The 56,577-nt window shown below is 72.4% G+C and carries 58 protein-coding genes, 1 pseudogene and 1 riboswitch; of the genes and pseudogenes, 42 read left to right on the top strand and 17 right to left on the bottom strand.

The window, feature by feature from the left end; all coding sequences use genetic code 11:
- The first annotated feature begins 257 nt into the window (after positions 1 to 257).
- The 5 genes and pseudogenes from ABT008_RS28570 (at position 258) to ABT008_RS28550 (ending at position 5,517) form a co-directional block, all read left to right on the top strand.
- A complete protein-coding gene (locus ABT008_RS28570) occupies positions 258 to 1,241 on the top strand; it encodes an AAA family ATPase (protein ID WP_350700130.1) in 984 nt (327 codons plus the stop codon).
- Between the two features lie 56 nt (positions 1,242 to 1,297).
- A pseudogene (locus ABT008_RS28565) lies at positions 1,298 to 2,567 on the top strand (cytochrome P450).
- A 43-nt stretch (positions 2,568 to 2,610) separates the two neighbouring features.
- Positions 2,611 to 3,171, top strand: a complete 561-nt coding sequence (def, locus tag ABT008_RS28560) for a peptide deformylase (RefSeq protein ID WP_350700129.1) — start codon at positions 2,611 to 2,613, stop codon at positions 3,169 to 3,171.
- 4 nt (positions 3,172 to 3,175) lie between these two features.
- Positions 3,176 to 4,102, top strand: a complete 927-nt coding sequence (gene fmt / locus ABT008_RS28555; protein ID WP_350700128.1) for a methionyl-tRNA formyltransferase — start codon at positions 3,176 to 3,178, stop codon at positions 4,100 to 4,102.
- Positions 4,057 to 5,517, top strand: coding sequence for an RsmB/NOP family class I SAM-dependent RNA methyltransferase (locus ABT008_RS28550; protein WP_502890515.1), 1,461 nt, complete (start codon positions 4,057 to 4,059; stop codon positions 5,515 to 5,517). The genes fmt and ABT008_RS28550 overlap by 46 nt, the downstream gene beginning before the upstream one ends.
- Positions 5,518 to 5,565: 48 nt before the next feature.
- On the opposite strand, the gene ABT008_RS28545 is transcribed toward ABT008_RS28550, so the two are convergent.
- Entirely contained in the window at positions 5,566 to 6,450 is an 885-nt protein-coding gene (locus ABT008_RS28545; protein ID WP_350700124.1) for a septum formation family protein, read from the bottom strand.
- Positions 6,451 to 6,522: 72 nt separating this feature from the next.
- Entirely contained in the window at positions 6,523 to 7,410 is an 888-nt protein-coding gene (locus ABT008_RS28540) for a septum formation family protein (protein ID WP_350700122.1), read from the bottom strand.
- Between the two features lie 246 nt (positions 7,411 to 7,656).
- On the opposite strand from ABT008_RS28540, the gene rpe reads away from it, so the two are divergent.
- The 6 genes from rpe (at position 7,657) to ribH (ending at position 13,216) form a co-directional block, all read left to right on the top strand.
- Positions 7,657 to 8,337, top strand: a complete 681-nt coding sequence (gene rpe / locus ABT008_RS28535; RefSeq protein ID WP_350700120.1) for a ribulose-phosphate 3-epimerase — start codon at positions 7,657 to 7,659, stop codon at positions 8,335 to 8,337.
- Position 8,338: 1 nt separating this feature from the next.
- Positions 8,339 to 9,319, top strand: a complete 981-nt coding sequence (locus ABT008_RS28530; protein ID WP_350700118.1) for a GGDEF domain-containing response regulator — start codon at positions 8,339 to 8,341, stop codon at positions 9,317 to 9,319.
- A 57-nt stretch (positions 9,320 to 9,376) separates the two neighbouring features.
- A riboswitch (FMN riboswitch) is annotated at positions 9,377 to 9,549 on the top strand.
- Between the two features lie 143 nt (positions 9,550 to 9,692).
- Positions 9,693 to 10,754, top strand: a complete 1,062-nt coding sequence (gene ribD, locus ABT008_RS28525; RefSeq protein ID WP_350700116.1) for a bifunctional diaminohydroxyphosphoribosylaminopyrimidine deaminase/5-amino-6-(5-phosphoribosylamino)uracil reductase RibD — start codon at positions 9,693 to 9,695, stop codon at positions 10,752 to 10,754.
- A 2-nt stretch (positions 10,755 to 10,756) separates the two neighbouring features.
- Positions 10,757 to 11,374, top strand: a complete 618-nt coding sequence (locus ABT008_RS28520) for a riboflavin synthase (RefSeq protein ID WP_350700114.1) — start codon at positions 10,757 to 10,759, stop codon at positions 11,372 to 11,374.
- 76 nt (positions 11,375 to 11,450) lie between these two features.
- Positions 11,451 to 12,710 carry a bifunctional 3,4-dihydroxy-2-butanone-4-phosphate synthase/GTP cyclohydrolase II gene (locus ABT008_RS28515; RefSeq protein ID WP_350700113.1) on the top strand — a complete coding sequence of 420 codons (1,260 nt, stop codon included), beginning with the start codon at positions 11,451 to 11,453 and terminating at the stop codon, positions 12,708 to 12,710.
- A 5-nt stretch (positions 12,711 to 12,715) separates the two neighbouring features.
- Entirely contained in the window at positions 12,716 to 13,216 is a 501-nt protein-coding gene (ribH, locus tag ABT008_RS28510) for a 6,7-dimethyl-8-ribityllumazine synthase (RefSeq protein ID WP_176093313.1), read from the top strand.
- A gap of 598 nt (positions 13,217 to 13,814) precedes the next feature.
- Here the strand turns inward: ribH and ABT008_RS28505 are convergent.
- Positions 13,815 to 14,546, bottom strand: coding sequence for a DUF8175 domain-containg protein (locus ABT008_RS28505; protein WP_350700111.1), 732 nt, complete (start codon positions 14,544 to 14,546; stop codon positions 13,815 to 13,817).
- 178 nt (positions 14,547 to 14,724) lie between these two features.
- On the opposite strand from ABT008_RS28505, the gene ABT008_RS28500 reads away from it, so the two are divergent.
- Entirely contained in the window at positions 14,725 to 14,976 is a 252-nt protein-coding gene (locus ABT008_RS28500; protein WP_350700110.1) for a hypothetical protein, read from the top strand.
- A complete protein-coding gene (locus ABT008_RS28495; protein WP_350700108.1) occupies positions 14,973 to 15,392 on the top strand; it encodes a hypothetical protein in 420 nt (139 codons plus the stop codon). Before ABT008_RS28500 ends, ABT008_RS28495 begins: the two co-directional genes overlap by 4 nt.
- 62 nt (positions 15,393 to 15,454) lie before the next feature.
- Here ABT008_RS28495 and ABT008_RS28490 read toward each other — a convergent pair whose 3' ends face one another.
- The 5 genes from ABT008_RS28490 to ABT008_RS28470 form a co-directional block, all read right to left on the bottom strand.
- Entirely contained in the window at positions 15,455 to 16,108 is a 654-nt protein-coding gene (locus ABT008_RS28490; RefSeq protein WP_350700107.1) for a hypothetical protein, read from the bottom strand.
- 74 nt (positions 16,109 to 16,182) lie between these two features.
- Positions 16,183 to 18,186: an acyl-CoA dehydrogenase family protein gene (locus ABT008_RS28485; protein ID WP_350700105.1), complete on the bottom strand. Its 2,004-nt coding sequence runs from the start codon at positions 18,184 to 18,186 to the stop codon at positions 16,183 to 16,185.
- Positions 18,187 to 18,268: 82 nt separating this feature from the next.
- Positions 18,269 to 19,018, bottom strand: coding sequence for an amino acid ABC transporter ATP-binding protein (locus ABT008_RS28480; RefSeq protein WP_350700104.1), 750 nt, complete (start codon positions 19,016 to 19,018; stop codon positions 18,269 to 18,271).
- A gap of 2 nt (positions 19,019 to 19,020) precedes the next feature.
- A complete protein-coding gene (locus ABT008_RS28475; RefSeq protein ID WP_350700102.1) occupies positions 19,021 to 19,869 on the bottom strand; it encodes an amino acid ABC transporter permease in 849 nt (282 codons plus the stop codon).
- Positions 19,866 to 20,726, bottom strand: coding sequence for an ABC transporter substrate-binding protein (locus ABT008_RS28470; RefSeq protein WP_350700100.1), 861 nt, complete (start codon positions 20,724 to 20,726; stop codon positions 19,866 to 19,868). Before ABT008_RS28470 ends, ABT008_RS28475 begins: the two co-directional genes overlap by 4 nt.
- 137 nt (positions 20,727 to 20,863) lie before the next feature.
- On the opposite strand from ABT008_RS28470, the gene ABT008_RS28465 reads away from it, so the two are divergent.
- The 21 genes from ABT008_RS28465 (at position 20,864) to ABT008_RS28365 (ending at position 41,834) form a co-directional block, all read left to right on the top strand.
- The gene (locus ABT008_RS28465) at positions 20,864 to 21,127 is read left to right on the top strand and encodes a phosphoribosyl-ATP diphosphatase (RefSeq protein WP_088947482.1); all 264 of its coding nucleotides are present in this window, start codon (positions 20,864 to 20,866) and stop codon (positions 21,125 to 21,127) included.
- 44 nt (positions 21,128 to 21,171) lie between these two features.
- Positions 21,172 to 22,017 (top strand): ATP phosphoribosyltransferase, encoded by an 846-nt coding sequence (hisG, locus tag ABT008_RS28460; protein WP_350700098.1) that lies wholly within the window; start codon positions 21,172 to 21,174, stop codon positions 22,015 to 22,017.
- The gene (locus ABT008_RS28455) at positions 22,014 to 23,261 is read left to right on the top strand and encodes a DMT family transporter (protein WP_350700097.1); all 1,248 of its coding nucleotides are present in this window, start codon (positions 22,014 to 22,016) and stop codon (positions 23,259 to 23,261) included. Before hisG ends, ABT008_RS28455 begins: the two co-directional genes overlap by 4 nt.
- 98 nt (positions 23,262 to 23,359) lie before the next feature.
- Positions 23,360 to 23,785, top strand: coding sequence for a PH domain-containing protein (locus ABT008_RS28450; RefSeq protein WP_350700138.1), 426 nt, complete (start codon positions 23,360 to 23,362; stop codon positions 23,783 to 23,785).
- Between the two features lie 857 nt (positions 23,786 to 24,642).
- Positions 24,643 to 25,278, top strand: coding sequence for a translation initiation factor IF-3 (gene infC, locus ABT008_RS28445; protein ID WP_350700095.1), 636 nt, complete (start codon positions 24,643 to 24,645; stop codon positions 25,276 to 25,278).
- A gap of 20 nt (positions 25,279 to 25,298) precedes the next feature.
- Positions 25,299 to 25,493, top strand: a complete 195-nt coding sequence (gene rpmI, locus ABT008_RS28440; RefSeq protein WP_350700093.1) for a 50S ribosomal protein L35 — start codon at positions 25,299 to 25,301, stop codon at positions 25,491 to 25,493.
- Between the two features lie 33 nt (positions 25,494 to 25,526).
- The gene (rplT, locus tag ABT008_RS28435; protein WP_117230164.1) at positions 25,527 to 25,919 is read left to right on the top strand and encodes a 50S ribosomal protein L20; all 393 of its coding nucleotides are present in this window, start codon (positions 25,527 to 25,529) and stop codon (positions 25,917 to 25,919) included.
- A gap of 67 nt (positions 25,920 to 25,986) precedes the next feature.
- A complete protein-coding gene (locus ABT008_RS28430) occupies positions 25,987 to 26,784 on the top strand; it encodes a TrmH family RNA methyltransferase (protein WP_350700091.1) in 798 nt (265 codons plus the stop codon).
- Between the two features lie 202 nt (positions 26,785 to 26,986).
- Positions 26,987 to 28,057, top strand: coding sequence for a phenylalanine--tRNA ligase subunit alpha (gene pheS, locus ABT008_RS28425; RefSeq protein WP_350700089.1), 1,071 nt, complete (start codon positions 26,987 to 26,989; stop codon positions 28,055 to 28,057).
- A 39-nt stretch (positions 28,058 to 28,096) separates the two neighbouring features.
- Positions 28,097 to 30,667: a phenylalanine--tRNA ligase subunit beta gene (gene pheT / locus ABT008_RS28420; RefSeq protein WP_350700087.1), complete on the top strand. Its 2,571-nt coding sequence runs from the start codon at positions 28,097 to 28,099 to the stop codon at positions 30,665 to 30,667.
- Between the two features lie 197 nt (positions 30,668 to 30,864).
- Positions 30,865 to 32,067 carry a nucleotide sugar dehydrogenase gene (locus ABT008_RS28415; RefSeq protein ID WP_350700085.1) on the top strand — a complete coding sequence of 401 codons (1,203 nt, stop codon included), beginning with the start codon at positions 30,865 to 30,867 and terminating at the stop codon, positions 32,065 to 32,067.
- On the top strand, positions 32,064 to 32,864 hold the full coding sequence (locus ABT008_RS28410) for a glycosyltransferase family 2 protein (RefSeq protein ID WP_350700083.1): 801 nt from the start codon (positions 32,064 to 32,066) through the stop codon (positions 32,862 to 32,864). Before ABT008_RS28415 ends, ABT008_RS28410 begins: the two co-directional genes overlap by 4 nt.
- 8 nt (positions 32,865 to 32,872) lie before the next feature.
- Positions 32,873 to 33,898, top strand: a complete 1,026-nt coding sequence (locus ABT008_RS28405) for an NAD-dependent epimerase/dehydratase family protein (protein WP_350700081.1) — start codon at positions 32,873 to 32,875, stop codon at positions 33,896 to 33,898.
- A gap of 105 nt (positions 33,899 to 34,003) precedes the next feature.
- Positions 34,004 to 35,005, top strand: coding sequence for an N-acetyl-gamma-glutamyl-phosphate reductase (gene argC, locus ABT008_RS28400; RefSeq protein WP_350700080.1), 1,002 nt, complete (start codon positions 34,004 to 34,006; stop codon positions 35,003 to 35,005).
- Positions 35,002 to 36,171 carry a bifunctional glutamate N-acetyltransferase/amino-acid acetyltransferase ArgJ gene (gene argJ / locus ABT008_RS28395; RefSeq protein WP_350700078.1) on the top strand — a complete coding sequence of 390 codons (1,170 nt, stop codon included), beginning with the start codon at positions 35,002 to 35,004 and terminating at the stop codon, positions 36,169 to 36,171. Before argC ends, argJ begins: the two co-directional genes overlap by 4 nt.
- A gap of 81 nt (positions 36,172 to 36,252) precedes the next feature.
- Positions 36,253 to 37,140 (top strand): acetylglutamate kinase, encoded by an 888-nt coding sequence (gene argB, locus ABT008_RS28390; protein ID WP_350700076.1) that lies wholly within the window; start codon positions 36,253 to 36,255, stop codon positions 37,138 to 37,140.
- A gap of 17 nt (positions 37,141 to 37,157) precedes the next feature.
- A complete protein-coding gene (locus ABT008_RS28385; RefSeq protein WP_350700137.1) occupies positions 37,158 to 38,375 on the top strand; it encodes an acetylornithine transaminase in 1,218 nt (405 codons plus the stop codon).
- The gene (gene argF, locus ABT008_RS28380) at positions 38,372 to 39,298 is read left to right on the top strand and encodes an ornithine carbamoyltransferase (protein WP_350700074.1); all 927 of its coding nucleotides are present in this window, start codon (positions 38,372 to 38,374) and stop codon (positions 39,296 to 39,298) included. The genes ABT008_RS28385 and argF overlap by 4 nt, the downstream gene beginning before the upstream one ends.
- Positions 39,295 to 39,810, top strand: a complete 516-nt coding sequence (locus ABT008_RS28375; RefSeq protein ID WP_350700072.1) for an arginine repressor — start codon at positions 39,295 to 39,297, stop codon at positions 39,808 to 39,810. The genes argF and ABT008_RS28375 overlap by 4 nt, the downstream gene beginning before the upstream one ends.
- 58 nt (positions 39,811 to 39,868) lie before the next feature.
- Positions 39,869 to 41,332 carry an argininosuccinate lyase gene (argH, locus tag ABT008_RS28370; RefSeq protein WP_350700135.1) on the top strand — a complete coding sequence of 488 codons (1,464 nt, stop codon included), beginning with the start codon at positions 39,869 to 39,871 and terminating at the stop codon, positions 41,330 to 41,332.
- Between the two features lie 130 nt (positions 41,333 to 41,462).
- Complete coding sequence (locus tag ABT008_RS28365) at positions 41,463 to 41,834, top strand: DUF805 domain-containing protein (RefSeq protein ID WP_350700070.1); 372 nt, start codon at positions 41,463 to 41,465, stop codon at positions 41,832 to 41,834.
- A 92-nt stretch (positions 41,835 to 41,926) separates the two neighbouring features.
- On the opposite strand, the gene ABT008_RS28360 is transcribed toward ABT008_RS28365, so the two are convergent.
- Positions 41,927 to 42,358: a DNA-binding protein gene (locus ABT008_RS28360; RefSeq protein WP_350700068.1), complete on the bottom strand. Its 432-nt coding sequence runs from the start codon at positions 42,356 to 42,358 to the stop codon at positions 41,927 to 41,929.
- Positions 42,359 to 42,856: 498 nt separating this feature from the next.
- Between ABT008_RS28360 and ABT008_RS28355 the strand changes: the two genes are divergently transcribed.
- Positions 42,857 to 43,462, top strand: coding sequence for a DNA-3-methyladenine glycosylase (locus ABT008_RS28355; RefSeq protein ID WP_350700066.1), 606 nt, complete (start codon positions 42,857 to 42,859; stop codon positions 43,460 to 43,462).
- A gap of 36 nt (positions 43,463 to 43,498) precedes the next feature.
- Here the strand turns inward: ABT008_RS28355 and ABT008_RS28350 are convergent, their stop codons facing one another.
- On the bottom strand, positions 43,499 to 44,203 hold the full coding sequence (locus ABT008_RS28350; protein ID WP_350700064.1) for a LysE family translocator: 705 nt from the start codon (positions 44,201 to 44,203) through the stop codon (positions 43,499 to 43,501).
- Between the two features lie 2 nt (positions 44,204 to 44,205).
- A complete protein-coding gene (locus tag ABT008_RS28345) occupies positions 44,206 to 44,952 on the bottom strand; it encodes a metallophosphoesterase (protein WP_350700062.1) in 747 nt (248 codons plus the stop codon).
- Between the two features lie 90 nt (positions 44,953 to 45,042).
- Here ABT008_RS28345 and ABT008_RS28340 point away from each other — a divergent pair, with 90 nt between their 5' ends.
- From ABT008_RS28340 to ABT008_RS28330, 3 genes are all read left to right on the top strand, one after another.
- Complete coding sequence (locus ABT008_RS28340; RefSeq protein ID WP_350700060.1) at positions 45,043 to 45,651, top strand: CGNR zinc finger domain-containing protein; 609 nt, start codon at positions 45,043 to 45,045, stop codon at positions 45,649 to 45,651.
- 168 nt (positions 45,652 to 45,819) lie between these two features.
- Positions 45,820 to 46,950 carry an LLM class flavin-dependent oxidoreductase gene (locus tag ABT008_RS28335; protein WP_350700058.1) on the top strand — a complete coding sequence of 377 codons (1,131 nt, stop codon included), beginning with the start codon at positions 45,820 to 45,822 and terminating at the stop codon, positions 46,948 to 46,950.
- A complete protein-coding gene (locus tag ABT008_RS28330; RefSeq protein ID WP_350700056.1) occupies positions 46,947 to 47,570 on the top strand; it encodes an FMN reductase in 624 nt (207 codons plus the stop codon). The genes ABT008_RS28335 and ABT008_RS28330 overlap by 4 nt, the downstream gene beginning before the upstream one ends.
- 72 nt (positions 47,571 to 47,642) lie before the next feature.
- Here ABT008_RS28330 and ABT008_RS28325 read toward each other — a convergent pair whose 3' ends face one another.
- Positions 47,643 to 48,488, bottom strand: coding sequence for a universal stress protein (locus tag ABT008_RS28325; protein ID WP_350700055.1), 846 nt, complete (start codon positions 48,486 to 48,488; stop codon positions 47,643 to 47,645).
- A 94-nt stretch (positions 48,489 to 48,582) separates the two neighbouring features.
- Positions 48,583 to 49,269 carry a hypothetical protein gene (locus ABT008_RS28320; RefSeq protein WP_350700053.1) on the bottom strand — a complete coding sequence of 229 codons (687 nt, stop codon included), beginning with the start codon at positions 49,267 to 49,269 and terminating at the stop codon, positions 48,583 to 48,585.
- Between the two features lie 155 nt (positions 49,270 to 49,424).
- Between ABT008_RS28320 and ABT008_RS28315 the strand changes: the two genes are divergently transcribed.
- From ABT008_RS28315 to ABT008_RS28305, 3 genes are all read left to right on the top strand, one after another.
- A complete protein-coding gene (locus ABT008_RS28315) occupies positions 49,425 to 49,904 on the top strand; it encodes a GNAT family N-acetyltransferase (RefSeq protein ID WP_350700051.1) in 480 nt (159 codons plus the stop codon).
- A 66-nt stretch (positions 49,905 to 49,970) separates the two neighbouring features.
- Complete coding sequence (locus tag ABT008_RS28310; RefSeq protein ID WP_350700049.1) at positions 49,971 to 50,606, top strand: hypothetical protein; 636 nt, start codon at positions 49,971 to 49,973, stop codon at positions 50,604 to 50,606.
- 147 nt (positions 50,607 to 50,753) lie between these two features.
- Entirely contained in the window at positions 50,754 to 52,247 is a 1,494-nt protein-coding gene (locus ABT008_RS28305) for a hemolysin family protein (RefSeq protein ID WP_350700047.1), read from the top strand.
- Here ABT008_RS28305 and ABT008_RS28300 read toward each other — a convergent pair.
- The 4 genes from ABT008_RS28300 to ABT008_RS28285 form a co-directional block, all read right to left on the bottom strand.
- The gene (locus ABT008_RS28300; protein ID WP_350700045.1) at positions 52,244 to 52,561 is read right to left on the bottom strand and encodes a PRC-barrel domain-containing protein; all 318 of its coding nucleotides are present in this window, start codon (positions 52,559 to 52,561) and stop codon (positions 52,244 to 52,246) included. The two genes, ABT008_RS28305 and ABT008_RS28300, sit on opposite strands and share 4 nt — an antisense overlap.
- The gene (locus tag ABT008_RS28295) at positions 52,548 to 52,928 is read right to left on the bottom strand and encodes a hypothetical protein (RefSeq protein WP_350700043.1); all 381 of its coding nucleotides are present in this window, start codon (positions 52,926 to 52,928) and stop codon (positions 52,548 to 52,550) included. Before ABT008_RS28295 ends, ABT008_RS28300 begins: the two co-directional genes overlap by 14 nt.
- Positions 52,925 to 54,151: an NRAMP family divalent metal transporter gene (locus ABT008_RS28290; RefSeq protein ID WP_350700041.1), complete on the bottom strand. Its 1,227-nt coding sequence runs from the start codon at positions 54,149 to 54,151 to the stop codon at positions 52,925 to 52,927. The genes ABT008_RS28295 and ABT008_RS28290 overlap by 4 nt, the downstream gene beginning before the upstream one ends.
- 162 nt (positions 54,152 to 54,313) lie before the next feature.
- The gene (locus tag ABT008_RS28285) at positions 54,314 to 54,706 is read right to left on the bottom strand and encodes a PaaI family thioesterase (RefSeq protein WP_350700039.1); all 393 of its coding nucleotides are present in this window, start codon (positions 54,704 to 54,706) and stop codon (positions 54,314 to 54,316) included.
- Positions 54,707 to 54,805: 99 nt separating this feature from the next.
- On the opposite strand from ABT008_RS28285, the gene tyrS reads away from it, so the two are divergent.
- Entirely contained in the window at positions 54,806 to 56,092 is a 1,287-nt protein-coding gene (gene tyrS / locus ABT008_RS28280; protein WP_350700133.1) for a tyrosine--tRNA ligase, read from the top strand.
- The last annotated feature ends 485 nt before the right edge of the window (positions 56,093 to 56,577 follow it).

Genomic DNA, 56,577 nt, shown 5'->3' with positions numbered 1-56,577 from the left:
GTCGGTCGCGGCAGGTGACGTGATCCTCGCATTGGGTGCCGACGCGCCCGCCCCGAGTTGCGCGCTCGGGAGTCCCGTGGTCAAGGTGGTAGCATCGCCCGTCATGCCGGGGCGCACGACGAGTCCAGGTCGTGACGCGGCGTCAGGCACGTCGAGCCGGAGTTCTCGCGGGTGGGCGTGGTGGCGGCGGGACCGGGTCGGTCCGGCGCGATATCGATGACGATCCATTACAGCCGGTGATCAGGGGTGGACCAGTCGTGACCGTTCGTCAGTCGATCGTCTTCAACGGTGACCTCGGCAGCGGCAAGAGCACCGTGTCGGTGGTGATCGCCGAGCGGCTCGGCCTACGCCGGGTCAGCGTCGGTGACCTGTACCGGCAGATGGCCCAGGAGCGCCAGATGACCGCGCTCCAGCTCAACCTGCACGCCGAACTCGACCAGGCGGTCGACGGCTACGTCGACCAGCTCCAGCGCGACATCGCCGCCTCCGGCGAGAGTCTGGTGATGGACTCCCGGCTGGCCTGGCACTTCTTCACCGACGCGCTCAAGGTGCACATGATCACCGAGCCGGGTGAGGCGGCCCGCCGGGTGCTGCTGCGGCCCTCCGGCCCGGCGGAGAGCTACACCTCCATGGAGGAGGCAAAGGTCAAGCTGCGGGAACGCAGCGAGAGCGAGCGCAACCGGTTCGTCGTCCGCTACGGCGTGGACAAGGCCCGGCTGCGCAACTACGACCTGGTCTGCGACACCACCCGGGCCTCCGCCGACGAGGTGATCGAGCGGATCGTCGACGCGTACGAGGGCCGACTCGCGCCGGCGGTGCTGCGCGCCGCGCCGCCGCTGCTGCTGCTCGACCCGGCCCGGGTCTATCCGACCGAGGACGTCACGGAGCTGCGCGGGCTCTGGGACTCCACGGTCGTCGACGAGGTCGTGGCCGCCGGTGAGACCGCCCTGGAGCCGCTGGAGATCGGCTACACCGGTGAGTACTTCTTCGTGGTGAACGGGCACCGTCGCCTCAGCGCCGCGTTGCGCGGCGGGTTCCGGCTGGTGCCCGGCCGGCTGGTCGCCGAGGTCGACGAGCCCGTGGTCGGTGGGATGAGCGCGGTCGACTACTTCGCCGCGCAGGCCCGGCCCAGCCTGATCCACGACTGGGAGGCCGCCCACGACATCCACCTGCCGCTGCCGGAGCACGCGCTGCTCGGCGGGGACGCGGTGCTGGCGGGGGAGTCCGGCACCGCGGTGTGAACCGCCGCCGTGGCGGCGCGGGCATGATGGAACCTCCCGACCCCGAGGAGGCCGCCATGGACGCCGCCGGCACGCTCGCGCTACTCATGTCGCCCACCGGGCGGGTCGATCCCTATCCGGCGTACGAGCGGATGCGCGCCTTCGGGCACGTCGTCCCGGCCGGTCCGGGGCTGTTCGTGGTGACCGGGTACGCCGAGGCCGACGAGCTGCTCCGGGACTCGCGTTTCCAGGTGCTCGACGGCGAGCTGCGGGACCAGGTCCTGCCGCAGTGGCGGGAGAGCCCGGCGCTGTCGTCGATCGCCCGGTCGATGCTGCGGACCAACCCGCCGGACCACAGCCGGATGCGGCGGCTGGCGGCGGGCGCGTTCACCCCGCGCCGGATCGCGGGTATGCGGGACGTGGTGGCCGCCCAGGCCGACGAGCTGATCACGGCGATGGCGGCGGCCGGCCGGGACGGCGCACCCGTCGACTTCATGGCCGAGTTCGCCTACCCGCTGCCGGTCGCGGTGATCTGCGAGCTGCTCGGCGTACCGGCCGCCGACCGCCCGCTGTTCCGGCGCTGGGCGGCCGACCTGACCGGGGTCCTGGAACCCGAGATCACCCCGGCGGAACTGGCCGTGGCCGACGCCGGCGCCACCGAGCTGCGCGACTACTTCACCGAGCTGGTGGCGGCCCGCCGCCGAGCGCCGGCCGACGACCTGACCACCGCGCTGGTGCAGGCACACGACGCCGGTGACCGGCTCTCCGGCGAGGAGCTGCTGGCCAACCTGGTGGTGCTGCTCGTGGCGGGCTTCGAGACCACCACCAACCTGCTCGGCAACGGCCTGGCGGTGCTGCTGGCGCACCGGCGGGAGGCCGACGTGCTGCGCCGCCACCCGGAGCACGCCCCGGCCTACGTCGACGAGCTGCTCCGCTTCGACTCGCCGGTGCAGTTGACCACCCGCACCAGCACCGCGTCCGTACGCCTCGGTGGTGTCGAGGTGCCCGCCGGAAGCTGGACGTTGGTGCTGCTCGGCGCGGCCAACCGCGACCCCCGGCGGTACCCGGAGCCGGCGCGGTTCGACCCGTGGCGGGCCCAGCTCGGCCCGCTCTCCTTCGGGGCCGGTCCGCACTACTGCCTCGGCGCCGGTCTGGCCCGGCTGGAGGCGCAGGTGGCCTTCCCCGCCGTGCTGCGGCGGCTGCCCGAGTTGGCCCCCGCCGGTACGCCCCGGCACCGCACCCGGTTGACTCTGCGCGGGTACGACACCCTGCCGGTCACCGTCGCCTGAGCTGGCGTCGCACGCCGATCGTGGTGCGCCGACCGGTACCTCTGCGGGTACTCCGTAGACTGGTACGGCACTCCCGTCCCACCGTTAAGGAGCCGACCCGCGTGACCGTTCAGCCCATCCGTCTGTTCGGGGACCCGGTGCTGCGCACGCCGGCCGATCCGGTGGTCGACTTCGACGTCGAGCTGCGTACGCTCATCGCCGACCTGACCGACACCATGCGTGAGCAGAGCGGTGCCGGCCTGGCCGCGCCGCAGCTCGGAGTGGGCCTGCGGGTGTTCACCTTCGACGTTGACGACGTGCTCGGCCACCTGGTCAACCCGGTGCTGGAGTTCCCCGACGAGGAGGAGCAGGACGGCCCGGAGGGCTGCCTGTCCATCCCCGGGCTGTACTTCGACACCAAGCGGCGGCAGAACGTGATCGCCAAGGGCTTCAACGGCCACGGCGACCCGATGCAGATCGTCGGGACCGGCCTGATGTCGCGCTGCGTGCAGCACGAGACCGACCACCTGGACGGGGTGCTCTTCATCGACCGGCTGGACCAGACCGGCCGCAAGGAGGCGATGAAGGCGATCCGGCAGGCCGAGTGGTACGACGCCGCCGCCCCGCCCACGGTGAAGCTGAGCCCGCACACCGCCGGCAGCCCCTTCGGTCTGGGGCGGTGAGTCGATGCGCGTGATCTTCGCCGGTACGCCGGCCGTCGCCGTCCCCGCCCTGGCCGCCGTGGCCGCCTCGCGGCACGAGCTGGTGGCCGTGGTCACCCGCCCGGACGCCCCGGCCGGACGCGGTCGTGGCCTGCAACGCTCACCGGTCGGCGCCTGGGCCGACGAGCACGGCGTCGAGGTGCTGACCCCGGCCCGTCCCCGGGAGCCGGAGTTCCTGGACCGACTCCGCGAGCTGGCGCCGGACTGCGTGCCGGTGGTCGCCTACGGCGCGCTGGTGCCCCCGGTGGCGCTGGAGATCCCCCGGCACGGCTGGGTGAACCTGCACTTCTCGCTGCTGCCGGCCTGGCGGGGTGCCGCGCCGGTGCAGCACTCCGTGCTGCACGGCGACGAGCTGACCGGCGCCAGCGTCTTCCAGTTGGAGGAGGGGCTGGACACCGGGCCGGTGTACGGCACCCTGACCGACGAGATCCGACCCGCCGACACCTCCGGCGACCTGCTGACGCGGCTGGCCGACAGCGGCTCCGGGCTGTTGGTGGCGGTGCTGGACGCGCTGGAGGACGGCACCGCCCGGGCCGAGCCGCAGCCGGCCGACGGCGTCTCGCTGGCCCCGAAGCTGACCGTCGAGGACGCCCGGGTGCGCTGGGCCGACCCGGCCTTCGCGGTGGACCGCCGGATCCGCGCCTGCACCCCGGCGCCCGGCCCGTGGACGACCTTCCGGGACGAGCGGGTGAAGCTCGGCCCGGTCACCCCGGCACCCGACGGGCCCGACCTCAAGCCCGGTGAGCTGCTGGTGGAGAAGGCGCGGGTGCTGGCCGGCACGGCCACCGTCCCGGTCCGTCTGGGCGAGGTGCGGGCGGCCGGCAAGCGGGCCATGCCGGCGACCGACTGGGCACGGGGTGTCCGGGTCGCCACCGGGGAGGAGTTCGCGTGAGGGAGACCACCGCCCGTCGGGGGCCCGAGCGCCGTGGTCCCCGCAGCGGGCGCAACGCCGCGGACCGGCCCCGCCACGCCGCGTACGAGGCGGTCGCGGCGGTGCACCGGGACGACGCGTACGCCAATCTGGTGCTGCCGGCGATCCTGCGCGACGAGGGACTGTTCGGCCGGGACGCCGCCTTCGCCACCGAGCTGACCTACGGCACGTTGCGGCACGTCGGCACGCTCGACGCGATCCTCACCGCCGCCGCCGGCCGGGACGTGCAGCGGATCGATCCGCCGGTCCGGGATGCGTTGCGGATCGGCGCCTACCAACTCCTGCACACCCGGGTGCCCGCGCACGCGGCGGTGTCGTCCACCGTCGACCTGGTCCGGGTGGTCGGCCCGGGGGCCACCGGCTTCGCCAACGCGGTGCTGCGCGAGGTCGCCGAGCGCGACAGCGACGCCTGGGTGGCCCGGCTGGCGCCGCCGCTGGAGACCGACCCGATCGGTCATCTCGCGCTCGCCTACAGCCATCCACAGTGGATCGTCCGGGCGTTCTCCGAGGCGCTCGGCGGCGACCTCGGCGAGACCACCCGGCTGCTGATCGAGGACAACGAGCGTCCGCCGGTGCACCTGTGCGCGCGGCCGGGCCGGGCCGACCCGGTCGACCTCGCCGACGAGGTCGGTGGCGCGCCGGGCGCCTTCTCGCCGTACGCGGTCTATCTCGGCGGCGGTGCCCCCGGTGACCTGGCGGCGGTGGCCGACGGCCGGGCGCACGTCCAGGACGAGGGGTCGCAGTTGGTCGCCGACGCCCTCGCCGCCGCGCCGCTGGACGGGCCGGACGGCCGTTGGCTCGACCTGTGCGCCGGTCCCGGCGGCAAGTCGGGGCTGCTCGGCGCGCTCGCCGCGCAGCGGGACGCACGGGTGACCGCGGTAGAGGTGGCCGAGCACCGGGCCCGGCTGGTCGAGAACGCGACCCGGGGGCTGCCGGTGACCGTGCTGAACACCGACGGCCGGCTGGTGGGCAGCGAGCCGAAGCTGCCGGAGGAGCACTTCGACCGGGTGCTGGTCGACGCGCCCTGCACCGGCCTGGGCTCGTTGCGTCGCCGTCCGGAGTCGCGGTGGCGTCGTCAGCCCTCCGACCTGCCGGCCCTGACCCGGTTGCAGCGCGAACTGCTCACCGCCGGGCTCCGGGCGGTCCGGCCCGGCGGGGTGGTGGCGTACGTGACCTGCTCGCCGCACGTGGTGGAGACGCACGTGACGGTCACCGAGGCGGCTCGCCGCTGCGGCGCGCCGGTGGACTTCGTGGACGCTCGGCCGTTGCTGCCGGCCGGCATGCCCGGGCTCGGCGACGGGCCGACCGTGCAACTGTGGCCGCACCGGCACGGCACCGACGCGATGTTCCTGGCCCTGCTGCGCCGCACCGCCTGAACCGTCCGCACCGCCCCCGGCCGCCCGGGGGCGGTGGTGCCCCGCCGGTCAGCCGATCGGCAGGGCCCGGGTGCCGCCGCCCTTGAGCGACGTGGTCAGGGTGCGGTCGTTGAGCCACAGGAAGCACTGCACCCCACGCTCGCCGTTGCGCCAGTCCGCTTCCGAGGGGTGGTAATAGACCGTGCCGGCGCGGTACTTCATGTTGCCGTCGTCGGGCACCTTGGCGAACTTCGCGATCAGGCTGAGGCAGCCGCGGTGCGCCCGCGCGGTGTCCTTCTCGAACGCCGCGTAGCTGGTGGCCGGGGACTTCCACACCCCGACGAACTCGGCGCGGTGCCGGGCGCTGCACTTCACGGCCACCATCTCGGTGACCTCGTCACCCTTGGTCTTGGCCTCGAAGCAGCGGTGCCGCAGCGGCGACGACCCGTCCAGCGTGCCGGCCAGGCTGGCGGTGCGGCGGACCGGGTTGGGGGTGTCCAGGGCATCTGTCTCGTGCGCGTCGCAGCGGAACCAGCGGGCCCCGCCGGTCCAGGCCCGGGGCGACGGGAAGACGACGGTCCAGCCGATCCGGGCGGTCCGCCAGTCACCACCCAGCACGCCGCGTACGGCCCGGTCGCACTCGCGGTACGCGGTGCGCATCGCCCGGCTGCCCGCCTCGGGCGGGGTCGTCCCGGCCGCCTCGGTCAGCCGGCCCACGTGCAGCGTCTCGGACCGGTGCGGCTGTGCGCAGTCCACCGGCGCGTACCCGCTGAGGTATCCGACGTCCTGCGGCTGGGTGTGGCAGGTCTGCGCCGCCGGGGTGAACACCTCCGGCGCGGCCATCACCGGCCAGTCGTCGACCAGGTCACCGTCGATGCCGGCCGGTCTGGTGCTGCACGCGGTCAGCGCCAGCGTCACCGCGCCCAGCGCGACCCCGATCCACCACCGTCGCATCCCCCGTCGACCTCCTGCCGGGCGTGACCGTGGACACGGCACGCCACGGTGCGGCAGCATACGGCACCGGGGTCAGGTGACGGGTAGTCCCTGCGGGCCGACACCGCGCATCGAGCCGGTCAGCTTGCGGTCGTCGCTCCACAGGAAACACCGCACTCCCCGGTCGCCCTCCTCCCACTCGCGCTGCGACGGCGGATAGAAGATCGAGCCGGCCCGGTACGGCAGGTCGGCGTTGTTCGGCACGTCGGCGAAGGAGGCGATCAGCTCCATGCACCGCTGGTGCGCCTGGGCGGAGGAGGCGACGAACTTCTCCCAGCTCATGTCCTGCTCGACGTAGACACCGACGAACTCGGCGCGGTGCGGTTCGGTGCAGAGCACCGGCGCCATGTAGTTGAGGTTGTCGCCGATCAGCTTCGGGTCGAAGCAGCGGTGCACCAGCGGCGAGTCGCCGATCAGGGCGCCGCGCAGACTGCCGGTGCGGTTGACCGCGCGGGTGTTGTCGATGCTGTCGGTCTCGCTCAGGTCGCAGCGGAACCACCGGGCGCCGCCGTTCCAGGCGGAGACCGAGGGCAGCGCGATGTTCATCGTCAGCCGTGCGGTGTGCCAGTCGCCGCCGAGCACCAGGCGGGCGCGCTGGTCGCACTCGGCGCGTGCGGTCCGCAGCGCCGCCGACCCGGGTTCCGGCCGCCGTCCCTGCGCCGCCGACCCGGTGAACGTGCCCACGTGGACCGCCTCGGCGAGGTGGTTGCGGGCGCAGTCCACCGTCTCGTACGTGCTCGCCTGCACGATCGGGGTGATCCGGGGCAGACAGGCGTCGGTGGCCGGGACGAACATCGTCGGCGCCCGCAGGGCGGGCCAACCGTTGGTGATGTCGCCGTCCGTGCCGCCCGGCCGCACACAGCCGCTGAGCACCATCGCAGCCGCGCCGGCCAGCGCCAGCGCCGCGAGCCACCGTCGCATCGTCCGCCCTTTCCGGGAACCGTCGCCCGGCTGTCGGCTCCCGTGCCCACCGGCCTGCACGTTACCGTCACCGTCCCCGATGGAGTGTTGCCGCGATTCGGACTTATGGCCAGTCGAGTTCACGCTTCGTCCGGATCGACTGGTCCGAAGGGGGTCATTCTGCACCAATGGTCACGCCCGAGTCACCGGGTGTCCCCGTTGGTGGCGTGCTGCCGCGACCGCCGGAGGCGTTCGTACACTGGCCCAGTGACCGTACCGCCGCCGATCGTCGCGCCCAGTATCCTCGCCGCCGATTTCGCCCGTCTCGCCGAAGAGGTCCGCGCCGTCGAGGACGCCGCGGACTGGTTGCACGTCGACGTGATGGACAACCACTTCGTGCCGAACCTGACCATCGGGCTACCCGTGGTGCAGAGCCTGCGGGCCGCCACCCGGCTGCCCTTCGACGTACACCTGATGATCGAGGACCCGCAGCGGTGGGCGCCCGGCTACGCCGACGCCGGTGCGTACAACGTGACCTTCCACGCCGAGGCGTGTGACGATCCGGCGGCCCTGGCCAAGGACCTGCGCGCTGCCGGTGCCAAGGCCGGGCTGGCGATCGACCGGGACACCCCGATCGAGCCGTACCTCGACCTGCTGCCGAGCTTCGACACGCTGCTGGTGATGACCATCAAGGCCGGCTTCGGCGGGCAGCGGTTCGTGCCGCAGTTGCTGGACAAGGTCCGGCTCGCGCGGCGGCACGTGGACGCCGGCCATCTCGAACTGCGGATCGAGGTGGACGGGGGGATCGCCGCCGACACCATCGAGCAGGCGGCCGCCGCCGGTGCCGACGCCTTCGTCGCGGGCACCGCGGTCTACGGCGCCGACGACCCGGCCGAGGCGGTACGCCGACTGCGCGCCCTCGCGGAGCGCGCGGCGCCCGGAGCCTGACGTGGAGCCGACCGGGGAACACAAGGACGTGATCCTGGTCGTCGACGACGACCGGGACATCGCCCGATTCGTCGAGGTGAACCTGCGCCTGCACGGCTTCGAGGTGGTGCTCGCCGGTGACGGTCAGGAGGCACTCGAACTGATCGAGCGGCAGCGGCCCGACCTGGCCGTGGTGGACCTGATGATGCCCCGGGTGGACGGGCTGGAGCTGACCCGCCGGTTGCGCGCCGACCCGATGACCGCCGCGCTGCCGGTGATCATGCTGACCGCCAAGGGGATGACCGTGGACAAGGTCCACGGGCTCAGCGCCGGAGCCGACGACTACCTGGTCAAGCCGTTCGACACCGCCGAGCTGGTCGCCCGGGTCAGCTCCACCCTGCGGCGCAACAAGGAGTTCCGCGAGGTCTCCCCGCTGACCGGGCTGCCCGGCAACAGCCGCATCCGACGGGAGATCGCCGACCGGATCCGGGTCGGCTCGGACTACGCCGTCGGGTACATCGACGTCGACCGGTTCAAGAGCGTCAACGACCGGTACGGCTTCTCCCGGGGCGACGGCTTCATCTCCGCGCTGGCCCGCAGCCTGCACCGGGCGGTGATGTCGGTCGCGTTGCCCCCGGCCTTCCTCGGTCACGTCGGCGGCGACGACTTCGTCTTCGTCTGCACCCCGGAACAGGTCCTGCCGCTCACCTCCCGGGTGTCGGCGGACTTCGAGACGGCCGCCGACGCGCTCTACGACCCGACCGACCGGGAACGCGGCTACGTCGAGCTGAAGGACCGGCGGGGCAACATCCGCCGGGCCGCGCTGGTCACGCTCTCCATCGGGGTCTCCGTCTCGGATCGGGACAAACGCCTCACCGACCCCCTGGAGGCGATGACCATCGCCTCGGAGATGAAGACCGTGGCCAAGAGCCAACCCGGCTCGTACGTGGCGGTGGACCGCCGTCGAGGCGTCGCCGATCCCGGTCACCGACATGTGAAGTAGCTCGCCGGGGTGGCGCAGAACCCTGCCAAGCGTGTAAGACTTCCCTCAGTACCCACCACGCGCTGGCGGGACTCGGTGTAATTCCGAACCGGCGGTGATCCACGGTCCGACCGTGGTAAGCCCGCGACCCGGGAGCGGTTCGTCCGCCCGGTGGACCTGGTGAGAATCCGGGGCCGACGGTTGGGGGCGGCAGGTCCGCACCCAGACAGTCCGGATGGGAGACAGCGCGCGGGACGGCACGGGCGTGTGGTTCGCCGGGTTTGCGGCGTCTCCACCGTCTGCCGGGGCGGCTGTGCCGTACCCGGACTGCGCCGCCTGCTCGCGAGTCGATCTTCCTGCCCGCGCGAGCAGAGCGAGAGGGCAGGGCCAGGTGATGGCGAGCGTCTCCGTCGACGAGGCGATGCGTCGCGCGATCGAGCTCGCGGCGCGCGGGCTCGGCACGACCAGTCCGAACCCGGTCGTCGGCTGTGTCCTGCTCGACGCCGACGGCGAGGTGGTCGGCGAGGGCTTCCACGCGTACGCCGGTGGCCCGCACGCCGAGATCGTCGCGTTGGCGCAGGCCGGGCGGCGGGCCAAGGGCGGCACCGCGGTCGTCACCCTGGAACCCTGTGACCACACCGGCCGCACCGGCCCCTGTAGCTCCGCCCTGGTCCAGGCCGGGGTCGCCCGGGTGGTGATCGCGGTGCCGGACCCCAACCCGGTCGCCACCGGCGGCGCGGCCACCTTGCGGGCCGCCGGGGTCCGGGTCGACCTGGGGGTACGCGGCACCGAGGCGGAGAACGGCAACATCGCCTGGCTGACCGCCATGCGCCGGGGCCTGCCCTTCGTCATCTGGAAGTACGCCGCGACACTCGACGGCCGCTCCGCGGCGGCCGACGGCACCAGTATGTGGATCACCTCCGAGGCGGCCCGGATGGACGTGCACGCGCTGCGCGCCACCGTCGACGCGGTGGTCGTCGGTGTCGGCACCGTGCTCGCCGACGACCCCCGGCTCACCGTCCGCAACCTGCGCGACGGCAGTCTCGCCATCCGGCAGCCGCTGCGGGTGGTGGTCGACTCGTCGGGGCGTACCCCGGCCGACGCCACGGTCCGCGACGGCGCGGCCCGGACCTGGATCGCCACCGCCGCCGAGGTGGGCACCGGCCCGGACGGCGGGGTGGACCTGTTCGCGCTGATGGCCGCGCTGCACGGGCGCGGGGTACGCGCCGTGCTGCTGGAGGGCGGCCCGCGACTGGCCGGGGCGTTCCTCGCCGCCGGCCTGGTCGACCGGGTCGTCGGCTACCTCGCTCCCCGGCTGCTCGGCGCCGGGCCCGCCGCTCTGGTCGACGCCGGCGTGAGCACCATCGCCGAGGCCATCGACCTGGAACTCACCGACGTTACGCAGATCGGTCCCGACCTGCGGATCACCGCGCTGCCCCGAAAGAGGGAGGGCTAGGCATGTTCACCGGCATCGTCGAGGAACTGGGCGAGGTCGTCGGGATAACCCCGACGGCACAGGACTCGGCCACGGTCGCCGTACGCGGCCCACTGGTCACCTCCGACGCCCGACACGGCGACTCGATCGCGGTCAACGGCGTCTGCCTGACCGTGGTGGAGGTCGACGGCGGGGTGTTCACCGCCGACGTGATGGGCGAGACGCTGCGGCGTACGGCGTTGGGCGCGCTGCGCGCCGGCGACCCGGTCAACCTGGAACGCGCCGCCGCACTCAACAGCCGCCTCGGCGGCCACCTGGTGCAGGGGCACGTCGACGGGGTGGGCGAGGTGCTCTCCCGGGAACCGGCGCCGCGCTGGGAGACGGTCCGGTTCCGGCTGCCCGCCGCGCTCTCCAAGTACGTGGTGGAGAAGGGGTCGATCACCGTGGACGGGGTGTCCCTGACCGTGGCCGAGGTCGGTGCCGACTGGTTCTCGGTCGGCCTGATCCCCACCACGCTCTCGCTGACCACGCTCGGCGGCCGGACCGTCGGCGACCCGGTCAACCTGGAGACCGACGTCCTGGCCAAGTACGTCGAGCGCCTGCTCGCCGCGCGCACCACGGGAAGCGGGGTGACGGCATGAGCGAGCGTCAGCGAGCGAATCATCGGTGCAGTGTGGCGCTGCCTCATGGCGGCACGGAGCGAAGCGGAGTGACGGCATGACCTTCGACAGTGTGGAAGACGCGCTGGCCGAGATCGCCGCCGGCCGACCGGTCATCGTGACCGACGACGCCGACCGGGAGAACGAGGGCGACCTGATCTTCGCCGCCGAGCTGGCGACCCCGGAGCTGCTCGCGTTCACCGTGCGGCACACCTCCGGCTTCATCTGCGTACCGCTCACCGAGGACGAGTGCGACCGGCTCGACCTGCCGCCCATGCACCACACCAACCAGGACCGGCGGCAGACCGCGTACACGGTGACGGTGGACGCCCGCGAGGGCGTGAGCACCGGTATCTCGGCCGCCGACCGGGCGCACACCATCCGGCTGCTCGCCGACCCGGCCACCGGCCCGACCGACCTGGCCCGGCCCGGGCACGTGGTGCCGCTGCGCGCCCGCACCGGCGGGGTGCTGCGTCGGCCGGGGCACACCGAGGCGGCGGTGGACCTGACCAGGCTGGCCGGGCTGCGTCCGGCCGGCGTGCTCTGCGAGCTGGTCAACGACGACGGCACCATGATGCGGCTGCCGGACCTGGAGAAGTTCCGCGCCGAACACTCGCTGACCCTCATCACCATCGCCGACCTGATCGCCTACCGGCGGCGTACCGAGAAGCAGGTGGAGCTGGTCGCGGACGCGCGGATGCCCACCGAGCACGGGGTGTTCCGGGCGTTGGGCTACCGCAGCGAGTACGACACGGCCGAGCACGTGGCGCTGGTGATCGGCGACATCGGGGACGGGCGCGACGTGCTGGTGCGGGTGCACTCCGAGTGCCTGACCGGGGACGTCTTCGCCTCGGTGCGCTGCGACTGCGGGCCGCAGCTCAACGCCGCGCTGGAGCGGGTGGCCCGGGAGGGCCGGGGCGTGGTCCTCTACGTGCGTGGTCACGAGGGGCGCGGCATCGGCCTGCTGCACAAGCTCCAGGCGTACCAGTTGCAGGACCAGGGCCGGGACACCGTCGACGCGAACCTCGACCTGGGCCTGCCGGCCGACGCCCGGGACTACGGCACCGGCGCGCAGATCCTCTACGACCTCGGGGTCCGCACGATGCGGCTGCTGACCAACAACCCGGCCAAGCGGGCCGGGCTGGAGGGCTACGGGCTCACCGTGACCGGCCGCGAGGGCCTGCCGGTGCGCCCGCACCCGGAGAACGTGCGCTACCTGCGCACCAAGCGGGACCGGATGGGGCACCTGCTCGACCTGGACGAGGTGTCGGAGGCCCCGATGGGTCGCCCGGTCGCCGGCAAAGAGATCGGAGCGTAGCGGAGATGGCGGGTTTCGGCGAGCCGGGGACGACCCCGGTCGACGCGTCCGGGATGACCGTGGGAGTGGTCGCCGCCCGGTGGCACGGTGAGCTGACCGACCACATGCTGGAGCGGGCGGTCGCCGCCGCGCAGGCGTGCGGCGCGCGGGCCGTGACGGCCCGGGTGGCCGGTTCGGTGGAGCTGCCGGTGGTGGCGCAGGCGTTGGCCCGCCGCTGTGACGTGGTGGTGGCGCTCGGCGTGGTGATCCGTGGCGCGACCGCGCACTTCGACTACGTCTGCCGCTCGGTCACCGACGGGCTGACCCGGATCGCGCTGGACGAGGGCAAGCCGGTGGCGCACGGCGTGCTCACCGTCGACACCATCGAGCAGGCCCGCGACCGGGCCGGTCTGCCCGGCTCCGCCGAGGACAAGGGCTGGGCGGCCACCGTCGCCGCGCTCGACGCGGCGCTGGCCGTCCGGCAGGTCGCCACCGCCGGCAACCAGCGCGTCGGCTTCGGCGCCTGACCGCCCGTCACCGCTCCATCGACGGAAGGGTGCGCGGGGCGCACTGGCTGACGGCTGGAACCAGGGCATGTCCGGGCAGTGTCTCGTTCTGCGACGTCGGCAGCACGGACATCACGGGCCGCCCCCAAGCGGACCCCGGTCACCGCCTCGCGGATGTGAACCTTGGACAGTTCCCGTTAGCGCGTAACGGAAGTTGTCCAAGATCTTGAGCTGATCCGACAGCGAGGCAGGCGTGCCGAGATTCTTGGGTTCCTGAACGGCGGGGGAGCCGGGCAGATCGCATGGACGCAGGTCCCGGCATCTGACCTACGACCAGTTCCTGCTTGCGGCGGCGCTCACCCGGGCGCGTCGGCACCGGCCGAGGTGGAACCACGCTGAGGCGGGTGACGTGTCGGTGTGGTCGGGATCTGCCGTGTCGGGTGCGATATCGGGTGCCCGTCAATCGGGGCCACTGGCCGGGGGAGGGGTCGTGACGGCGCACGGGCCGGTGGTGCCGATCTGGACGTGTGCGGGGTGTGGTGCGCCGATAACCGGGGCGTAAGAGGGCTCCCCACCGGCGCGGACAGCAGGTGAGGTCGATCGGCGGGCACGAGGCCGACTATCGGGCTCCCCATTCGACGACGCCGGTGAGGTCGTCTGTCGCCCGGTTGATGGATAGCCACGAGCCGCCGGGCGGTGCCTGCATTCGCCAGTCGCCGCCTCGCCAGAGCAGCGTCAGCGACAGCACGTGGTAGCGCGCGGTGCCGGCCGACGGTGCGCGGAGCACAAGTCCGATCACGGCGGTGTCCGGCGTGTATGACTGGTAGCTGAAGCCAGCGATCTGGCTCATTGCACCTGGGTCGGCCGGGGCGCTGTCTTCGGCCTCCAGTACAGCGAGCAACCTGTCCCGGTCAGCGCTGGGCACGAACTGCTGCTCGATGGTCGGCCTCCAGTACTCCTCACTGAGTGAGTAGCTGGATCGCGCAATGATCTGCGCGGCTGCGATCAGTGCGCCTTCGGGGGTGTGCGTGAAGTCAGAGGCTGTCGTACGGGTGAACTGCATCGGGCCGGCGGCGCTGACCGGCACCGCGTGCGGGCCGACGAGTTCCCACCGGACGCCGTCGGGCGCGGCCGTGGGGACGGCGGTGGGTAACGCCTGATCGGGTGTGCTCGCGGCGGCTGGTGGCGGTGCGCCGCCGACAGGACCAGGATCATCGTCACCCGCGCCGAGGATGGCGATCGCCAGCCCGACCAGAATGATGAGCGCGACGAGGGCGGCTGCGGCGATGAGACCGCCTCGGGTTGACGGCGGGTGCTCGGCAGAGTCCGGTGATGCCGGTCCGGGAGGCATGTCAGTCCCCTCGGGCCAGGCGGCGAAGATCCGCGGCCGCGCAGTTACCACCCGTCACCTGATGCCTCCCCCGCATACCAAGGTCACCGACGAGAACGAGACAGTAGCACCGTGTTCCCCGGTTAGTGGGTCCCGCTGGTGGCACCGGCGGTGCTACCAGCGGTGCTAGGCTCGGGGCATGACCGCGAAGCGTTCCATCAGCGTCCCGGACGACGTCGCGCAGTGGCTCGACGGTCAGCCCAACGCCAGTGCCGCCATCACTGCGGCCGTCCGCGCGCAGATGGCCGGCGCCCAGCTCGACGAGGTGCTGAGCAGGGCGGGCATCGAGGTCACCGAAGCCGGCAAGGCCCGCTGGCGTGACCGCCTCGCCACCCCGATCCCCGACGAGGCCTTGGCCGAGGGGCGGCGCCTGCTCGACGAGGCCGCGTGAGCGGCGACCAGGTCGCTGTCGTCCTGGACGCCAGCGCGCTCGCCGCGTACGTCGACGGGCAGGTGTCCGTCGGCGAGCTGATCGCCGAAGTGGCCGACGAAGGCCGCACGGTCGGCGTGCCGGCTGCCTGCCTCGCCGCCGCGTACGCCGCCACCAGCAGCGAGGTCAGCGCCGCCCTGCTCACGCTGCTGACCACCACTCCGACTGTCACCGTGCTGCCCCTCGGGGCTGAGCCCGGGATCGACGACGCCCGCCAGGTCGGCGTCCTGGCCCGCGCCGCAGGCGGCGACGTCGCCCTCGGCCACGCCGCCCGCACCGCCCTCGCTCACCAGGCTCACCTGGCCACCACTGCCCCCGAGCCGGCCGCCACCGTCCTGCCCACCGGATGGAGCATTCTCGACCTCGGCAAGGCGTAGCCGCCTCGCGCGTAGTGCCGCTCGTCGCCGGGGACCGCGTCCGGGTCCCCGGCGACGGCGGCTCAGGCCTCTTCCTCGTCCGGGTCGAACTGCTCCCGGACGGCCTGCTCGACCGTCCGCGCGCCCAGCGTGGTGACCACCTGGTTCCGGACCGTGCAGCCGGCCCAATAGGCACCGGTGGGCTGCGAGCCCGAGATGCTCATGTAGTCGCCGTCCCACTTCGCGACGTCCTTGTTGACGGATTCGAGGTCGGCCTCGCTCTTGAGGACGTGCGGGATACCGTTCTTGCTGATGTACATGAAGTCCGTCGGCATATAGATCGTCACGTCGTTCACCCCGGCGGCGGCCAGCAGCGTGCCCAGCGTGGTGACGTCGTGCCCGGTGTGGCAGACGAGGAACCAGAGCGTACGGCCGCTGATGCCGGCCGGGGTGAACTTCGCCGTGACGTCCTGCACGAACTCGTCCAGCCAGCGCCCGCCGACCCAGGGCCGGTCCTCGTTGTGCCGGTCGTCGAGCGCGTAGCCGGAGTGGGCGAGGACGAGCACCGGCTCGCCGGGTGCGAGCGGGGGTGCGAGCGGGGTCTGCATCTCGGCGACCTTGCTGTTGAGCACGTCCCGGGCGACGTGCGCCGCGACCGCCTCGTTGGCCCGGAGGCGCTTGAGGTCGGCCGCGAACACGCGACTCAGCTTGCTCTTGCTCTCGATGATCCAGATCACCAGGAGGTCTCCCGTCGGTGAGGGGTGTCGCCCCAGGATGGGGCACCCCCGGTGACCGTCCTGTCCGCGATCCGTTACCGATCAGTCGGGAACTGGTCGTGAGCGGCCATCGCCTCCTGCCGGTCGGCTTCCTCGCGCAGGATGGCGCAGTGCAGCCACGCCTCCGGGATGGCGAAGCCGTCGACAAGCGTGCGCATCTGCGGACGCAGCTCCTTGAGCAGGCTGTTCACCACTGCGGTGATCGCCTTGGCGCGGGCCGGGGTGAGTCGGCCGTGCTCCAGGAACCATCCCTTGTGGGCCTCGATGACGCTGAGGGCGTACAGGTCGCAGACGCGGGAGAGCAGGGCCGCGACGGCCGGGTCGCTGGTGGCTTCGATGCCGGCGACGAACGCCTCCAGCGTCACCCGGTCGATGTGCGCGGAGGCGACGGTGAGGACGTGGTCCTGCACGTCGTTGAAGATGTCGAAGGGCCGGTCCCGCTTGGTGCTCGCGCCGTTGCGCAGCCGCCGGACCGCGCCGTCGAGCAGGTGCTTCTCGCGGTCCTCGAAGACGCTGAGCTGCCAACCCCGGTCGGTGACGGCGACCTCCTCGCCCCGGCCGGGTACGGCGCTGACGAGCCGCTCGATGAGCGCCCGCGCGGCGGTACGCTCCAGCACCATCTCGCGGACCTGCTCGGCGACGAAGGACGCCCGCCCCCAGCCGTCCAACGAACCGAACTCGTCCTTGTAGCCGGTGAGCAGCCCCTTGGCCACCAGTTGCAGCAGGACCGTGTTGTCGCCCTCGAACGTGGTGAAGACGTCGGTGTCGGCCTTGAGGCTGGGCAGCCGGTTCTCGGCCAGGTAGCCGGCGCCGCCGCACGCCTCGCGGCACATCTGGATGGTCCGGGTGGCGTGCCAGGTCTGCGCGGCCTTGAGGCCGGCGGCCCGCGACTCCAACTCCCGCTGCCGGTGCTCGTCGACCGGCTCGTCGCCGCCCTGCACCTCGTGGATCGCGGCGACCAACTCGGCCTGGGCGAAGTGCAGCGCGTACGTGGTCGCCAGGGCGGGCAGCAGCTTGCGCTGGTGGGCCAGGTAGTCGTTGAGCAACACCTCACGGTCGGCGTCGGGGGTGCCGAACTGGCGACGCACGTCGCCGTAGCGGACCGCGATGGTCAGCGCCGACTTGGTCGCCGCCGCTGCCGCGCCGCCCACGCTCACCCGGCCCCGGACCAGGGTGCCGAGCATGGTGAAGAAGCGCCGGGAGTCGTCGGCGATCGGGCTGGCGTAGGTGCCGTCCGCGGCGACCTGGCCGTAACGGTCCAGCAGCATGTCGCGCGGCACCCGGACGTGGTCGAAGCTGAGTCGCCCGTTGTCCACGCCGAGCAGCCCGGCCTTGGGCCCGGCGTCGCCGATCGTCACGCCGGGCATCGGGTTGCCGTCCGCGTCGCGGATCGGCACCAACCAGGCGTGTACGCCGTGCCGCTGCCCGCCGGTCACGAGCTGCGCGAAGACCACCGCCATCCGACCGTCCCGGGCGGCGTTGCCGATGTAGTCCTTGCGGGCGGCCTGATGCGGGGTGTGCAGGTCGAAGGTCTGCGTCTCCGGGTCGTACGTGCAGGTGGTGCGCAGTTGCTGGACGTCCGAGCCGTGACCGGTCTCGGTCATCGCGAAGCAGCCGAGCAGATCACCGGCGACGATGTCCCGCAGGTGGGCGTCGTGGTGTCGACGGGTGCCGAGCGCCAGCACCGCCCCGCCGAACAGACCCCACTGCACGCCCGCCTTGACCATCAGCGAGAGGTCGACCTGCGCCAGCATCTCGCTGGCCACGACCGAGGCGCCGACGTCGCCGCGCCCCCCGTACTCGGTGGGGAAGGACGCCGCCATGCCCAGCTCGGCGGGCAGCTCGGTGAGCAGTCGACTGATCCGCTCCCGGGCCTGGTCGCCGCTCTCCCCGTAGACGGGGAGGAAACGGTCGTCGAGTTTGTCCCGGTGCGCGTCGCGGACCTCGGCCCACGGCCCGTCGAGGACCTTCCGCAGGTGGGCGACGTCGACGGGGTCGGACACGGAACGGGGCACGGCTACCTCAACTGACGTCGTCATGGTCGGTTTGTACCCAATCAAGGGTACAAACCTGCCGGTCAGTGCAGGTGACCGTCGTCACGATGCCCGGAGCGGACGCCGCTCAGCCCGGCAGACGACCGGCTTCGATGATCCGGGCCAGGAACTGCCGGGTACGCGGCTGCGTGGGCGCGCCGAACACCTGGGCCGGCGGGCCCGACTCGACCACCCGGCCGCCGTCGAGGAAGCAGACCTCGTCGGCCACGTCCCGGGCGAAGCTCATCTCGTGCGTGGCCAGCACCATGGTCATGCCGTCGGCCTTGAGGTCGCGGATCATCGTGAGCACCTCGCCGACCAGCTCCGGGTCGAGCGCCGAGGTCACCTCGTCGAGCAGCAGCAGCCGGGGCGAGTTGGCCAGCGCCCGCACGATCGCCACCCGCTGCTGCTGGCCGCCGGAGAGCCGATCCGGGTACGCGTCGGCCCGGTCGCCGAGCCCCACCCGGTCCAGCAGCTCCCGGGCGTGCGTCTCGGCGTCGGCCCGGGACCGCCCGTGCACCCGACGCGGGGCCAGGGTCACGTTGTCCAGCACGCTCAGATGCGGGAAGAGGTTGTACGCCTGGAAGACCATGCCGATGCGGCGGCGTACCCGGTCCGGGTCCACGCCCGGAGCGGTGATCTCCTCGCCGTCCAGCTCGATCGTCCCGTCGTGCAGCTCCTCCAACAGGTTGACGCAGCGCAGCAGCGTCGACTTGCCGGAGCCGGAGGCCCCGATCAACGCCACCACCCGGTGTTCGGCCACGGTCAGGTCGAGCGAGTCCAGCACCACCCGGCCACCGAACTCCTTGCGTAGCCCCCGACACCGCAACACGTCCACGGTCAGCCTCCGGACTGGCGTCGGGCCGCCCGCAACGTCACCTGGTCGGTGACCGCGATCAGCGGGATGGCGAGAAGCACGAACAGCACCCCGGCCACGATGTACGGCGTGTAGTTGAACGTCTGCGCGGTGGCGATCTGTGCCGCTCGTACCGCGTCGATCGGCCCGGCCAGAGAGACCAGCCCGACGTCCTTCTGCAACGCCACCACGTCGTTGAGCAGCGGCGGCGCCACCCGCCGGACCGCCTGCGGCAGCACCACGTGCCGCATCGTCTGCCGATAGGTCAGCCCCAGCGAGCGGGCCGCCGCGAGCTGGCTGGGATGCACCGACTCGATGCCGGCGCGGAACACCTCGGCCAGGTATCCGCCGTAGGTGAGCACCAGCGCCAACCCGCCCAGCACCAGTACCGGCGGCATGCCCTGCAGGCGCAGTCCCGGCATGCCGAGGGTGAGCACGTACAGCACGATGATCAGAGGCAGGCCACGGAACGTGTACGTGTACCCGGCCGCGAGCGCCCGGATCGGGAAGAACACCGGCCCGCGCAGCGTCCGCAGGACGGCGATCAGCAACCCGAGCAGCAGCGCGCCGATCGCGCAGCAGACCAGCAACCGGACGTTGAGCCAGAGCCCGGCGAGCACCCGGGGCAACGCGTCCCGGGCGATCTCCGGGTCGAGGAACGATTCGCGTACCCGGTCCCAGCCCGGCGCCCCGGTCACCGCGACCGCCAGCAGCGTGCCGATCACCGCCGTGGAGGCGGCGGCGACCAGCACGCTCAGCACGGTCTGCCGACGGCGGTACGCGTCCCGGGCCCGCTGCGCGGGCGACGGATCGTGGTGGGTGAGAGTGCTCACGTGAGTTCGGGTGCACCCGCCACCTGGGCGAGCCACTGCTGCTCCAACTGCTTCAGCACACCGTCACCGGCGAGCTGACCGACCGCCCCGCTGACGCAGCCGGTCAGCGGGGAGTCCTTGTCCAGCAGCAGCCCGAACGCCTCCGGCGAACCCACCTGCGGGAACTGCCCGACGATCACCGCGTCGTCGATCTCGGCCGAGGTGATGTAGAACGCGGTCGGCAGGTCCACCACCAACCCGTCGATCTGCCCGTTCTGCAGCGCCTTCTTGGCGTCGTCGTTGCTGTTGTAGACCTGCGGCTCGACCGTCGGCTTCACCAGGTCGGTGATCGCCTGGTAGCTGGTCGTGCCGACCTGGGCGCCGAGTTTGGCGTCGCGCAGGTCGGCCAGCGTCTTCTTACCCGCGATCTTGGAGGACTTCAGCGTGATGACCGACTGCCGCACCAGGTAGTACGGCGCCGAGAAGTCCACCGCCCGCTTGCGTTCGTCGGTGATGGAGAACTGGTTGATGTCGAAGTCGAACTCCTTCGGCCCGGGCGCGACGGCGGTCTCGAACTTGACCCGGGTCCAGACCACGTCCGCGCGGGCGTACCCGAGCTTCTCGGCCACCGCGTACGCCACGGCGGACTCGAAGCCCTCCCCGTTGTCCGGCTTGTCGTCGACGAACCACGGCTGGTACGCGGGCTCGTCGGTGGCGATGGTGAGCTTGCCCGGCGTGCGGGTGACCAGGCTCTCCTTGTCGCACGCGGCGGACGCGGTGGGCTGGGGGGCGGGTGCGGATTCGGGCGCGCAGGCGCTGACCGCGAGCAGGACCGAGCCGGCGGCCGCGAGCGCGAGGATGCGAGGAGTGCTGACCATGGCGCACAGCGTACGACCTGCATCGGCGGACGTCGAAGGGGTGTCCCACCATGTCGGTAGGGAATTCCGGTCCCGCCCAGCGGTCGGCACCGACCCGTCCTCACGGCGACCGAGGGCGACTGAGAGAATCCGATTCCGTGAAGACGTTCGAGGAGTTGTTCGCCGAGCTGCAGGCCAAGGCCGCCGCCGGCACCCCGGGCTCCGGCACGGTCGCCGCGCTGGAGAAGGGCGTGCACTTCATCGGCAAGAAGGTCGTCGAGGAGGCGGCCGAGTCGTGGATGGCCGCCGAGCACGAGGGGCCCGAGCGCACCGCCGAGGAGATCTCCCAACTGCTCTACCAGGTCCAGGTGCTGATGCTGGCCAGCGGTCTCGACCTGAAGGACGTCTACCGACATCTGTGAGTGCCCCGCCGTCGACCTCAACCCGATCGAAGGAGCACTCCGTCATGCTGCGTGTCGCCGTACCCAACAAGGGCGCCCTGGCCGAATCCGCCGCCAAGATGCTGCGCGAGGCGGGCTACCGCCAGCGCACCGACCCGAAGGACCTGGTCTGCCGGGACGAACCCAACGACATCGAGTTCTTCTACCTGCGCCCGAAGGACATCGCCACCTACGTCGGCTCCGGTGACCTGGACGTCGGCATCACCGGCCGGGATCTGCTGATCGACTCCGGCGCGCCGGCCGAGGAGATCGTCGACCTGAACTTCGGCCGGGCCACCTTCCGCTTCGCCGCCCGGCCCGACGACGTCGACGACGTCCGGGAACTCGGTGGGCACCGGATCGCCACCGCGTACCCGGGGCTGGTCGAGCGGCACCTGACCGAGCTGGGCGTCAAGGCCGACGTGATCCGACTCGACGGCGCGGTGGAGAACGCCATCCGACTCGGTGTCGCCGACGTGGTCGCCGACGTGGTCGAGACCGGCGCCACGCTGCGCCAGGCCGGGCTGGTGGTCTTCGGCGAGCCGCTGCTGCGCTCGTCGGCGGTGCTGGTCCGCCGGGTCGGCGCCGACGCGCACCCGCAGGCCGAGCAGTTGCTGCGCCGGCTGCACGGGGTGCTGGTGGCCCGCCGCTACGTGATGCTCGCCTACGACGTACCGGCCGGACTCCTGGACCGGGCCAGCTCGCTGACCCCCGGCATCGAGTCGCCGACCGTCTCCCCGCTGCACCGCGAGGGCTGGGTCGCGGTGCAGGCCATGGTGCTCCGCGACGACGTACACCAGATCATGGACGAGCTCTACGACCTCGGCGCCCGGGCGATCCTGGTCACCAACATCCACGCCTGCCGGCTGTGAGGCCGCGCCCGACGGCGCTCGCGCTCGCCCTGGTCACCCTCGGCGGCGTCGCGTCGGCGGCGCAGGGCGCGGTCAACGCCGAGCTGGGGCAGCAGACCGGCAACGCCACCCTGGGTGCGGTCGTCAACAACCTCGGCGGCTGCCTGCTGGTCCTGCTCGGGCTGCTGGCGCTGCCGTCCATGCGGACCGGGCTCGTCGCGCTGCGGCGGGCCCGGCTGCCCTGGTGGTCGTACCTGGGCGGGCTGGGCGGCGCGGCCATCGTGGTGCTCGCCGCCTACGCCGTGCCGGTGCTCGGCGTCGCGGTCTTCACCATCGCCCAGGTCGCCGGCAGCAGCCTCGGCGGGCTGGCCTCGGACCGCGCCGGCCTGGCCCCGGTGGGCCGGCTGCCGCTCACCGCGCCCCGCATCGCCGGGGCACTGCTCGGGGTGGCCGCGGTGGCCCTGGCCCAGACCGGCCGACCCATCGGTGACCTGGCCGTCGGCGTGCTCCTGCTCGCCGTGCTCGGCGGTGTCGCCGTGGCGTTGCAGGCCGCGCTCAACGGCCGGATCTCCGCCGCCGGTTCGGCCGCCGCCGGAGTCGCGGTCAACTTCGTCGTCAGTACGCCGGTGGTGCTGCTCGTCGCCGCGCTGGCCGGTGCCTTCACCGGCCCCTCCATCAGCTGGCCGAGCGGTTGGCACCTCTACACCGGCGGGCTGCTCGGCGTCGGCATCGTCGCCGCCCTGGTGATCGGCGTCCGCGCGGCCGGCGTCCTGCGCACCGGCCTGGCCCTGGTCGGCGGCCAACTCGTCGGCGCCCTGCTGCTGGACGTGCTGCTGCCGCAGGGCCCCGGCGCCCGCCTACCGGTCCTGGCCGGCGCCGTGCTCACCCTGCTCGCCGTGCTGGTCGCCAGTCGCGGCCCCCGCGCCGCCACCGCCCCGGCCACCGGTACCCCACCACCACCCCCGGTCCCGCCGCCGTCCTCGGTCCCGCCTGCCTCGTCGGTCCCGCCGCCGTCCTCGGTCCCGCCTGCCTCGTCGGTCCCACCTGTCTCCTCGGTCCCACCTGTGTCCCCGTCCCCATCTGCGTCGCCGGTCCCGCCGCAGTCCGGTCCGTCGGTGCCGGAGCGGTTGCCGTCAGGCCCGCTGTCGGCCGGCCCGCCCTCGGTCGAGGGCGCCGTCGCCGGGACCGGAACCGACGGGGAGGACGGTGCGGTCCGTGTGGCGCCGGACGACGCGCCGGGACCGGATGGCAAACTGGGGACATGAGTGAGCGGGAGGACGCGACGCAGGTCAGTGCCGGCACGAGCGAACGCGACCCGGCGGCCGGCACCGACCGGGTCCGCCTGCAACCGCGCCGCATCCGGATGGTCTGCTGGATCTCGGCGGCCGTACTGGTCGTCGTGTTCGCCCTGATCGCCACCACGCTGACCGGCCCCACCGGCAACGGCTACGGCACCTTCCAGCGCGGCGACCAGTTCGCCATGATCGGGCTTGGCGTCCTCTTCGCCCTCGGCACGCTGCTGTTCACCCGCCCCCGGGTCGAGGCCGACGCCCACCGCATCCGGGTCCGCAACATCATCGGCTCGTACGAGCTGCCCTGGGAGGTCGTACGCGGCGTCCGCTTCGACCGGGGCGCACCGTGGGCGGCCCTGGAGCTCTACGACGACGACCTGCTGCCGGTGGTCGCCCTCCAGGCCGCCGACAAGCAGCTCGCCGTCGACGGCGTCCGTGCCCTGCGCCGTCTGCACCAGGCGCACCTGACCGCCGTCACTGAACGCGCCACCCGCTGACCCGCCCCCAGCCGGCCGCCAGTCAACTCGGGCTGATCGTCGCTTCCTGACCCTGGCCATCGCCACACTGGTCGACCCACACCGGTCGACCCTCGCTGGTCGACCCTCGCTGGTCGCTCACGCCTGGCGCGGCGTGCCTGTTGCCGGTCGCTGTCGCACCGGCCGAACCCCTGCCTGCGGCCGGTCGATGTCACGCTGAGTCGCCTTCGCCGCTGCACTCCTACGTGTGGTCGGCGCCCTGTCGAGCTGACGGCACGAACGGATCGCCACGGGTTCGGCCCGCAGTGATGGCGTCGACGGTTCAGCTCGACAGTGCGCGGACCGAACCACTACCCGTCGCGCCGGACGACAGACCATCAGCACGGACGGGTGGACCAGCACGGACGGGTGGACCAGCACGGACGGGTGGACCGGCAAAGGCGGGTGGGACCAGCCCGGGCGGGGTGCAACACCGCAGGCGGGCAGGGACGGAACGGGCCGGGGCAGGAGTGGGGGCGGGCAGGGACGGGGAGAGCGAGCGCAGGGGTGTTCGGGGAAGCGGCGGGTCGGTTTGGGGTCCCGGTTACCCACGGTGTAGTGTGGTCGAGTCGACCAGGCTGTCCGCGTTGCGCGGGCGGCCATGAAAGTGGGGCGCCTGCTCCCACCCGAGTCGCCGAGTGCGGCGGCCGGGTCCGGTCTCCGGTTCCGGGCATGTCCCGGGCCGGGATGCGCGATCCTGTGATCGTGCCGACCGGTCGAGCGGGCCCTGGCATGCGCCGGGGCCTTCTGCTTTCCGGGTCGGTTCCCAACCGGGAGCCACCGGGTCGGCCACGCATGAAGAACCGACTCGAGGAGGCCCCATCAGCGTCGAACCACGCGTGAACGAGCAGATCCGGGCACGTGAGGTCCGACTGGTCGGCCCCGAGGGTGAGCAGGTGGGCATCGTCCCGCTGGAGCGCGCCCTTCAGCTGGCCGCGGACGTCGATCTGGACCTGGTCGAGGTTGCGCCCATGGCGCGTCCGCCGGTGTGCAAGCTCATGGACTTCGGCAAGTTCAAGTACGAGAGCGCACTCAAGGCGCGCGAAGCGCGGCGTAACCAGCAGCAGACCGTCATCAAGGAGATGAAGCTCCGGCCGAAGATCGATCCGCACGACTACGAGACCAAGAAGGGTCACGTGGTGCGGTTCCTCAAGGCCGGCGACAAGGTCAAGGTGACGATCATGTTCCGCGGTCGCGAACAGAGTCGCCCGGAGCTGGGTTACCGGCTCCTGCGTCGGCTGGAGAGCGAGATCTCGGAGCTGGGGTACGTCGAGGCCGCTCCGAAGCAGGACGGTCGAAACATGATCATGGTGCTCGCGCCGCACCGCGCCACCAAGGCCGCCGCGGTCGCCGCGGTCGCCTCCCGGGGCGGGGCGCCCCGGGACCGGGCAGCGGAGGATTCCGCCGCGCCGGAGGCCGGCGAGACCGCAGCAGCCGGTGACACCGGCACCGTCGCCGACAACAGCGGCGAGTAACAGGGGAGAAGACGTTCCACATGCCGAAGATGAAGAGCCACACGGGGACGGGCAAGCGGGTCCGCGTGACCGGTAAGGGCAAGATCATGAAGCAGCAGGCCGGTCTGCGCCACAACCTGGAGAAGAAGCCCTCCACCCGTACCCGGCGGCTGACGGGCCTGGTCGAGGTCGCCAAGTCCGACGTCAAGCGCCTCAAGAAGCTGCTCGGCCGCTGACGCGCGCCAACCTGAGTCCAAGAAGGAGTTGAGATGGCACGCGTCAAGCGGGCTGTGAACGCCCAGAAGAAGCGCCGTACCCTGCTGGAGACCGCGAGTGGCTACCGCGGTCAGCGCTCCCGGCTGTACCGCAAGGCCAAGGAGCAGGTGCTGCACTCGATGCAGTACGCCTACCGGGACCGTCGCGACCGCAAGGGCGACTTCCGGCAGCTGTGGATCCAGCGGATCAACGCGGGTGCCCGTGCCAACGGGATGACCTACAACCGCCTGATCCAGGGCCTGCGCCTGGCCGGCATCGAGGTCGACCGCAAGATCCTGGCCGACATGGCGGTCCACGACGCTCCGGCGTTCGCGGCGATCGTCGAGCTGGCCCGGGCCGCGGTCAAGGCCGAGGGCACCGGCGGCGCGCCGGCTCAGGCCGCCTGATCCCCGCACAACGCAGTGAGGCGTCCCCACGACCGGGGGCGCCTCGCGCGTGTGTGGTGAGGACGACATGACCTTCACGCCGCGTACCCCCCGGGTGGTCGCCGCCCGCCGGCTCCAACGCCGCCGGGACCGCGAGGCCACCGGCCGGTTCCTGGCCGAGGGGCCGCAGGCGGTCCGCGAGGCACTGGCCCGTCCGCGTACGGTGCGGGAGCTGTTCGGCACCCCGGCCGCCCTCGACCGGTACGCCGACCTCGCGGCAGCCGCCGCCCGGGACGACGTACCCGTCTCCGAGGTGACCGAGGAGGCGCTCGCCGCGCTCGCCGAGACCGTCGCACCGCAGGGACTGGTCGCCGTCTGCGAGCACGTCGACGTACCGCTGGAGACCGCCCTGGCCCGAGGCCCGCGCCTGGTCGCCGTACTCGCCGGCATCCGTGACCCGGGCAACGCCGGCACCGTGCTGCGGACCGCCGACGCGGCCGGGGCCGCCGTGGTGGTCTTCGCCGGGGAGGCGGTCGACCCGTACAACGGCAAGTGTGTCCGGTCCTCGGCCGGCAGCCTGTTCCACGTCGACGTGGTCCGCGAACGCGACCCCGCCGAGGTGGTCTTCGCGGCGCGGTCCGCCGGGCTGACCGTGTTCGCCGCCACCGGGCACGGCGCCGACGACCTCGACGACCTGGCCGACGCCGGTCGGCTCGCCGCGCCCACCGCCTGGCTGTTCGGCTCCGAGGCGCACGGCCTGCCCGCCGAACTGGTCGAGGCTGCCGACGCCCGGGTCCGGGTGCCGCTGCACGGGCGTGCCGAGAGCCTCAACCTGGCTGCGGCTGCGGCGGTCTGCCTGTACGCTTCGGCGAGAGCGCAGCGCTGACCTCACACCCCACAAGGAGAGCGGCCCCCATGGTGAACGCGATACGGCGTTCCTTTAGCCAGCCCGCCGGTGTCGGCGGGCGGCGGGCCTGACCTGCTCCCCACGCGACTCCCACCGGCGGGCTGCGGCGCAGCCGCGCGTCCGTAGACTCGCTTCGCCGCCCGTGAGGGCCGGCACCGCCGTGAGGGAGTGCCCGTACGCCATGAGCTACCGCAACGATCCGTACGACCCGAAGCAGGTCGCCCTGCTCGACCCGGCCGCCCTGGCCGAGGCCGTGACCGAGGCCGAGAAGGCGTTCGCCGCCGCCGGTGACCCCGACGCGCTGGCCGCGGTGCGCCCGGCGCACCTCGGTGACCGCGCCCCGGTGTCGCTGGCCCGCCGGGAGATCGGCGCGCTGCCGCCGGCCGCCAAGTCCGACGCCGGCAAGCGGGTCAACGAGGCCCGTCGTGCCATCGAGCAGGCCCACGCCGCCCGCGCCGAGGTGCTGGAGCGCGAACAGGCCGAGCGGGTGCTGGTGGAGGAGCGCGTCGACGTGACGCTGCCCCACGACCGGCGGCCGCGTGGCTCCCGGCACCCGATCAGCCTGCTGACCGAGCAGATCAGCGATCTGTTCGTCGGGATGGGCTACGAGGTGGCCGAGGGACCCGAGGTCGAGTTGGAGTGGACCAACTTCGACGCGTTGAACATCGGGCCGGACCACCCGGCGCGCGGCCTGATGGACACCTTCCACATCGCACCCGCCGAGGAGTCCGGGCTGGTCCTGCGGACCCACACCTCGCCGGTGCAGGCGCGGACCATGCTGACCCGCAAGCCGCCGATCTATGTGGTCGTGCCCGGCCGGGTCTACCGCACCGACGAGTTGGACGCCACCCACGCGCCCGTCTTCCACCAGGTCGAGGGCCTGGTGGTGGACAAGGGCATCACCATGGCCCACCTGCGCGGCACCCTGGACCACTTCGCCCGGGCTATGTTCGGCGAGGGTGCGCGGACCCGCTTCCGGCCGCACTACTTCCCGTTCACCGAGCCGTCGGCCGAGTTCGACGTCTGGTTCCCGGAGCACCGCGACGGCCCCCGCTGGGTGGAGTGGGGCGGCTGCGGCATGGTCAACCCGCGGGTGCTGCGCGCCTGCGGCATCGACCCGGAGGTCTACTCGGGGTTCGCCTTCGGCATGGGCATCGACCGCACGGTGATGTTCCGGCACGGGGTCAGCGACATGCGGGACATGGCCGAAGGCGACGTGCGGTTCACCCGCGCGTTCGGGGCCGGGGTGTAGGGCGACGGGTACGAGTCACGGAGACGGTGGTCACAAGTCATGCGAGTTTCTGTCAGTTGGCTGCGGGAGTACGTCGACCTCCCGGCCGACCTGCCCGCCGCCGACCTGGAGCGGGCCCTGGTCGACCTCGGTATCGAGGTCGAGTCGATCGTGGACCTGGCCGACACGGTCCAGGGGGCGCTGGTGGTCGGTGAGGTCCTCGAGATCGAGGAGCTGACCGGGTTCAAGAAGCCGATCCGGTTCTGCCGGGTCGACGTCGGCGCCGCCAACGGCACCGGCGAGCCGCAGGAGATCGTCTGCGGAGCGCGAAACTTCGCCCCGGGCGACCGGGTGGTGGTGATCCTGCCCGGCGGTGTCCTGCCGGGTGGCTTCGCCATCGGCGCCCGCAAGACGTACGGGCGCAACTCCAACGGCATGATCTGCTCGGAGCGCGAGCTGGGCCTCGGCGACGACCACGACGGCATCGTGGTGCTGCCCGAGGGCACCGCCGCCAAGCCCGGCGACGACGCCCGACCGGTGGTCGGCCTCGACGACGTCGTGGTGGAGGTGGAGATCACCCCGGACCGGGGCTACCAGATGTCGCTGCGGGGGCTGGCCCGCGAGTTGGCGCTGGCCCTCGGGGTCGGCTTCCGGGACCCCGGTCTGGTCCCGGCGCCGGCCGGCACGGAGGCACCGGCGTACCCGGTCGAGGTCCGGGACACGGTCGGCTGCGACCGGTTCGCGGCCCGGCTGGTACGTGGCGTGGACCCGACCGCGCCGAGCCCCGACTGGATGCAGCGGCGGCTCACCGTCGCCGGCATCCGCACAATCTCGCTGCCGGTGGACATCACCAACTACGTGATGCTGGAACTCGGCCAGCCGATGCACGCCTTCGACGCGGACCGGATCACCGGCGCGCTGGTGGTCCGACGGGCCGAAGCGGGCGAGAAGCTGACCACGCTCGACGGGGTGACCCGGGCGCTGGCGCCGGAGGACATGGTCATCTGCGACACCGGGGCGCCGAATCCGCTCGCCGGTGAGGGCGTGCCGATCTCGCTCGCGGCCGTGATGGGCGGCGAGACCAGCGAGGTCGTGCCCGGCACCGTCAACGTGCTGTTCGAGGCCGCACACTGGGACCCGGTGATGGTCGGGCGCACCGCCCGCCGGCACAAGTTGTTCAGCGAGGCCGCGAAGCGCTGGGAGCGGGGCGTGGACCCGGCCCTTCCGCTGGTCGCGCTGGAGCGGGCGGTGCGGCTGCTCACCGAGCACGCGGGCGGCACCGTCGCCGACGAGGTGCTGGACATCGACCACGTCGCACCGCGTACGCCGGTGGTGCTGCCGGTCGACCTGCCCACCCGACGGGTCGGCGTGGAGTATTCACCGGCCCGGGTGGTGGCCCTGCTGGAGCAGGTCGGGTGCACCGTCGCCCGGGGCGCCGACCGGCTCGCCGAGGACGCGGGCGAGGTGGGTGCCGTCGCCGGTGTCGAGGCGCTCAGCGTCACCCCGCCGACCTGGCGGCCCGACCTGACCGATCCGGCCGACCTGGTCGAGGAGGTGGCCCGCCTCGACGGGTACGACAAGGTGCCGTCGGTGCTGCCGACCGCGCCGCCCGGGCGGGGGTTGACCGCGCGGCAGCGTCGTCACCGCGCGGTGTGCCGCTCGCTCGCCGAACGCGGCTTCGTTGAGGTGCTGGCGCACCCGTTCGTGGCGACCGAGCTGGCCGACCAGCTCGGGCTGCCCGCCGACGACCCGCGTCGACAGGCGGTCCGGCTCGCCAACCCGCTGTCCGAGGAGGAGCCGCTGCTGCGGACCGCGCTGCTCGGTCCGCTGCTCGGCATCGTCCGCCGCAATCTGGGCCGTGGTCTGCGGGATCTGGCGCTCTTCGAGACCGGCACGGTGTTCCGGGCGCGTCCGGGTGCCGGACGTCCGCCGGTGATGGGCGTCGACCGGCGTCCCACCGACGAGGAGTTCGCCGCCGCCGACGCGGTCGTCCCGGACCAGCCCCGGCACGTCGCGGTCGTGCTGACCGGCGACGTCGAGCCGGCCGGCTGGTGGGGTGCGGGCCGGTCCGCCGGCTGGGCGGACGCGGTCGAGGCGGGTCGGGCGGTGCTCGCCGCCGCCGGGGTGCCGCAGCACGCCGTCGAGGTACGGGCCGCCGAGTACGCCCCCTGGCATCCCGGCCGGTGCGCCGCGTTGCTGGTGGACGGCACGGTGGTCGGCCACGCCGGTGAACTGCACCCGACGGTGCTCGCCACGCTGGAACTGCCCCGCCGGACCAGCGCCATGGAGCTGGACCTGGACGCGCTGCCGGAGGCGCCGGTGGCGCTCGCGCCGACGGTGTCCGGCTTCCCGCCGGCGCTGATCGACGTGGCGCTGGTGGTGGACGAGTCGGTCCCGGCGGAGTCGGTGCGGCAGGCCCTCACCGAGGGCGCCGGTGACCTGCTGGAATCAGTGCGGCTGTTCGACGTGTACGCCTCCGACCAGTTGGGCGCGGGCCGCAAGTCGTTGGCGTACAAGCTGACCTTCCGCGCACCCGACCGGACGCTGACCGTCGAGGAGGCGGTCGCCGCCCGGGACGCCGCGGTGGCCCGTGCCGCCGAGCGCTTCCAGGCGACCCTGCGCGGCGCCTGACGAAGATGTAAGGAAGGGTCCCCTCCTAACGCCTCGTGCATAGGAGGGGACCCTTCCTAACATCCCGGGCGGAGATCGGCCGAAAGGCTGGCATCGATGGCTGTTTGGTTACCCGCGAGTCACGTCCGAGCGGTTAGCCTGCTTGGATTCCGCGCACCGAGGCCGATCGCCCCCGCCACCCCCACGGGAGTCCCCTCATGTCCGACGAGCCACCCTCCGCGGTCGACGTCTGCATAGTCGGTGGTTGTGGCCGGGTCGGCCTACCACTGGGCATCGCCTTCGCCGCCCGTGGGCTCTCCGTCGTGCTGTACGACCTCAACGCCGACGCGGTGGACACCGTCAACGCCGCCACGTTGCCGTTCGCCGAGGCGGGTGCCGCCGCACCGCTGGCCGAAGCGGTCGCCACCGGTCGTCTCCGGGCCACCACCGACCCGGCGGCGGTGGGCGTCTCCGAGCATCTGGTGGTCGTCGTGGGGACCCCGGTCGACGAGCACCTCAACCCGGATCTCGGCGCCGTGCCCCGGGCTCTTGAGCGGTGCGCCGAGCACCTGCGGGACGGGCAGCTCGTCGTGCTGCGCAGCACCGTCTATCCGGGCGTGACCGCGTTGACCGAGAAGCTGCTGGCCGCCAAGGGTGTGCACGCCGACGTCGCCTTCTGCCCGGAGCGGATCGCCGAGGGCCATGCGATGACCGAGCTGTTCGCGCTGCCGCAGATCGTCGCCGCGCGTACGCCGGAGGCACAGGCTCGGGCGGAGCGGTTGTTCCGGCACCTCACCGACCGGATCGTGCCGTTGCAGCCGGAGGAGGCGGAGCTGGCGAAGTTGTTCACCAACACGTGGCGCTACATCAAGTTCGCCACCGCCAACCAGTTCTGGATGATGGCCAACGACGTCGGGCTCGACTTCGCCCGGATCCGGCACGCGGTGGCGTACGACTACCCGCGCGCGGCGGACCTGCCGATGCCGGGGTTCGCCGCCGGACCGTGCCTGTTCAAGGACACCATGCAGTTGGCCGCGTTCAACCGGAACAATTTCGTACTCGGCCACTCGGCGATGCTGATCAACGAGGGGCTGCCGCTGTACCTGGTGTCCCGGTTGGAGGACCGCTTCGACCTGGCCGCCTCGACGGTGGGCATCCTCGGGATGGCGTTCAAGGGCGGCAGCGACGACCCTCGGGAGAGCCTGGCGTACAAGCTGCGCAAGATCCTGGCGTTGAAGACCCGGGAGACGCTGTGCACCGACCCGTACGTGGTCGACGAGCGCTTCCTCGACCTGGACGAGGTGCTGCGCCGGTCGGATCTCCTGGTGATCGCGGCACCGCACGAACAGTACGCCCGCCTCGACACCGACCGACCGGTGATCGACATGTGGGGCCTGACCGGGCAGGGGGTGCGGGTGTGAACCCGCGCGTCTCGGTGATCGTGCCGGTCTACGACGAGGGCGAGGCGATCGTCCGCTGCCTGGAACGGATGCTGCGGGAGCTGATGCTCCCCGCCGAGGTGCTCATCGTGCACGACCAGCCCGAGGACACCACGGTGCCGTACGTCGAGCAGATCGCGCGGACCGATCCTCGGGTGCGGGCGGTGCGCAATACCTACGGCCGGGGACCGGCCAACGCGATCCGGTTCGGCATCGACGCGGCCCGGGCGCCGGTCGTGGTGGTGACGATGGCCGACGGCTGTGACGACCCTCGGCAGATCGACGAGTTGGCCCGGCTGGTGGACCGTGGGGTGGTGGTCGCGGCGGCGTCCCGCTACATGCCGGGCGGCCAGCAGGTCGGCGGTCCACGGTTGAAGCGGATCATGTCCCGCTGGGCGGGCCGGAGCCTCTACACCTTCGCCCGGGTCGGCACCCGGGACGCCACCAACAGCTTCAAGGCGTACGACACCGCGTTCGTGCGGGAGGTCGGTATCGAGTCGCGGACCGGCTTCGAGATCGGGCTGGAGTTGACCGCCAAGGCGACCCGGCTGCGGCTGCCGGTGGCGGAGATCCCGACGATCTGGCTGGACCGGCCGCTCGGCGAGTCCCACTTCGACCTGGGGCGCTTCCTGCCGGGCTACCTGCGTTGGTACTTCTTCTCCTACGGTCGACGGTTGAGCCGGGAGAAGCTGGCCGCCCGGCGCGGTCCGGCGGTCGTGGCGGCCTCGCGCGGCACCGAGTACGACAAGCGTGGCACCGAGTACGAGAAGACGGCTTAGGAGCGTACGTGGCGAAGGTCCTGGTAACCGGTTCGGCCGGCTTCATCGGCGGCTACCTGGTCTCCGAGTTGCTCGATCGCGGGCACGAGGTGGTGGGGATCGACGACTTCTCGAAGTACGGGCCGGTCACCCACAGCTACGACGCGCACCCGCGCTTCCGGTTCGTCGAGGGCGACGCGCGCGACGTCGACCTGCTCACCGACCTGCTCGACGGCTGCGATCACCTGATCGCCGGTGCGGCGATGATCGGCGGGATCTCCTACTTCCACGCGTACGCCTACGACCTGCTCGCCACCAACGAACGGATCATGGCGGCCACCTGCGACGCGGCGATCCGGGCACATCGGGAGGGACGGCTGACCAAGGTCACCTACCTCTCCTCCTCGATGGTGTTCGAGTCGACCGCGCACTGGCCGAGCCGGGAGGGCGACGAGCGTCGGATCCCGCCGCCGCTGTCCTCGTACGGCTTCCAGAAGCTGGCCGTGGAGTACTACGCCCGGGCCGCCTGGGAGCAGTACCGGTTGCCGTACACGATCGTGCGGCCGTTCAACTGCGTGGGGGTGGGGGAGGGGCGGGCCCTGGGCCAGGCCGAGGTGCTCTCCGGCAACGTGAAGCTGGCCATGTCGCACGTGGTGCCCGACCTGGTGCAGAAGATCGTCAAGGGGCAGGACCCGCTGCACATCCTCGGCGAGGGCGACCAGGTGCGGCACTACACCTACGGCGGGGACCTGGCGCGGGGCATCGCGCTCGCCGTCGAGCACCCGGCCGCGCGCAACGAGGACTTCAACCTCTCCACCACGCGGTCGACCACTGTCCTGGAGTTGGCCGAGCTGATCTGGCACAAGATCAAGGGACCGGACGTGCCGTTCCGCCACGTCAGTGACGACCCCTTCGAGTACGACGTGCGCAAGCGCGTGCCGGACACCACCAAGGCCGCCGAGGTGCTCGGTTTCACGGCCACCACCTCGCTGGACGAGATGCTCGACGAGGTCATCCCGTGGGTGACCCGGGCGGTGGCCGAGGGGCGTCTCTGAGGTCCCGAACGCCGTCCGGTGACATCACCATGCAGTGGTATGCATGACCTTGCGGCTCCACTCGGACACTGTTAGCCTTCTCTGCATAGTCATGCGGAGGTAGGTATGGGAATTCGGGTCGCAGTCGCCGGGGCGAGCGGATACGCCGGAGGTGAGCTGCTGCGCCTGCTGGCCGGGCACCCCGAGTTCGAGCTGGTCGCCGCCACCGCCCACAGTCAGGCGGGGCAACCGCTGGACACGGTGCACCCGCAGCTCACCGGCATGGACCTCACCTTCGCGGCGACCACCCCGGACGTACTGGCCGACGCCGACCTGGTCTTCCTCGCCCTGCCGCACGGTGAGTCGGCCGCTCTCGCGGCCCGACTGCCCGCGCAGGCGCGGGTGGTGGACCTCGGCGCGGACCACCGCCTGGTCGACGGCGACGCCTGGACCCGCTACTACGGCGGCACCCACGCCGGCGCGTGGACCTACGGCCTGCCCGAGCTGCCCGGCCAGCGGGAGCGCATCGCCGCCTCCACGCGGGTGGCCAACACCGGCTGTTACGCGGCCACCATCGTGCTGGCGCTGGCACCGTTGATCGCCGCCGGTGCCGCCGACCCGGCCGATGTGGTGGTCGTCGCCGCCAGCGGCACCTCCGGCGCGGGCCGGGCCGCCAAGACCCACCTGCTGGCCAGCGAGGTGGCGGGCGACCTGTCGCCCTACAAGGTCGGCGCCCACCAGCACGTACCCGAGATCAAGCAGGCCACCGGCGCGACCGGGCTGTCGTTCACGCCGGTGCTGGCGCCGATGCCGCGCGGCATCCTGGCCACCGTCACCGCGCTGCCGACCGGCGAGGTGGACCCCCGCGCGGTGCTGGCACAGGCGTACGCGGACGCACCTTTCGTGCACCTGCTGCCCGAGGGACGGTGGCCGCACACCGCCGCCACCCTCGGCGGCAACGCCTGCCACCTCCAGGCCACCGTCGACGTCGACTCCGGTCGGCTGATCGTGGTCGCCGCCCTGGACAACCTCGGCAAGGGCGCCGCCGGCCAGGCGGTGCAGAACGCCAACCTGATGTTCGGTCTGCCCGAGACCACGGGCCTGTCCTGCTTCGGAGTCGCGCCATGACCGTCACCACCCCGGCGGGGTTCCGGGCGGCCGGGGTCGCCGCCGGCCTCAAGACCAGCGGCGCCTCCGACGTGGCCCTGGTGGTCAACGACGGCCCGGACGCCGGGGTCGCCGCGGTCTTCACCAGCAACCGGGTCAAGGCCGCGCCGGTGATCTGGACCCAGCAGGTGGTCCACGGCGGCCTGGTCCGGGTGGTGGTGCTCAACTCCGGCGGCGCGAACGCCTGCACCGGTCCGGCCGGCTTCCAGGACACCCACGCCACCGCCGAACACACCGCCGCCGAACTGACCTCGGTCACCGGCCGGGAGTACGGCGCCGGTGAGGTGGCCGTCTGCTCCACCGGCCTGATCGGTGAACGGCTGCCCATGGACAAGCTCCTGCCGGGAGTGGGCGCGGCGGTGCGGGCCCTGACCGGTGACGGCGGCGACGCCGCGGCCGAGGCGATCATGACCACCGACAGCCGACCGAAGACCGCCGTGACGCGCGGCGACGGCTGGACCGTCGGTGGCATGGCCAAGGGCGCCGGCATGCTGGCCCCCGGCATGGCCACCATGCTCTGCGTCCTGACCACCGACGCGGTGGCCACCCAGGAGACGCTCGGCGCCGCGCTGCGGGCGGCCACCCGGGTCACCTTCGACCGGGTCGACTCGGACGGCTGCATGTCGACGAACGACACGGTGCTGCTGCTGGCCAGCGGTGCCTCCGGGGTCGCGCCGAGCGAGGCGGAGCTGACCGACGCGGTCACCGCCGCCTGCCACGACCTGGCGAGGCAGTTGCTGGCCGACGCCGAGGGTGCCACGAAGGAGATCTCCATCGAGGTGGTCGGCGCCGCAGGCGAGGACGAGGCGGTCGAGGTGGGTCGGTCGGTGGCCCGCAACAACCTGGTGAAGACCGCGCTGTTCGGCAACGACCCGAACTGGGGGCGGATCCTCGCCGCCGTCGGCACCACCTCCGCCGCGTTCGAGCCCGACGAGATCGACGTGGCGGTCAACGGGATCTGGATCTGTCGGTCCGGCGCCGCCGCCGAGGACCGGTCCCGCGTCGACCTGACCGGACGGGACGTCACCATCCGGATCGACCTGCACGCCGGTGCCGCCGAGGCGACGGTGTGGACCAACGACCTGTCGCACGGGTACGTGCACGAGAACTCGGCGTACTCGACGTGAGCGCGAGGAACGCAGCGAAGCGGAGTCCCGCAGTCGCGAGCAAAAGGTTAACGACATGATCTATCACGGAAGGCCGGTCCGGTGACCCTGACCTCGGATCTGACCCGCGCCCAGGAGAAGGCCGCCACCCTGATCGAGGCCCTGCCCTGGCTGGCCCGCTTCTCCGGCTCCACGGTCGTGGTCAAGTACGGCGGCAACGCCATGGTCGACCCCGAGTTGCAGCGGGCCTTCGCCGCCGACATGGTGTTCCTGCGCTACGTCGGGCTCAAGCCGGTGGTGGTGCACGGCGGTGGGCCGCAGATCTCGGCGATGCTCGGTCGGCTCGGCATCGACAGCGAGTTCCGGGGCGGCCTGCGGGTGACCACTCCGGAGGCGATGGACGTGGTCCGGATGGTGCTGGTCGGGCAGGTCGGCCGGGAACTGGTCGGGCTGATCAACGCGCATGGTCCGTTCGCGGTCGGTCTCTCCGGTGAGGACGCCGGGCTGTTCACCGCGGTACGCCGGCACGCGTACGTGGACGGGGAAGCCGTCGACGTGGGTCAGGTCGGTGACGTCGAGTCGGTGGACGTCTCGGCGGTGGACGACCTGATCGGGGCGGGTCGGATCCCGGTGATCTCCACGGTGGCGCCGGACGTGGACGGGGTGCTGCACAACCTCAACGCGGACACCGCCGCCGCCGCGCTGGCGGTGGCGCTGCGCGCCCGCAAGCTGGTCGTGCTCACCGACGTGCCCGGCCTGTACGCCAACTGGCCGGACACCTCCAGCCTGGTCAGCGAGATCGGCACCACCGAGCTGGCCGAGCTGCTGCCGTCGCTGGAGTCGGGCATGGTGCCCAAGATGGAGGCCTGCCTGCGTGCGGTCACCGGCGGCGTACCCGCGGCCCACGTGGTCGACGGCCGGGTCGCGCACTCCACCCTGTTGGAAGTTTTCACCTCGGAAGGCTTCGGGACGATGGTGATCCCCTCATGAGCGAGCGGAGTGCCGGCATGACGCTGGTCGAGCGGTGGCGGCAGTCGATGATGGACAACTACGGCACGCCGCCGCTGGCCCTGGTGTCCGGTTCCGGCGCGGTGGTGACCGACGAGACCGGTCGGGAGTACGTGGACCTGCTCGGTGGCATCGCCGTCAACTCCCTCGGTCACGCGCACCCGGCCGTGGTGGCCGCCGTGTCGAAGCAGGTCGCCACGCTCGGACACGTCTCCAACCTGTACGTCGCCGAACCTCCGGTGGCCCTGGCGGAGCTGCTGCTGGCCCTGGCCGGACGTCCGGGTCGGGTGTTCTTCGCCAACTCCGGCGCCGAGGCCAACGAGGCGGCGTTCAAGCTGTCCCGGCGGACCGGCCGCACCCACGCGGTCGCCACCGTCGGCGGTTTCCACGGCCGGACCATGGGTGCGCTGGCGTTGACCGGTCAGCCGGCCAAGGCCGACCCGTTCCGTCCGCTGCCCGGCGAGGTCGACCACGTCCCGTACGGTGACGTCGCCGCGCTGGAAGCGGCGGTGACCGACGCGACCGCGATGGTGATCCTGGAGCCGATCCAGGGCGAGAACGGCGTGGTGGTCCCGCCGGCCGGCTACCTCGCCGCCGCCCGGCGGATCACCGCCCGGCACGGCGCGCTGCTGGTGATCGACGAGGTGCAGACCGGCATCGGTCGCACCGGGCACTGGTACGCGCACCAGGCCGAGGGCGTCGAGCCGGACGTGGTGACCCTGGCCAAGGGGCTCGGCGGCGGACTGCCGATCGGTGCCACCCTGGCCTTCGGTCCGGCCGCGGACCTGCTGGTCGCCGGGTCGCACGGCAGCACCTTCGGCGGCAACCCGGTGAGCTGCGCCGCCGCGCTCGCGGTGATCTCCACGATCGCCCATGAGGGACTGCTCGACCACGTCAAGCGGATCGGTGAGCGGCTGCGCCGGGGCATCGAGGGGCTCGGGCACCCGTTGGTGGGCGGGGTGCGGGGTGCCGGGCTGCTGCTCGGCGTGACGCTGACCGCGCCGGTGTCGGCCGCCGCCACCGAGGCGCTGCGCGGGGCCGGTTTCCTGGTGAACCCGATCCAGCCGGACGTGCTCCGGCTGGCCCCGCCGCTGATCCTCAGCGCCGACCAGGCCGACGCGTTCCTGGCCGCGCTGCCCCTCGCCCTCACCGCCGCGGCCGATACCCGTGTCCCGGCCGGTACCCCTGATCCGACCTCGACGGAGGCCAGCGAATGACCCGGCACTTCCTGCGTGACGACGACCTGTCGCCCGCCGAGCAGGCCGCCGTGCTCGACCTGGCGGCCCGGATGAAGGCCGACCGGTTCGCGTACGCGCCGCTCGCCGGGCCCCGGTCGGTGGCGGTGCTCTTCGACAAGCAGAGTCTGCGTACCCGGATCTCGTTCGACGCCGGCATCGCCGAACTCGGCGGGCACCCGCTGGTGGTGGACACCCAGGTCACCCACTTCGGGCGGGGGGAGACGCTGGCCGACGCTGGCCGGGTGCTGTCCCGCTACGTGGCCGCGATCGTGCTGCGCACGCACGGCGACGACCGGATCGCCGAGGTGGCCGAGGGGGCCACCGTGCCGGTGGTCAACGCGCTGACCGACGGCTTCCACCCCTGCCAGCTCCTGGCCGACCTGCTGACCGTGCGGGAACGCTTCGGCGACACCGCCGGGCGTACCCTCGCGTACGTCGGTGACGCGGCGAACAACATGTCCCACTCGTACCTGCTGGCCGGCGCGACCGCCGGGATGCACGTCCGCGTCGCCGGTCCGGAGGGCTTCGCGCCCGACACCGACGTGGTGGCCCGCGCCGAGGCGATCGCCGCCGACACCGGCGGCAGCGTCCAGGTGCTCGTCGACCCGGTCGCCGCGGTCCGGGACGCCGACGTGGTCGCCACCGACACCTGGGTCTCGATGGGGCAGGAGAGCGACGGGCTGGACCGCGCCACCCCGTTCCTGCCGTACCAGGTCAACGAGGAACTGCTCGGGCACGCCGCACCGACGGTGATCGTGCTGCACTGCCTGCCGGCGCACCGAGGCGAGGAGATCACCGACGAGGTGCTGGACGGCCCGCGCAGCGCCGTCTTCGACCAGGCGGAGAATCGGCTGCACGCCCAGAAGGCGTTGCTGACGTTCCTGCTGACGGAGACGACATGAGCGCACCCGTGACCCGTGCCGCCCGGCACGCCCGCATCGTCGAGCTGATCCGCGACCGGGCCGTCCGCTCGCAGACCGAGCTGGCCGAGTTCCTCGGCGACGAGGGCGTCCAGGTCACCCAGGCCACGCTCTCGCGGGACCTGAAGGAACTCGGTGCGGTCACCGCCCGGGGCGGCGACGGCCGGGCCGTGTACGTCATCCCGGAGGACGGTCACCGGCCGCTGCGCGACGCCGAGGCGGCGCCGGCCCGGCTGGTACGGCTGCTGCGGGAACTGCTCAACGAGGTCGACTCCAGCGGCAACATCGCGGTGCTGCGCACCCCGCCGGGGGCGGCACAGTATCTGGCCAGCGCGTTGGACCGGGCGGGCCTGCCGGAGGTGGTCGGCACCATCGCCGGCGACGACACCATCCTCGTGGTGGCCCGCGAATCCGACGGCGGAGCCGCGCTCGGCGAACGACTCGCCGGCTGGGCCCGCCGCGACGAGTACACCGAAGGGAACACAGCACCATGACCGAGCGGGACCGCGGGCGGGACGCCCGGTGCGGAGCGTCGCGGTGGTGACCACCAGAATGGACCAGGTGGACGACAAGAGCCTGACCGAGAACAGCGCGCCCGCCAACCGTACGAGCCTGTGGGGTGGCCGGTTCGCCGGTGGCCCGTCGGAGGCGCTCGCCCGGCTGTCGGTGAGCGTTCAGTTCGACTGGCGGCTGGCCCCGTACGACATCGCCGGTTCCCGGGCCCACGCCCGGGTGCTGGCCGGCGCCGGCCTGCTCGACCCGGACGAACTGGGCCGCATCCTCGCCGCCCTGGACGACCTGGAGGCGGCCTGCGCCTCCGGCGCGTTCCGGCCCACCGTCGACGACGAGGACGTGCACACCGCCCTGGAACGCGGGCTGCTGGAACGGCTCGGCAGCCTCGGCGGCAAGCTGCGCGCCGGCCGCTCCCGCAACGACCAGGTCGCCACCGACCTGCGGCTCTATCTGCGCGACCACGCCCGGGGGGTGGCCTCGCGGCTGGTCGAGCTGGCCGAGGCGCTGGTGGAGCAGGCCGAGCGGCACGTGGACACCGCCGCGCCCGGGATGACGCACCTGCAGCACGCCCAGCCGGTCACCTTCGGCCACTGGCTGCTCGCCCACGTGCAGCCGCTGCTGCGGGACCTGGAGCGGCTGCGCGACTGGGACCACCGCACCGCGGTCAGCCCGCTCGGCGCGGGCGCGCTGGCCGGGTCGGGGCTGCCGCTGGACCCGGTGGCGGTCTCCAAGGAGCTGGGCTTCCGGACCTCGTTCGCCAACTCGATGGACGCGGTCGCGGACCGGGACTTCGTCGCCGAGTTCCTCTTCATCACCGCGATGGTCGGCGTGCACCTGTCCCGCCTCGGCGAGGAGGTGGTGCTCTGGACGTCGCAGGAGTTCGGCTGGGTCGAGCTGGACGACGCCTTCGCCACCGGGTCCTCGATCATGCCGCAGAAGAAGAACGCGGACATCGCCGAGCTGGCCCGGGGCAAGTCGGGACGGCTGGTGGGTGGGCTGGTCGCGGTGCTGACCATGCTCAAGGGCCTGCCCATGACGTACGACCGGGACATGCAGGAGGACAAGGAGCCGGCCTTCGACGCGGTCGACACCCTGGAACTGCTGCTGCCGGCCCTGGCCGGGATGATCTCCACCATGACGGTACGCGTCGACCGCCTGGTCGCCGCCGCGCCGGTGGGCTTCTCGCTGGCCACCGAGGTGGCCGACTGGCTGGTCCGTAAGGGTGTGCCGTTCCGCGACGCACACGAGATCACCGGCAAGCTGGTGGCGCTCTGCGCGGTCCGGGACTGCGCCCTCGACGAGGTCTCCGACGAGGACCTGGCCACGGTCAGCGAGCACCTCGACCCGAGCGTCCGCGACGTGCTGTCGGTCCGCTCGGCACTGGCCGCCCGGACCACGCCCGGCTCGACCGGTCCCGGCCCGGTCGCCGACCAGCTCGCCACCGCCGCCGACCGGCTGGCCGGCTGGCGGGAGTGGGCGGCGGAGCAGGTCGTACCCCGCTGAGGCGGACGGCCCGGCCCGGTCGACACCGGCCGGGCCGTCCGCGTCGGGGTGACGACGGTCGGCCGAATCGAGTGACACGACCTCGTACGCTGCTGGCATCAGCGTCGCTCTATCGTGGAATGGGGTCGTCGTGTCATTCACCGATGCAATTCGCTCCGCGCTTTCCCAGTACGCGGGCTTCGGAGGACGGGCTCGTCGCTCCGAGTACTGGTGGTTCGCCCTGTTCCTCTTCGGTGTCGGGATCGTGGCTGCGCTCATCGACAGCGCACTGGGTCTCGACTTCGACGCGACGACGGGTGGACCTGTCTCCCTGCTCGTCAACCTGGCCTTCCTGCTGCCGTCGCTGGCGGTCTCCGTGCGCCGCCTGCACGACCTGGGCCGTTCCGGCTGGTGGCTCCTGATCGGGCTGATCCCGATCGTCGGGTGGATCGTGCTGGTCGTGTTCTTCGTGCAGGACGGCCAGCCCGGTCTGAACCATTTCGGCCCCAGTCCCAAGTCCTAGTCGGCTCCTGCGCCTGCGGTTCCCCACCTCTGGTCGGCGCCCTGTCGAGCTGAACCGTTCGTGCTGTCGGCCTCGGTGGAGCGCCCGGGCCGTCAGTCGGCGGCCTGGTCCGATCGGGTGCGGGCGGCCAGCCGGTCGTAACGTTGGCGGGCGGCCTGGGCGCTGCCCAGGCCGAGCCCGTGCCCGATCGCCTGCCAGGTCAGCCCACGGCTGCGCGCGAGGTCCAGCAGTCCCGCCTCCATCGTGTCGACCTCCGCCCGCAGGTGTGGGAAGAGGGTCAGTGCGGCGAGCAGGTCCGCCTCGTCGACCGGTTCCTCGCCCGGCGCCGCCTCGGCCGCCCCGGCAGCCAGGGCCAACACCACGGCGATCGCCTCGTACGGATCGGCCGCGTACGGGTTGGTGTGCCGGCGGCGCTGCACCTCGGTGGCGGCGTGCCGCTCGGTGAGCCGGTGCAGGGCTGCGTAGGTGTGGTGGACCCGATCCTGGGCGGCCTGTGCTGAGGTGCGGGGAGAGGCGGCGGTCATGCCCCCAGTCCACTACTTCAACGAAACGTTGTCAACAGATCGTTGAAGATCGGGTTCGGTGAAGCAGATGCCGAACTGACGGCCAGGAGCCCTTGAGGCCAGAGGAGCGTCGATTGCCGGGCGTCGGTTGGGCGTCGACACCTTGTCCACCGAGGCGCCTGTCGAGCTGACCGCAGCAGCGGATCGGGCATCGCCCCACACCCGCACTCGGTGCGGGCGATAGCGCCGACGGTTCAGCTCGAAAGGCGGCAAGGAGGAGTACGGGAGGCCCGATCCGTCGAGGTCGGGTGCGCTCCATGGAGAGCATGGATCAATACTTTCACCTGGCCGTACAGCAGAGAGTTGTGACTGTGGCGCGCTGAGTCAGGTGATCCGGATGGCTGCCGTAACGACCTGACGAGTCTGCTCGGTAAGTCTCCGTCGCTGTTCCTGATCTGGCGGCTCCGAGACGTCGGCGCCTGGTTGCCGATCGAACTCCGGTCGGGGTTACCTGGACGGGTGGACCACTCCTGGCTGACCGCGCCCGCCGCCGAGGTCGCCGAGACCGCGCGCACGCTGCTCGGCTGGGAACTCGCGGCCGGCGGTGTCCGGATCAGGCTCACCGAGGTCGAGGCGTACGCCGGCACCGGAGAGGACCCGGCCTCGCACGCCCATCGCGGGCCGACTCCGCGTACGCGGGTCATGTTCGGTCCGGCGGGCCACGCCTACACGTACTTCGTCTTCGGCATGCACTGGTGCCTGAACGTGGTCTGCGGGCGCGAGGGGAAGGCGGCGGCGGTGCTGCTGCGCGCCGGTGCGGTGGTCGACGGGCTGGATCTCGCCCGCAAGCGTCGCGGCGAGGTGCCCGACCGGGACCTGGCGCGCGGTCCCGCCCGGTTGGTGGTGGCGCTGGGGCTCGACGCGACGGCGAACGGCACCAACCTCGTCGACGGCAGCGGGCCGCTGCTGCTGACTCCGCCGACGCGGCCGGTCGCGCCGTCCGAGGTCTCCGCCGGTCCTCGGGTCGGCGTGGCCGCCGCCCACGACGTCCCCTGGCGCTTCTGGATCACCGGTGACCCGACGGTCAGTGCCTACCGTCGCCACGTGCCCCGGCGACGGCGCTGACCCGCGACCGCGCTGACCTGGGTCTGCCAGGCCGCTCTATCCGACTGCGGTGCGGACACCGAGACCGGCCAGGAGCGCGCCGGTCAGCCGGTCCAGCAGTCGGCGTACCCGGAGGGTGCGCAGCAGGCGGGCCGCCGCACCCGAGACCACGGTCCAGCCGGCGAGCCAGCAGGTGTGCAGCACCGCGTGCGCCGAGGCCAGCACCAGCATCGGCACCAGCACGGAGCGGTGTGAGCCGAGGAACTGCGGGGCCAGGGTCAGGTAGACGGCGGCGGCCTTGGGGTTGAGCACGGTGCCGAGCAGCCCCTGCGCGTACGGGTGGTGCCCGCGCCACGGCAGCCGCCGGGGCCGGCGGGCGGTGGCCGGGTCGTCGGACCCGACCGGACCGTCGGACAGGGCGGGGTGGTCGGACAGGGCAGGGTTGGTCAGGGCAGGGTTGGTCGGGTGTCGGCGGCGGATGGTGGACAGCAGCAGCCACAGCCCGAACCCGACCAGATAGGCGGCGCCGAGCAGCTTCACCGTCCAGAACGCCTGCGACGAGCGCAGCACCAGCGCGGCGAGGCCGACGGCGGCGAGCGTGCCGTGCACGTAGATCCCGGTGACCGTACCCAGGATCACCCACCACCCCTGCCGGGACCCTCCGGCGGCGACCCGCGACACGACCAGGGTCAGGCTGGTCCCCGGCGTCAGGGTGATCGGCGCGACGGCGATCAGGAAGCCGAGTACGGCGACCCTGTCCAACCTCAGACCACCACGCGGTAGTGGGTGGTCAGCAGTCCGGCGTCGTCGTACACGTGGAACGCCACCCCGGGTGGTTGGCGCAGGTCGACAAGCGGTCCGTCACCCTCCCAGGGCAGCCGGAGCGTGGAGACGACGCCGGGCGCGATCCGCAGTGGCCGACCGGCGAAGGTGCTCGCGGCGGCGGTATGGAAGTGGCCGGTGAGCACCGCGACGACCTGTGGGTGGGCGGCCAGCAGTGCGGCGAGCGGCGCGGTGGGGGAGAGCCGCATCGAGTCGACGACGGGGTGGTGCAGGGCGACCGGCGGGTGGTGGAAGGAGACGAAGACCGGTGTCCCCGCCGGCACCGAGCCGAGTTCTCCGGCGAGCCACTCCATGGTCTCCTCGTCGAGGTGACCGTCGTTCTCGCCGGGGATCGACGAGTCCGCGAGCAGGAAGACCGCGCCGGCGACGTCGTGCCGGGTGTTGATCGGGCCGCTGCCGCCCCCGTCGTCTCCGAGCAACCCCTTGCGGTACGCGTCCCGGACGTCGTGGTTGCCGGGGCAGACCATGACCGGCAGTGGGGATGCGAAGAGTTCCGCGGCGAGCCGGTACTCGGCCACCTCGCCGTGGTCGGCGATGTCCCCGCTGATCAGGATCGCGTCGACCGGTCGGGGTAGGGCGTGCAGGTAGTCCATCACCCGGGCGGTCCGCTCGGCCGAGCGAGGATGGCTGTCGAGGTGCGTGTCACTGAGGTGTGCGATGACGAGCACAACATCCCCTAATGGTTGTAGCGCCTTTAGGCATTAGGGAAACTACACGTGATCGAATCGGGTGCGTCAAGCAGGTCCCGAGGAGGCCCGATGTCACAGCAGCTCGTGCTCGCCCTGGCGAGCACCATCCGGCACGACGGCAACGGAGGCGTGGCCGACGACCTCGCCGACGTGGCCGGACTGGCCACCTGGCTCCGGGAACAGGCTGAACCACTGCGGGCGTACGCCGCCGAGCCGTTCGCCGGTACGCCGGACGAGCAGCTCCGCCTCGACGTGGTCGCGGTGCGGCGTGCCGTACGCGCCCTCTTCGCGCACGCGGTCCGTCCCGGGCCGCCGAGTCGGGCCGACTCCTCGACGCTGCTGCCCGTGCCGGATGCCGTCGACCGGCTCAACGAGGCCGCCGGTCGGCTGCCGGTCCGGCCGGTGCTGAGCTGGCCGGAGGATTCGACGCCGACGGTCGCCTGGCGGGGGGCGGTGCCCGACGCCCGGCGGTGGCTCACGGCGGTGCTGGCCCGGGCGGCGATCGAGTTCCTCGCCGGTCCGGCCCGCGCCCAACTGCTCGCCTGTCCGGCGCCGCGCTGCGTGCGCTACTTCGTCAAGGACCATCCCCGCCAGGCGTGGTGCAAGCCGTCCTGCGGCAACCGTGCCCGGGTGTCCCGGCACTACCAGCGCCAGACGGCGAACCCGACGGTCCCGTAGCGTTCCGGCGGCGATCCGGGCTTCCCGGCGGCGACCCCGGCCGGGGATGAGCGCGGCGTGACGGGGGACACTGGAGGGGGCCGGGGCTACGGAATAGTTGACGAGTCAAATATGTTGTCCGCAACGCCGGGTACGAACCGCCCGGGTCGGACGACACGAGGAGCTGTCATGCAGTTCGGAGTCTTCACCGTCGGCGACGTCACGGTCGACCCGACCACCGGTCGTGAGCCGACCGAGGCGGAGCGGATCAAGGCGATGGTGGCCATCGCGCTCAAGGCCGAGGAGGTCGGTCTCGACGTCTTCGCCACCGGCGAGCACCACAACCCGCCGTTCGTGCCCTCCTCGCCCACCACGATGATGGGCTACATCGCCGCCCGCACCGAGCGGCTGCTGCTGTCCACCGCGACCACGCTGATCACCACCAACGACCCGGTGAAGATCGCCGAGGACTACGCGATGCTCCAGCACCTGGCCGACGGCCGGGTCGACCTGATGATGGGGCGCGGCAACACCGGCCCGGTCTATCCCTGGTTCGGCCAGGACATCCGCAACGGCATCCCGCTCGCCATCGAGAACTACGACCTGCTGCGCCGGCTCTGGCGGGAGGACGTCGTCGACTGGTCGGGCAAATTCCGTACCCCGTTGCAGTCCTTCACCTCCACGCCGCGACCGCTCGACGGCGTGCCGCCGTTCGTCTGGCACGGCTCGATCCGCAGCCCGGAGATCGCCGAGCAGGCCGCGTACTACGGTGACGGGTTCTTCGCCAACCACATCTTCTGGCCGGCCGAGCACACCCGCCGGATGGTGGGCCTCTACCGGCAGCGCTTCGCGCACTACGGCCACGGCACCGCCGACCAGGCCATCGTCGGCCTCGGCGGGCAGGTCTTCATGCGCCGCAACTCCCAGGACGCGGTACGCGAGTTCCGGCCCTACTTCGACAACGCGCCGGTCTACGGGCACGGTCCGTCGCTGGAGGAGTTCACCTCGCAGACGCCGCTGACCGTGGGCAGCCCGCAACAGGTGATCGACCGGACCCTCGGTTTCCGTGACTACGTGGGCGACTACCAGCGTCAGCTCTTCCTGGTCGACCACGCCGGCCTGCCGCTGAAGACCGTGCTGGAGCAGCTCGACATCCTCGGCGAGGAGGTCGTACCGGTGTTGCGTAAGGAGTTCGAGTCGCTGCGTCCCGCCCACGTCCCGGCGGCACCGACGCACGCCTCGCTGCGCGCCGCCGCCGAGCGGGCCGCCTCCGGCGACGACGCGCTGGCCGGCGCCGCGTCGGCGGAGGGGGAGCGGTGACCGTACGCGCGATCGCCGTCGTCTCGGCCGGCCTCAGCCAGCCGTCGTCGACCCGGTTGCTCGCCGACCAGCTCGCCGCGGCCACCCGCGACGAGCTGGTCGGGCGCGGCGAGCAGGTCGAGCTGCACCACGTCGAGCTGCGCGAGTACGCCCACGACATCGTCAACCACCTGCTCACCGGGTTCGCTCCGGACGCCCTGCGGCAGGTGCTCGACCAGGTCACCGGCGCAGACGGCCTGATCGCCGTCACGCCGATCTTCAACGCCTCGTACAGCGGCCTGTTCAAGTCGTTCTTCGACCTGCTCGACGCCGACGCGCTGGGCGGACGACCGGTGCTGATCGGCGCCACCGGGGGCACCGCCCGGCACTCCCTCGCCCTGGAGCACGCGCTCCGCCCGATGTTCAGCTACCTGCGGTCGGTGGTGATGCCGACGGCGGTCTTCGCCGCCTCCGAGGACTGGTCCGGCGGCACGGCCGAGGGCGCGCTGCGGTCCCGGATCACCCGTGCCGCTCGGGAACTCGCCGAGCAGGTGCACCGCGCCGCCCCGTCGGGCGGACCGGCCGACCCGTTCGCGCTCGGCACCGACTTCGAGCGGCTGCTGCGCGGCGGCGACGCCTGACCGACGCGTGTAGCGGCGGTGACGCCTGACGCGCGAACGCCCTCGCCGTGACCCGGCGAGGGCGTTGGCGACTCAGAGCTCCGGTTCGTGCGGGTGAGCGACCAGCACCGGGCAGCGGGCGTGCTGCACCAGCGCCTGGCTGACCGAGCCGAGCAGCAGTCCGGCGAAGCCGCCCCGCCCACGGGAGCCCGCCACCACCAGGGCCGCGTCCGAGGTCGCCTCGATCAGCGCCTGGTCCGGCTTCGCCGCGGTGATCAACCGTTCCTCGACGGTCAGCTCCGGATGGCTGCCCCGGGCCGAGGCCGCCGCGGTGGCCAGCAGCGCCGCCGCCTCCCCGCCGTCGTCCGCGTGCCGTTCGTCGGCGACGTGCGCCAGCACCAGCGTGCCGCCGCGCCGGACCGCTTCCTCGGCGCCGTACCCGACGGCCAGCTCGGCCGACTCGGAGCCGTCCACCCCGACCAGCACCGGTCCCTCGGTCGGCAGCGGACGGTCCGGTGGCCGGACCACCAGTACCGGACAGTGGCCGTGCGCGGCGACCTGGGTACCGACCGAACCGAGCAGCAGCCCCGCGAAGCCGCCGAGACCCCGGCTGCCCACCACGACCAGTTCCGCCCGCCGGGACTCCTCCACCAGCGTCGCGCCCGGGCCTCCGGCCACCTGGCGTACCTCGACGGTGAGCCCCGGCCACCGGTCGACCAGCTCGGCGGAGGTCTGTTCGAGCATCTTCCGGCCGTCCTCGGTCGGCGCCGGCAACCCCACCTCGTACGGGTTGATCGGCACCCCGTAGCCGAGCGGGTGCAGGTACCCGTGCACCAGGTGCAGCGGGCGGGATCGCCAGACCGCCGCCTGCGCCGCGTGTTCCGCGGCGACCAGGCTCGGCGGTGATCCGTCCACCCCCACCACGACAGGTCGGTTCATCGGCCCTCCAGATTCGCCTCTGCCCATTGTCGGGGCCGTCCACCGGCGGGCCGGCCTCGACACACCACCGGCCTCGACCCGCCACCACCCCCGGTCATGATCCTCCGACGGCGACCAGCCCCAGCGGGCGCAACCCGACCGGGTGGGCGGCGTCGACCGGTGCCGTCCCCACCAGGGCCGCCGCCACCGCAAGCACCCGCAGCCCGGTGTCGGCGATCCGCTGCGCGGCGGCGGTCAGGGTGGTCACGTCCCCGTCGACGGCGTCGAGCAGCGGCAGGCGCAGCACCCCCTCCGGCGCACCGGTGCAGACCACCAGGTACCGGCGGTCGCAGCAGCGGTGCACCGTGGTCGTCCGGCGCAACCGCCGGTCGAAGGGGTGCGTGGCGAGACGTGGCCAGGCGGTCCGGGTGCGGACCGGGTCGAGCCCGCAGCGGGCCGCGAAGGTCACCAGCGCCGCCTCCACCGGATCGCCGACGGCGTACCAGTCCGGTCGGTCGGCGTCCGGCGGAGCGACGGAGGCGTCGGAGCAGAGCAGCCCGGCCCGCGCCAGGCGGCGAAGCTCGTCCGGTACGGCCACCGGTGTGCCGTCGCGGTGCACGCCGCCGAACGGGGCGTACCCGGTGCCGGTCACGTCGAAGCGGACGCCGTCCGAGGTGACCACGTGCCGTACCGCCCACCGCCTCTCGGTGCGGGCGCCGGTCGCGCCGTCCGGTGCCGCTTCCGCGACCACCCCGGTTCGCGTCGCGTGCTTTCCGCCGGTGACCTGGACCTGTCCGGCCAACGTCCGCTCCGCCCTGTGCCCGGGCCGTCCCGCTGACGGCTCTCCCGACACCAGCCTGGTCCGGTCCGGCGCCGGGCGGCAGGGGCGATCCGCCCGCGTGGCCCGGGACCAACGGCCCTGCCCGGCCGAGGCAGGCGCTGCGTATCGTCTGAGGAATGACCGACGACCTGCGGCTGCGGCCCGTCGGCGAGGACGACCTGCCGGAGTTCTACGCCCACCAGTTGGACGCCGAGGCCAACCGGATGGCCGCCTTCGGTCCGGCGGACCCGGCCGACCCGCGCGTGTTCGCCGCGCGCTGGGTCCGCATCCTGACCGACCCGGGCATCCTGGCCCGCACCGTGACCGTCGACGACGCCGTGGTCGGCTACGTGCTGGCCTTCCCCGTCGGGGACCGCACCGAGGTCAGCTACTGGATCGACCCGGCCCGGTGGGGCCGGGGCCACGCCACGCGGGCGCTCGGCGCGTTGCTCGGGGAGGTGACCCGACGGCCGCTGTACGCGCGCGCGGCGGTCGACAACGCCGGCTCGCTGACCGTGCTGCGGCGCTGCGGGTTCGTCGTGCGCGGCACCGACCGGGCCTTCGCCCCGGCCCGTGGTCACGAGGTCGACGAGTACGTCCTGGAACTGCCCGCCTGACCGCCCACCTCGCCGGACCGCCCGCCCCGCCGGGCCGCTGACCAGGGCGGCGACTACCCTCGCGGGGTGAATTGGCTGGAACTCGTCGGCTGGGCCGGCTCCGCGTTGCTGGTGTGGTCGCTGCTGCAGACGCGCATCCTGCGGCTGCGCGCCCTCAACCTGGTCGGCTGTTTCGTGCTGATCGGCTACAACGCCGCCGTGCAGGTGTGGCCCATGGTGGGGCTCAACGTCGTGCTGGCCGTGATCAACGTGTGGTACCTGCGGGGGCTGCTCACCACCCGGCACGACGAGCAGACCTACCAGGTGGTCGAGGTGGGTGCCGACGACGCGTTCCTGGCCCACACGCTGCGGGTGCACGCCGCCGACATCGCCCGGTTCAACCCCGGCTTCCACCCCGGGCGGGTGACCGGCCGCGCGGCCTTCCTGGTGGTACGCGACGACGAGGTGGTCGGCGTGGTGTTGGCCCGCGACGTCGGCGACGGCGTCGCCCAGATCGACCTCGACTACGTCACCCCGGCCTTCCGCGACTTCACCCCCGGCGAGTTCGTCTACCGGCGCAGCAGCCTCTTCACCGACCGGGGGTTCCGCCGCGTGGTCAGCCCACCGGGCATGGTCGGCGCGTACTACCACCGGCTCGGTTTCCGCCGCGAGGGCGACTCGTTCGTCCTGGACCTGCCGGCGCCGACGGTGTCGTTGGGCTGACCGTCCGCGTGACGGCCGTACCCGGTCACAAGCCTCGTGCCGATACCAGGATTCGGCGTCGGGGCGACGGGGAATTGGCACCGCTACGCCGCGGGGCCTCCGCCGGCGACGCCACCCGGCGTGGTCCAGTGAGGGAGAGAACCGGGCGTGCAGAGCTACTGGAGCCAGCTGGCCCTGGTCGGAGTCCTGATCGTGATCAACGCGATCTTCGCCGGTAGTGAACTGGCACTGGTGTCGCTGCGGGACAGCCAGGTCCAGCGGCTGGAACGCACCGGCCGCGCCGGACAGGTGCTGGCCCGGCTGGCCCGGGACCCGAACCGGTTCCTGGCCACCATCCAGATCGGCATCACCCTGGCCGGTTTCCTCGCCTCGGCCGCCGCCGCGGTGTCGCTGGCCCGACCGTTGGTGCCACTGCTGGAGGACGTCTTCGGCCGGGCCGCCGAGATGGTCGCGGTCGTCCTGGTCACGCTGGTGCTGACCTTCGTCACCCTGGTCTTCGGCGAGCTGGCCCCGAAGCGGATCGCGATGCAGGTGCCGGAGCGGTGGGCGCTGCTGGTCGCCCGCCCGCTCGACCTGCTCGCCGCCCTCACCCGGCCGGCGGTCTGGGTGCTCGGCGCCACCAGCGACCTGGTGGTACGGCTGTTCGGGCTCGACCCGAAACCGGAGCCGGACGAGATCAGCCCCGACGAGCTGCGGGACATCGTCTCCGGCCACCACGGCTTCACCAAGGAGCAGCAGACCATCATCGCCGGGGCGGTGGAGATCGCCGACCGCCGGCTGCGCGCCGTGCTGGTGCCCCGGCTGCGGGTCTTCTGCCTGGACAGCGGCACGACCGCCGAGGACGCCCGGCTGGTGCTCGCCGCGTCCGGACACTCCCGGGCGCCGGTGGTCCGGCACGGCGGGCTGGACGAGGCGGTCGGCGTCATCCACCTGCGCGACCTGGTCGGCGTCCGCGACGACCGGCCCGTCGACGAGTACGTCCGCCCGCCGATGCTGCTGCCCGACTCGGTGCCGGTGGTCGACGCGCTGCGCCAGTTCAAGGCCGAACGCCAGCACATGGCGTTGGTGGTGGACGAGCGGGGCGCCGTGGACGGCATCGTCACGCTGGAGGACATCCTGGAGGAGATCGTCGGCGAGATCTACGACGAGACCGACCGGGACGTGCACTCGGTGCGTACCGAGCCGGACGGCGCGCTGCTGCTGCCCGGCACCTTCCCGGTGCACGACCTGCCGGACATCGCCGTGGAGCTGCCGAACCGCCCGGAGGGCGACTACACCACCATCGCCGGCCTGCTGCTGGCCGCCCTGGGCCGCATCCCCACCCAGGGCGAGCACGTGACCGTCGACGGCTGGCTGCTGGAGGTCACCGAGGTCGACACCCGGGCCATCCACGGGGTACGGCTGTGCCGGCCCGGCGACCCGGAGACCCCGGACACCGCGACCGACTCCGCCGAGCGGTCCCCGACCGACCCGTCGGAGCACACGCCGGCCGACGCGGAGGTCTCGTCCCCGGCCGACCCGCCGAGGGCGTCGACGGACCCGACGGGTCAGTCTGCGGCCGGTCGGGCGGCCCAGGCGCGGACGGAGACGCCGGAGCCGACGCCGGACGAGCGGACCGTGCTGGACGGGACCCGACCCTAGAGCCCGTCCGGCGGCACCTCGTCGCCGGGCGGTTCCGGCAGCGGCGGGTCCAGCCGGACCCGGTGCAGCGGCACCTGCACGGTGCTGCGGCCGAGTCGCCGGGCCACCGCGCGGATCGCCCACGGGCCGGACGGATGCCGCTCCGGCCCGATCAGCCGCCCGCTCACCCGGCCGTACCAGTGTCGGGTCACCACCAGGTCGGTCAACCGCAGCGGCCCTGCCGGACCACCCCGCACCACCAGGTCGACCACCCGACCCAGCCGCCGACCCTGCTCGTCGTACACGGTCCGGCCGAGCAGCTCACCCGCTCGCACGGCCGGACCCCGGGATTCGGCCGATCAACCTGCGCCGCAACCACTCCTCCACCGGCGAGGGAGCAAGCTCCTCGGCCGACACCCGCAGCCACACCGCGCTGTCGACCCGGGCGACCAGGTCGTACGGGATACGCAGCGGCGCCACCGGCCGGTCCGTGACGAAGCGTTCGGCGGTGAGCACCAGCATCCGCCCGAGTCGCCCGCCGACCCGTGCGCCGAGCGCGCCGGGCCCGCTGAGCACCGTCCGCAGGTACGGCACCCCGTCCGCGTCGAACGCGAACTCCACGTCGTCCACCTTGCCGAGCAGGCGCCCCGCCACGTCGACGAGCTGGCGGTCGAGCAACTGCCGACTCACCTCGATCCTCACTGTCCCATCCTCGTGCCCACGGCCAGCGGTACGGCGGCGATCGCCGCCGCGACGATGACCAGCAAAATCACCGCGCCGAGCAGGTTGAGCGCCCGCCCGTTGACCCGGTCGCCGAGGTACGTACGGTCGTTGGCGACGACCAGGATCGGCAGGTACGTCAGCGGCAACGCCACCGCGCTGATGATCAACATGTACTCGGTGAGCGTCACCGGGTCGATCGTGGTGAGCAGCAGTAGTACCCCGAGCAGCACGCTGACCAGCAGCACGGTGTGGAACCGGGCCGCCTCGCGCGGGCTGACCCGCTTGCCCCACTGCCACCCGAAGTACTGCGCGGCGGCGTACGCGGCGGAGAGCCCGGTCTCCAGCGCGGCGCCGAAGGTGACCGCGAAGAACGCCAACGCCGCCACCGCCAGTCCGACCGTGCCGAAGGCCAGCACCACCGGGTGGGCGACCTCGTTCAGGCTGCTTACCGTCAGCCCGGCCGGACGCAGCACCACGGCGGCGGTGGCGATCAGCGACAACGCGAGGAACCCGCCGATCGGGAACCCGACCAGCACGCTGAACCGGGCATCGGCCAGGTCGGCCGCGCCCCAGCGCTCCTCCACCCCGCCGGAGGAGAAGAAGAACACCTCGTACGGGCTGACCGTGGAGGCGAACAACGCCACCGCCACGAACCAGTACGCGCCCCAGCCCTGCCCGGAGTCGCTCGGCGAGATCACGCTGCGGCCGAGTTCCGCCCAGTCGGTGGGCAGCCAGAACAGCGCCACCGCGAAGACCACCAGGGACAGCCCGGCGAGTCCGAACACCCGCTCCATCAGCGGGAAGCGCATCCGCCACAGCACCAGCCAGACGGCAGCCCCGGCGATCGGCACCCACACCAGGTACGGCACGCCGGTGGCCAGCCGCAGCGCCAACGCCACCCCGCCCAGTTCGGCGGCCAGCGTGATCACCGTGACCAGGTACGACGCCACCAGGTTGACCAGGGCCACCCGCGCGCCGAGCCGTTCCCGGACGAGGTCGAAGACCGCCCGGCCGGTCACCGCCGCGATCCGTCCGGCCATCTCGGCGTACGCGCAGATGGCGACCACCCCGAGCAGCAGCACCCAGGTGTGCGCCATGCCGAACCGCGCGCCGGCCTGCCCGGCGGCGACCAGGTCGCCGATGTCCACGAAGCCACCGACCGCGGACAGGATGCCGAGCGTGGCGGCGAGCAGCTTCCTCACGTCGGCGGCGGCGCGGGCTCGGTCATCGACGCGACCATATCGCCGTTAACGCGGCAATTTTCCGCAAAACCGGCATCAGCTGCCGGACTCAGCGCACCTCAGTCGGCCGTCCCCATGCCCGAGCGCCGACGCGGGCGGCGGATGCCGGGCGTCGGGCCGGGGTCAGGCGTTCGGGTAGAGGTTCTGCAGGCGTACCTGTCCACGGGCCACCAGCCGGTCGTCCGCGTCGGTGATCTCCACCTGCCAGAGCTGCTGGCTGCGTCCCCGGTGCACCGGAGTGCCCACCGCGGTCAACTCGCCGTCGCGTACCGCCCGGAGGAAGTCCGTCTGGTTGGACACGCCGACGACCTGGCCCCGGTCACCGAGCCACACACCGCCGCCCACGCTGGCCGCCGTCTCCACCACCGCGCAGTAGACCCCGCCGTGCTGGAGCCCGTACGGCTGGTGCAACTCCGGGCGTACCCGCCAGCGGATCGTCACCCGGTCGCCGGTCATCTCGTCGAACTCCAGCCCGAGCAGCCCGGCGAAGCCGCTCGACACGTCCGGGAACTCCACGGCAGCCTCCTCGATCTTGGCGTCGTCAGCGTAACCGGAGTTCCGGCACGCGCTGACCCGGTAGGGCCGGACCCGGCCGATGGGGGAGAATCGGTGACCGTGACCGACAGCAGCCTCCCGTCGCCCCGGCGGGACTCCCTGACCGATGACCTGCGGTGGCGCGGCCTGATCCAGGACTCCACCGACCCCGACGAGCTGCGCGCGTTGCTCGACGGCAGCGGGGCCGCGTTCTATGTCGGCTTCGACCCGACCGCGCCGAGCCTGCACGCCGGCCACCTCATGCAGGTCACCACCGCCCGTCGCCTCCAACTCGCCGGGCACCGGCCGCTGCTGCTGGTCGGCGGTGCGACCGGGCAGATCGGTGACCCGAAGGAGAGCGCGGAGCGCACCCTGAACGCCCCCGAGGTGGTGGCCGGATGGGTCAGTCGCATCCGCGACCAACTCGCCCCGTTCGTCTCGTACACCGGGGACAACGCCGCCGAGCTGGTCAACAACCTGGACTGGACCGGCGAGATGTCGGTGGTCGAGTTTCTCCGCGACGTCGGCAAGCACTTCCCGGTCAACAAGATGCTGGCCCGCGAGGTGGTCCGCGCCCGGCTGGAGAGCGGGATCAGCTTCACGGAGTTCAGCTACCAGCTCCTCCAGGCCAACGACTTCTTCGAGCTGCACCGTCGGCACGGCTGCCAACTCCAGTTCGGCGGCTCGGACCAGTGGGGCAACATCACCGCGGGCGTGGACTACGTACGCCGCCGCGGGCTCGGCCCGGTCCAGGCCTTCACCACCCCGCTGGTCACCAAGTCGGACGGCACGAAGTTCGGCAAGACCGAGGGCGGCGCGGTCTGGCTCGACCCGGAGATGACCAGCCCGTACGCCTTCTACCAGTTCTGGATCAACGTCGACGACCGGGACATCGGCCGTTACCTGCGCTACTTCAGCTTCCGTTCGCGGGAGGAGCTGGAGGCGCTGGAGAAGGAGAGCGCGGAGCGCCCGGCGGGTCGGGCGGCGCAACGCGCCCTGGCCGAGGAGCTGACCACCCTGGTCCACGGCGAGCGCGAGATGGCGCAGGTGGTCGCCGCCAGTCAGGCGCTCTTCGGCCGGGGCTCGCTGGCCGACCTGACGCCGGTGACGCTGCGCGCCGCACTCGCCGAGGCCGGCCTGGTACGCCTCGACCGGTTGCCGGACGTGGCCACCCTGCTCAAGGAATCCGGCCTGGTTCCGAGCATGAAGGAGGCCCGGCGGGTGATCGCCGAGGGCGGCGCCTACCTTAACAACGACCGGGTGACCGAGGTCGACGCCGTGCCCACGGCGCAAGACCTGCTGCACGGGCGGTACCTGGTGCTACGCCGGGGCAAGCGCTCCTTCGCCGGCGTCGAACTGGAGAGCTGAGCCCGGTGTGACGCGAGACGCGTCCGGCGGATTTGACGATCAATCCGTCGGGCGCGTAACTTTCTCTCTGTCAGCGCGGAACGGACGAAACGGTCGAAAGGCCTGAGGCTGGAGCGCTGGTCAACCCCTCGAACGCGGTGGAGACACTCACCGACACCGAGGCCGGGTGGTGCCCCTGGATCCGCCGCGAGGCGGATTTGGCGAGGCGGAACCGACCGGGTAAGGTTGACGACCGGCAGGGAACCGGGCGAGCGAGCGGGAGACCGCAAGCGGCCGGCCTGCCAAAGCCACGAAACGAGCGGCGAAAGCCGAACGGATTCATGGCGCCCGGTAAAAGGGTTGAAGCGCGACAAACCAGCGGAAGCCGGTTTGACACGGTTGAAACCGCCGGGTAACGTAGTAAAAGTGCTCGCCGCGAGGTGGGTGCGGGTTGGTCCCCGGAGGGGTGCCTGCTGGTCGGGTGTTCTGATGGTGTGTGGTTGTTC

Source organism: Micromonospora sp. NPDC002389, assembly GCF_040296095.1.
Classification (GTDB): Bacteria; Actinomycetota; Actinomycetes; order Mycobacteriales; family Micromonosporaceae; genus Micromonospora.
The sequence above is the reverse complement of the archived record's forward strand: the minus strand, read 5'-3'. Positions and strand labels throughout refer to the sequence as shown.

Coding starts and splice junctions, on each gene's coding strand:
- ABT008_RS28360 (WP_350700068.1), bottom strand. CDS start 42,358: ATGACCGCCGCCTCTCCCCGCACCTCAGCACAGGCCGCCCAGGATCGG.
- ABT008_RS28325 (WP_350700055.1), bottom strand. CDS start 48,488: ATGAACCGACCTGTCGTGGTGGGGGTGGACGGATCACCGCCGAGCCTG.
- ABT008_RS28545 (WP_350700124.1), bottom strand. CDS start 6,450: ATGCGACGGTGGTGGATCGGGGTCGCGCTGGGCGCGGTGACGCTGGCG.
- ABT008_RS28375 (WP_350700072.1), top strand. CDS start 39,295: ATGAGCGCACCCGTGACCCGTGCCGCCCGGCACGCCCGCATCGTCGAG.
- ABT008_RS28540 (WP_350700122.1), bottom strand. CDS start 7,410: ATGCGACGGTGGCTCGCGGCGCTGGCGCTGGCCGGCGCGGCTGCGATG.
- ABT008_RS28485 (WP_350700105.1), bottom strand. CDS start 18,186: ATGACGACGTCAGTTGAGGTAGCCGTGCCCCGTTCCGTGTCCGACCCC.
- ribD (WP_350700116.1), top strand. CDS start 9,693: ATGGCGAGCGTCTCCGTCGACGAGGCGATGCGTCGCGCGATCGAGCTC.
- ABT008_RS28335 (WP_350700058.1), top strand. CDS start 45,820: ATGCAGTTCGGAGTCTTCACCGTCGGCGACGTCACGGTCGACCCGACC.
- ABT008_RS28520 (WP_350700114.1), top strand. CDS start 10,757: ATGTTCACCGGCATCGTCGAGGAACTGGGCGAGGTCGTCGGGATAACC.
- argH (WP_350700135.1), top strand. CDS start 39,869: ATGGACCAGGTGGACGACAAGAGCCTGACCGAGAACAGCGCGCCCGCC.
- ABT008_RS28515 (WP_350700113.1), top strand. CDS start 11,451: ATGACCTTCGACAGTGTGGAAGACGCGCTGGCCGAGATCGCCGCCGGC.
- pheS (WP_350700089.1), top strand. CDS start 26,987: ATGAGCTACCGCAACGATCCGTACGACCCGAAGCAGGTCGCCCTGCTC.
- ABT008_RS28415 (WP_350700085.1), top strand. CDS start 30,865: ATGTCCGACGAGCCACCCTCCGCGGTCGACGTCTGCATAGTCGGTGGT.
- ABT008_RS28385 (WP_350700137.1), top strand. CDS start 37,158: ATGACGCTGGTCGAGCGGTGGCGGCAGTCGATGATGGACAACTACGGC.
- fmt (WP_350700128.1), top strand. CDS start 3,176: ATGCGCGTGATCTTCGCCGGTACGCCGGCCGTCGCCGTCCCCGCCCTG.
- ABT008_RS28470 (WP_350700100.1), bottom strand. CDS start 20,726: ATGGTCAGCACTCCTCGCATCCTCGCGCTCGCGGCCGCCGGCTCGGTC.
- argC (WP_350700080.1), top strand. CDS start 34,004: ATGGGAATTCGGGTCGCAGTCGCCGGGGCGAGCGGATACGCCGGAGGT.
- ABT008_RS28340 (WP_350700060.1), top strand. CDS start 45,043: ATGTCACAGCAGCTCGTGCTCGCCCTGGCGAGCACCATCCGGCACGAC.
- ABT008_RS28450 (WP_350700138.1), top strand. CDS start 23,360: ATGGTCTGCTGGATCTCGGCGGCCGTACTGGTCGTCGTGTTCGCCCTG.
- pheT (WP_350700087.1), top strand. CDS start 28,097: ATGCGAGTTTCTGTCAGTTGGCTGCGGGAGTACGTCGACCTCCCGGCC.
- argJ (WP_350700078.1), top strand. CDS start 35,002: ATGACCGTCACCACCCCGGCGGGGTTCCGGGCGGCCGGGGTCGCCGCC.
- rplT (WP_117230164.1), top strand. CDS start 25,527: ATGGCACGCGTCAAGCGGGCTGTGAACGCCCAGAAGAAGCGCCGTACC.
- ABT008_RS28500 (WP_350700110.1), top strand. CDS start 14,725: ATGACCGCGAAGCGTTCCATCAGCGTCCCGGACGACGTCGCGCAGTGG.
- ABT008_RS28430 (WP_350700091.1), top strand. CDS start 25,987: ATGACCTTCACGCCGCGTACCCCCCGGGTGGTCGCCGCCCGCCGGCTC.
- rpmI (WP_350700093.1), top strand. CDS start 25,299: ATGCCGAAGATGAAGAGCCACACGGGGACGGGCAAGCGGGTCCGCGTG.
- ABT008_RS28505 (WP_350700111.1), bottom strand. CDS start 14,546: ATGCCTCCCGGACCGGCATCACCGGACTCTGCCGAGCACCCGCCGTCA.
- ribH (WP_176093313.1), top strand. CDS start 12,716: ATGGCGGGTTTCGGCGAGCCGGGGACGACCCCGGTCGACGCGTCCGGG.
- argF (WP_350700074.1), top strand. CDS start 38,372: ATGACCCGGCACTTCCTGCGTGACGACGACCTGTCGCCCGCCGAGCAG.
- hisG (WP_350700098.1), top strand. CDS start 21,172: ATGCTGCGTGTCGCCGTACCCAACAAGGGCGCCCTGGCCGAATCCGCC.
- ABT008_RS28315 (WP_350700051.1), top strand. CDS start 49,425: ATGACCGACGACCTGCGGCTGCGGCCCGTCGGCGAGGACGACCTGCCG.